Genomic DNA, 55096 nt, shown 5'->3' with positions numbered 1-55096 from the left:
GTTCAACCTGAACCCAGCAGCCAAATGGTCCGATGGCCAGCCCGTCACGCCCGATGACGTGATCTTCTCCTTCAATATCCTGAAAGAGAAAGGCCGCGTGCCCTTCAGTACCCGCCTCAATGCCGTCGAGAAGATGGAGAAGGTCGGCGATCACAGCGTCCGCTTCACCTTCAACGACAAGGCCGACCGCGAATTCCCGCTGATTCTCGCCGGCTCGACGCCTATCCTCCCCAAGCACGCGATCGACGCGGAGAATTTCGACCGCTCGACGCTGAAGCCGCTGATCGGCTCCGGTCCCTACAAGATCAAGTCGCTGAAGCCGGGCGAAAGCATAACCTTCGAGCGCGACCCGAATTACTGGGGCAAGGATCTCCCCGCCAAGGTCGGCCTCGACAATTACGATCAGATCACCGTCCAGTATTTCCTGCAGGACACGACATTGTTCGAATCGTTCAAGAAGGGCGATGTCGATATCTATCCGGATGGCAGCCCCGGCCATTGGGCGAGCGCCTACAATTTCCCGGCTGTGACTTCAGGCAATGTCGTCAAGGATGAGTTTCAGCCCAAGCTGCCATCGGGCATGTTCGGCTTCGTCTTCAACACCCGCCGGCCGCTCTTCGACAATGTGAAGCTGCGCGAGGGCCTGTCGCTGATCTTCGATTTCGAATGGGCGAACAAGAACCTCTTCTCCAGCGCCTATATCAGGACGCAGAGCTATTGGCAGAACTCCGAGCTCTCCAGCTTTGGCGTGCCCGCTGACGAGCGCGAACTGAAGCTGCTCGGCCCAATCAAGGATCGCATCGATCCCGCCATCCTCGACGGCACCTACAAGCTTCCCGTGACCGATGGCTCCGGCCGCGACCGCAATGTGCTGAAGCAGGCCGTCGCTCTTCTGAAGGAGGCCGGCTACACGATCAAGAACGGCAAGATGAGCGACGCCAATGGCCGCCCGCTCGCCTTCGAGATCATGACGCAGAACACCGACCAGGAAAAACTCGCCGTCTCCTACCAGCGCTCGCTGCAGCTGCTCGGCATCAACGCCTCGATCCGCACGGTGGATGATTCGCAGTATCAGAGCCGCACCAACACCTTCGACTACGATGTGATCGTCAAATCCTTCACCTCGTCGCTATCGCCTGGCATCGAGCAGGTCGGTCGCTGGTCGTCGGCCTCACGGGATCGCGACGGCACCGACAATTTCGCCGGCGTCGCCGATCCCGATGTCGATACGCTGATCCAGCACATCCTCAACGCGCGTTCGGCCGAGGATTTCACCGCCGCCGTCCGCTCGCACGACCGACTGCTCCTGTCGGGCCACTACGTGCTGCCGCTCTATCACGTCGACAACCAGTGGGTCGCCCGCAGCAAGCGCATCGGTCACCCCGACCAGGTGCCGCTATACGGCTATCAGCTGCCCGCATGGTGGGATCAGAGCGTCCAATAACAGGTGGTTCTCTTTTCCTGCCTGGTTGAACTGGCCACCCTCAGCGACTAGATGGCTTCAAACGCCCTTTCGGGGCCAGCAATTCAGAGAAGGAAAGCCCATGGAACGCATAGTCATCGACGTCGTCTCGGATGTCGTCTGCCCCTGGTGCTATCTCGGCAAGGCCCGGCTGGAGCTCGCAATCGCGGAAGTCCAGGACGAAGTCGGCGTTGACGTCAACTGGCGCCCCTATCGCCTCAACCCGGATTACCCGCCCGAAGGCGTCGACCAGAAGGCAGCGCTTGAAAAGAAGCTCGGCGGTGCCGAGCGTGTCGCCGAAGGGCATAAGATGCTGACCGAACTTGGCCGCGAGGTCGGAATCAATTTCAATTTCGACGCCATCAAGATCGGCCCGAACACGCTCGACGCCCACCGCCTCATTCACTGGGCCATGATCGAGGATCGCGACAAGGCCGATAAGGTGGTCGATGGCCTGTTCAAGGCGAATTTCGAACAGGGCCTGAATGTCGGCGATCACATTGTGCTGCTCGATATCGCCGAAAAATCCGGCCTCGACCGGGCCGTGACTGCGTCCTTACTCACGTCGGATGCCGACAAGGGTCTCGTTGTCGAGGAAATCGAATCGGCGCAGAAGATGGGCGTCAACGGCGTCCCCTTCTTCATCTTCGACCAGCAATACGCCGTCAGCGGCGCCCAGACCCCTGATGTCATCGCCGGCGCGTTGCGCGACATCGCCAAGGCCAAGGCCGAAGCCCGCGCCGGGATGAGCTGATCGACCGTTTTTTTCGATATTGTTGCATGCAAATCGGGACGGAAAGCTCAGGCTTTCCGTCCCGATTTGCTTTAGCCCTTCGCCAGCTCGGCGAGCTGCGTCATGATGACAGCCGCTCCCTGCAGCCGCTTCTCCGGCGTCGGCAGGTCGCGGGTCAGGAATACGCTGTGGTCGGGACGGATCTTCGCCATCGAGCCCTGTTTGGCGATGTAGCCCACCAGATTGCCGGGGTTCGGGAATTCCTTGTTGCGGAACTGGATGACCACGCCCTTCGGCCCGGCATCCACCTTCTCGACATTGGCGATACGGCAGAGCGACTTGACGTAGACGATCTTCAAGAGATGCTGCACCTCGATCGGCATCGGCCCGAAGCGGTCGATCATCTCGGCGCCGAAGGCATCGATCTCCTTGAGCTCGGTGATCTCGCCGAGGCGCCGGTAGAGCGCCATGCGCAGATGAAGGTCCGGCACGTAGCCGTCGGGGATCATCACCGACGTACCCACCGATATCTGCGGCGACCAGCCGGTATCCTGGATTTCGTCGACACCCTTCACCTCGGCCACCGCCTCTTCCAGCATCTGCTGGTAGAGCTCGAAACCGACCTCCTTGATGTGACCGGACTGCTCCTCGCCCAGCAGGTTGCCGGCGCCACGAATATCGAGGTCGTGGCTCGCAAGCTGGAACCCGGCGCCGAGCGTATCGAGCGATTGCAGCACCTTCAGGCGGCGCTCCGCCGTCGCCGTCAGCACCTTGTTCACAGGGAGCGTGAACAGCGCAAAGGCGCGCACCTTGGAGCGACCGACGCGGCCGCGCAGCTGGTAGAGCTGCGCCAGGCCGAACATGTCGGCGCGGTGTACGATCAACGTATTGGCCGTCGGCACGTCGAGGCCGGATTCGACGATCGTCGTCGATAGCAGCACGTCGTAACGCCCCTCATAGAAGGCGTTCATGATGTCCTCAAGCTCGCCCGGCGGCATCTGGCCGTGCGCGATCGCAACCTTCAGCTCCGGCAAGTCGGACTGCAGGAAGGCATGAACCTCTTCGAGATCCGCCAGACGCGGGCAGACATAGAAGCTCTGGCCGCCGCGATAATGCTCGCGCATCAGCGTCTCGCGGATCACGAGCGAATCGAACGGCGAGATGAAGGTGCGCACCGCCATGCGGTCGACCGGCGGCGTGGTGATCAGCGACAGCTCGCGCACCCCGGTCATCGCCAGCTGCAGCGTCCGCGGGATCGGCGTCGCCGAGAGCGTCAGCACGTGAACGTCGCTCTTCAGCTCCTTCAGCCGCTCCTTGTGCTTGACGCCGAAATGCTGCTCTTCGTCGATGATCAGCAGGCCGAGATTGGCGAACTGGATACCGGAGCCGAGCAGCGCATGCGTGCCGACGACGATATCGGTCTTGCCGTCGGCGATCTCCTTCTTCGTCAGCGCCAGCTCCTTCGAGCCGACGAGGCGCGAGGCCTGCTGCACGCGCACCGGCAGTCCGCGAAAGCGCTCGGAGAAGGTCTTGAAATGCTGGCGCGACAGAAGCGTCGTCGGAACCACGACCGCGACCTGAATGCCGTTCATCGCCGCGACAAAGGCCGCGCGTAGTGCAACTTCGGTCTTGCCGAAACCGACGTCGCCGCAGACCAGACGGTCCATCGGCCGCCCGGCGCCGAGATCGGAGCGCACCGCCTCGATGGCGTTGTCCTGATCTTCGGTTTCGTCATAGGGGAAGCGCGCGGCGAACTCGTCGTAGAGCCCCTCAGGCGTGGTCAGAACGGGCGCATGCCGCGTCAGCCGCTCGGCGGCGATGCGGATCAGGCCGTCGGCCATGTCGAGCAGGCGCTTCTTGAGCTTGGCCTTGCGCATCTGCCATGCGCCACCACCGAGCTTGTCGAGCTGAGCCTCCGTCCCCTCGCCGCCATAGCGCGACAGGAGATCGATGTTTTCGACGGGAAGGAACAGCTTCGCCTCGTCGGCATATTGCAGCTCCAGGCACGCATGCTGCGCGCCGGCCGCCTGAATGGTCCTGAGCCCGATGAACCGGCCGATGCCGTGTTCGGCGTGCACCACGACGGATCCCTCGTCGAGACCCGCGACCTCGGAGATGAAATCGGCGGCCCGCTTGCGGCGCTTCGAGCGCCGCACCATGCGGTCGCCGAGAATGTCCTGCTCGCCGATGACAACGAGATTGCCGACCTGGAAGCCCGTCTCCAGGCTGTAGACGCCGGCAGCCGCCTCGCCCTGCTCGAGCTTGTCGATCTCCTTGAGCGCCGCAATCGGCTTGACCCGCGCCAGCCCGTGCTCGGAAAGAACCTGCAGCAAGCGCTCCAGCGATCCTTCCGTCCAGGCGGTGATCAGCACCTTGGCGCCGCTCGCCCGCTTGTCGGCGATATGCTTGACGACGACGTCGAACACGTTGACGCGCTCGGCATTGCCGCCGCCTTCGGTGCTCGGCCGCGCCCAGCGTTCGCCTTGGCGGGCATCGAGATTGACGACGCGGCGCGCCTCGCCTTCGTGCTCGTTGAACGGCGTGATCCGCATCGCATCGAAGGCGTCGAGCGTTGCCGAAAACGTCTTGCCGTCGAGATAGAGCTGGTCGGGCACCACGGGCTTGTAGGGCGTGCCCTGCGACATGCCCTTCACCGGCTTGCCCGAGTTCAGGCGCGCATCGTAATAGTCGAAGACCAGCTTCGAACGCTCCTCGGCAGCTTCCCGCACGGTATGGTCGGTGACCAAGCGGAAGCCCTTGAGATAGTCGAAAACCGTCTCCAGCCGGTCGTAGAACAGCGGCAGCCAGTGCTCCATGCCCGGATAGCGACGCCCTTCCGAGATCGCGAGATAGAGCGCGTCGTCGCGGGTCGCGGCACCGAAGGTCGAGAGATAATTCTTGCGGAAGCGGCTGATCGTATCCGGCGTCAGCGTCACTTCGCTCATCGGGTTGAGGTCGAGCGAGCGCACTTGCCCCGTCGTGCGCTGGCTGGCCGGATCGAAGCTGCGGATGCTTTCCAGCGTATCACCGAAGAAATCGAGCCGCACCGGCTCTTCCGAGCCCGGCACGAAGACGTCGAGAATACCGCCGCGCACGGCATACTCGCCGACTTCGCGCACGGTGGCGACGCGGTCGAAGCCATTGCGCTCCAGCCGTCCGGCGATGTCGTCCATCCGCACTTGGTTGCCCGGCCGCGCCGAAAACGTCAGGCTCTCGATCACATCCTGCGGCGCCACCTTCTGCAGCATGGCATTGACGGTCACCAGCACGATCGCCGCATGCGGCTTCTTGCGGTGCGCGATCAGCCCACCAAGTGCGGCGAGCCGCCGTGCCGACGTGTCTGCGCTCGGTGACACGCGGTCGTAAGGCAGACAGTCCCAGGCAGGCAGCGTCAGAACGGGAATATCGGGCGCGACGAAACCGAGCATCTGCTCCAGATCGGCCATGCGCTGCCCATCCGAGAGCACATAGGCAACCGGCGCGCCGGCGCGTGCAAGCTCGGCCAGCAGCATCGGCTCCAGTCCGGCCGGCACATTGCCTATCGTCAGCGGCACGTTCAGCGCCGTCAGCTTCTTCGCATCAAAACCGGGGATCATCATCCATTCCTGGGCAGGCTGTCGGCGGGGTATTCGAAATCGGGCTTGTAGGCGCAAAGGCGCGTAAACATCGGTGTCTGGAAACGCTCAGGGATCGGCCAGGTTCCCATGATCCAGCGCACCAGATCATTGTCTTCTTCCGCCATGATCGTCTCGAACTCGTCGAGTTCCGCATCCGAGAGCCCCGCGATCTCGCGCTCGGCGAACTGGCCGAACACCAGATCCATCTCGCGTATGCCGCGATGCCAGCAGCGGAACAGTATCCGGCGGCGGCGGGGATCGAGATCGGCGCTCGAGAGTGTGACACCTGTCATGGCATAGCTTCCTGTTGATGCGCCTCTATAGACCCTCGAAAGCGGCTTGTCAGCCTTGCCAAGCACGCATTGTTCGTCGCATTTTGCCGGCATGCGCCCCGCCATTCTCGATCCGCTGTTCTCCTCCGTCTCCGGCCTGCCCGGCGTCGGCCCGAAGATCGCCGAACTGCTCGCCAAGCTCTTCGGCCGCGAGACACCGGAGGATTGCCGTGTCGTTGATCTCCTCTTCCATGCACCGCACTCGCTGATCGATCGGCGCAACCAACCGGGCATCGCGCGCGCGCCGCAGGGCGCCATCGTAACCATCACCGGCCGCGTCGACCGCCACCAGCCGCCGCCGAACAAGAAGAGCAACGTCCCCTACCGTGTCTTCCTGCACGACGAGACCGGCGAGCTGACACTCGTCTTCTTCCGCGGGCAATCGACATGGCTGGAGAAACAGCTCCCTATTGATGAAGAGGTCACCGTCAGCGGCAAGATCGACTGGTTCAATGGCCGCGCCTCGATGGTGCACCCTGATTACATCGTCAAGGCAAGCGAAGCGGAAAACCTGCCGCTGGTCGAGCCGATCTATCCCCTGACAGCCGGCCTTTCGCCGAAGACGCTGCGCAAGATCATCGAAGCCGCCCTGCCGAAGACGCCTGTGTTCCCCGAATGGATCGACGCGGCGCTGGCCCAAAAGCAGGGCCTGCCCTCGACCGCCGATGCCTTCCACGGCCTGCACGAGCCGCGCGATCCCGCCGATATCGATCCGCAGGCGCCGGCTCGACGCCGTCTTGCCTATGACGAATTCCTGGCCGGCCAGTTGTCCCTGGCGCTGGTGCGCCAGAGGTTGCGCAAGGTCGCCGGCCAGCCGGTGCATGCGACGGGCCATCTTAGCCGCCAGATCCTCGAAGCCCTGCCGTTTTCGCCGACCGGCAGCCAGACCGAGGCGATCGCGCAGATCCTGAAGGACATGGCCGGCGACGATCGTATGCTGCGCCTGCTGCAGGGCGATGTCGGCTCCGGCAAGACGCTGGTGGCGCTGATGGCGATGGCAGCCGTCATCGAAAGCGGCGGCCAGGCCGTCTTGATGGCGCCGACCGAAATCCTCGCCCGCCAGCATCACGTGACCATCGCCAAATACACGGCCGCCGCCGGCATCCGCATCGAGGTGCTGACCGGCCGCACCAAGGGCAAGGAACGCGACGAGATCCTTGAGCGCATCGCGTCCGGCGAGGCCCAGATCGTCATCGGAACGCACGCGCTGTTCCAGGATACGGTCAACTACAAGAACCTGATGCTGGCTGTCGTCGACGAGCAGCATCGCTTCGGCGTCCACCAGCGCCTGCGTCTGACCGCCAAGGGCATTACCCCGCACATGCTGGTCATGACCGCCACGCCGATCCCGCGCACGCTGGTGCTCGCCGCCTTCGGCGACATGGACGTGTCGAAGCTCACCGAGAAGCCCGCCGGCCGCAAGCCGATCCAGACGATCACCATCCCCACCGAGCGCATCGGAGATATCGTCGGACGCCTGAAGGCGGCGTTGCTCGACGGCAAGAAGGCCTACTGGATCTGCCCACTGGTCGAAGAATCCGAAGAGAGCGACCTGATGTCGGTCGAGGAGCGTCACGCGACGCTCGTGTCCGCCCTTGGCCCGGGGATAGGCCTGATCCACGGCCGCATGAGCGGCGCGGAAAAGGACGCGGTAATGATGGCGTTTAAGTCAGGCGAAATCCGCCTTCTCGTCGCGACCACGGTCGTCGAGGTCGGCGTCGACGTGCCGGATGCGACGATCATGGTCATCGAGCACGCCGAGCGTTTCGGTCTGGCACAGTTGCATCAGCTGCGCGGCCGCGTCGGGCGCGGCGACGAGGCATCGACCTGCATCCTGCTCTATCGCGGACCGCTGGGCGAAACCGGCCACGCGCGTCTCACGATCATGCGCGATACGGAAGACGGTTTCAGGATCGCCGAAGAGGATCTCAAGCTGCGCGGCGAAGGCGAACTGTTGGGAACACGGCAGTCGGGAACCCCGGGTTTCAGGATTGCGAGCCTTGAGGCACATGCCGATTTGCTGGAGATCGCCCGCAAGGATGCGGCCTACCTGATCGAGCGTGATCCGGACCTGACATCCGAAAGGGGCAACGCCGTGCGCACCCTGCTCTATCTCTTCCGCCGCGAAGAAGCGATCCGCTTCCTGCACGCCGGTTAATTCATCGAACATAGAAACGCCGCGCGACCGATGGGCCGCGCGGCGTCTGAAATCAGATCTGAGCGCCGCGTGCCTTGGTCGTGGCGTCGAAGGCCTTCTGGACGTAGGTGTCGCGGTCGTAGACATCGTTGAAATACTGCACGACGCCGTTCTTGTCCGGCCAGGCCGTGAAGTAGGCGATGTAGACGGGGAACTTCTGCGGCACCTGCACCGCATGGTTCTTGCCGGTCGCGATTTCCTGACCGATCTTGTCGACCGTGGTGTTCAGAACGGCAGCCGCCATCGCGCGCGGATCGGCGAGACGCACGCAGCCATGGCTGAGCGCACGCATGTCACGCTTGAAGAAGCTCTTCGAAGGCGTGTCGTGCATGTAGATCGCATGCGCGTTCGGGAACAGGATCTTCAATTCGCCAAGCGCATTATCACCGCTCGGTGGCTGACGCACGGAGACGTTCGCGGTCGAGCCGTACCAGTCGACGCTGGAAGACGGCACGGCACGGCCGCCGACGGCGACTTCATAGCCCATGCGATCGAGATAGTTCGGGTCGGAGCGCAGCTTCGGCAGCATCTCGTTGATGATGATCGACTGCGGCACGCCCCAGAACGGGTTGAATTCGACCGTCTGAATCTGATCCTGGAAGAAGAACGTCTGATGCGACGGCTGGCCGATCACCACGCGCATCGACAACTGTTCCTTGTTGTCGTTGTGGTAGTAGACCATGAAGGCCGGCTGGTTGATGAAGACGTAGCGCGAGCCTAGATCAGCCGGCAGCCAGCGGGCCTGTTCCATCGCCACAACAACCTTCTCGATCTTCGAGCTGTTACTGTCGCCGCCGGTCATGGTGCGAACGGTCGCCTGGCCGACGATGCCGTCAGGCTTCAGGCCATGTTCCTTCTGGAAGGCTTCGACCAGCGTCACGATCTCGGGTGAGTAATCGATACCACCGGTGTAGGCTGCCAGCGTCGCGGCGTTCTCGCTCTTCAGCGCGGCCGAGCCGTGCTTGTCGATCGCCTTGACGATGTTGGGGATTTCCGAAGACGTTTCGCCGGGATGCAGCACGCCGCTGAGTTCGATCTTGATCGGCTGCTCGCCATTGCCCTCGCCCTTCAGCTTGGCAAGCTCGGCCTGCAGTGCTGCGAACTGCGGACCATTGGGCGTGCGGCTCGAGAGATAGGCGCCGACATCGGGGCTCATCCGCGCCAGCTTCAGCACCGGATCGAGATTGACCGTCTTGCGGGCGAAATCGTGATAGCCGGAGAGCTTGTTCGGGTCGACGCGGCCACGGATCGTATCCTGCACATAGGCCAGAACCTTGGCCGACAGCGCCAGTTCGAACTGCGTCAGCGCGCGGTCGCGCATCGCGGGATCCGGATTGGCCGGATCGACAGCGGGAACCTCGACAGCATAGTCGGCCGGGTCGAGACCGACGGAACCGGCATTGGCGAGGAAGGCCATCGCTGCCTTGGCGCGATCGTTGACCTCGGTGCCTGTCAGCCAGACCAGTTCGTTCTTGGTGTCGCCGTAGTAGGTCTCAAGCGCCTTGGCGACTTCGACAGGGGCGCGGACCTTGGCATCGATCAGATAGCGGCGCTGCACCGACGGCGTGGCATCGCTCGGCGTACCGACGGCGGCGACCGCGCCGGTGACAACAGGATCGGTGAACTTGCCGGTATCGACAAGCCGCATCGGATCCACCTTGTAGGTGTAATAACGCGGTGCGGACACCTTCGGCAGCGGCGCGCTGGTATTGGCCTGCGGCGGCAGCACTTCGGGAGCCGGATTGATGATGGTGCTCTGGGTGCGGGCACGATCACCTCGGATCATGTCCATCAGCGTATAGGCATGCGCGGGTGCGACACCCATCGCGGCCATACCGCAGGAAAGTGCCAGTGCGGAAACCGCACCTTTCAAGAAGAATGTCATGCTTTTTCCAGTCCCAGTATCATGCTGTCTTCGGTCATGGGCATCGCCCAGCTCAAAACTCTCAACCACCCGTCGCTGTCAGGTGACATGGCAGAAACGGGACGCCACCGCCAGCCTCGAAGAACTCACTCTTCCGTAACGTAGCAAACCCGCCGCCTCCCGGCAGTTCACACAAAATTATGAAATTATTGGTTAATTTTTTACTTTATTTTCGCTTGCTCACACAGTCCCCCAAAAGACGTTGTTGGATAAAAAATAAGACGTGGCCAAAAAACCACGTATAGCGCAGTCGCTAATATGACTTATCGGCTCATATTTTTTGATCCCCGCTGTTTTCTTAAGCTGGCTTGAGACCTATAAGACGGCATCTCCGCAGCCGCTCACGCGAAAGAAAGGCATGGCCATGACTTCCACCCGTATCGAAACCGATACTTTCGGCGAGATCGAAGTACAAAGCGACAAATATTGGGGCGCGCAGGCGCAGCGCTCGCTCGGCAATTTCAAGATCGGTTGGGAGAAGCAGCCGCTGTCGATCGTGCGCGCGCTGGGGATCGTCAAGCAGGCCGCCGCCCGCGCCAACATGGCGCTCGGCAAGCTCGAACCCGCGGTCGGCAATGCCATCATCGACGCCGCCCAGGAAGTCATCGACGGCAAGCTCAACGACCACTTCCCGCTGGTGGTATGGCAGACCGGATCCGGCACGCAGTCGAACATGAACGCCAACGAGGTGATCTCCAACCGCGCGATCGAAATGCTCGGCGGCGTCATGGGCTCGAAGAAGCCCGTGCACCCGAATGACCACGTCAACATGAGCCAGTCGTCGAACGACACCTATCCGACAGCCATGCATATCGCCTGCGTCGAGCAGATCGTCCACCACCTGCTACCGGGCCTGAAGCATCTGCATGCCGCGCTCGACATGAAGGTCACCGAGTTCAGCCACATCATCAAGATCGGCCGCACGCATACGCAGGACGCGACGCCGCTGACGCTTGGCCAGGAGTTCTCCGGCTACTCCGCACAGGTCGCCTCCGCGATCGCCAATATCGAGCTGACACTGCCGGCACTCTCCAAGCTCGCCCAGGGCGGCACTGCCGTCGGCACGGGCCTCAACGCGCCGATCGGATTCGCGGAGAAGGTCGCGGAAGAGATCTCCGCTATCACCGCCCTGCCCTTCGTCACTGCGCCGAACAAGTTCGAGGCGCTCGCCTCGCATGACTCGATGGTCTTCGCCCATGGCGCCATCAATGCGGCCGCGGCTGCCCTCTTCAAGATCGCCAACGACATCCGCTTCCTGGGCTCCGGCCCGCGCGCCGGCCTCGGCGAACTGTCGCTGCCGGAAAACGAGCCCGGCTCCTCGATCATGCCCGGCAAGGTCAACCCGACGCAGTCGGAAGCGCTGACGCAGGTCTGCGCTCACGTCTTCGGCAACAACGCCGCGCTTACCTTCGCCGGCAGCCAGGGCCACTTCGAGCTCAACGTCTATAATCCGATGATGGCCTATAACTTCCTGCAGTCGGTGCAGCTGCTCGGCGACGCCGCCGTCTCCTTCGCCGACAATTGCGTCGTCGGCATCGAAGCCCGTGAAGACAACATCAAGAAGGGCGTCGAGAACTCTCTGATGCTGGTGACGGCGCTGAACGGCCGTCTCGGCTACGACATCTGCGCCAAGATCGCCAAGACCGCGCACAAGAACGGCACGACGCTCCGCGAGGAAGCCGTCGGCGGCGGTTACCTGACGAACGAGGAGTTCGACCAGTATGTCCGCCCAGAAACAATGATCGGCCCGAAGTAAGCGCCATCCCGGATCATCGATGGACCACCAAACACCGCCACGGCCTCCGTGGCGGTGTTTTTTCGTGCATTCTTGACCGTTTTTCGAAGGTTTTAGAATGATTGCAATTCGCACATTGCCCGCATAGACCGTCTGCGATTTCCATTCCGGCCCGCATGAAAGGTCATTCGATGGCTGACGATCTCTTCCCCCTCGGCAAAGACTCCACCCAGTACCGCAAGATCAGCAGCGACCACGTCTCTGTCGACAGCTTCAAGGGCCAGGATATCCTGACCGTCGAGCCCGAGGGCATTCGTCTGCTGGCCGAGACCGCCTTTGCCGACATCAACCATTTGCTGCGCCCCGGCCACCTGAAGCAGCTCGCCTCGATCCTCGACGACCCCGAGGCGACCGACAACGACCGTTTCGTCGCCTACGACCTCCTGAAGAACGCCAACATCGCCGCCGGCGGCATCCTGCCCATGTGCCAGGACACCGGCACCGCGATCATCATGGGCAAGAAGGGTCGCCGCGTCTGGACCGAGGGCGAGGACTACTCGGCGCTCGCCAAAGGCGTGATGGACGCCTACGAGAAGAAGAACCTGCGCTACTCGCAGCTGGCGCCGATCAAGATGTTCGAGGAGAAGAACACCAAGAACAACCTGCCGGCCCAGATCGACATCTACGAGGAAGGTACGGACGAATACAATTTCCTCTTTGTGGCCAAGGGCGGCGGCTCGGCCAACAAGACCTTCCTTTATCAGGGCACGCCTTCGTTGCTCACCCACGACCGGATGATCGACTTCCTTAAGGAAAAGATCCTCACGCTGGGTACAGCAGCCTGTCCTCCCTACCATCTAGCGATCGTCATCGGCGGCACCTCGGCCGAGATGAACCTGAAGACCGTCAAGCTCGCCTCCACCCGCTATCTCGACGATCTCCCGACCGAGGGCTCGGAAAGCGGCCACGCCTTCCGCGACGTCGAGATGGAAAAGGAAATCCACAAGCTGACGCAGCAGATGGGCGTCGGCGCGCAGTTCGGCGGCAAGTATTTCTGTCACGACGTCCGCGTCATCCGCCTGCCCCGCCACGGGGCCTCGCTGCCGATCGGCCTCGGCGTCTCCTGTTCCGCCGACCGCCAGGCAAAGGGCAAGATCACCCGCGAAGGCATCTTCGTCGAGCAGCTGGAAACCGATCCGTCCAAGTACATGCCCGAGATCGACGAGGCTAAGCTGTCGGAATCGATGATCAAGATCGATCTCAACCAGCCGATGGCCGATATACTTGCCGAACTCAGCAAGCATCCGGTGAAGACCCGGCTGTCGCTGACCGGCACGATCATCGTCGCCCGCGACCTCGCGCATTCAAAGATCCGCGAGCGTCTGGAAAAGGGCGAAGGCATGCCTGACTACATGAAGAACCACCCGGTCTACTACGCCGGCCCGGCGAAGACGCCTGCCGGATATGCCTCCGGCTCCTTCGGCCCGACCACGGCCGGCCGCATGGACTCATATGTCGACCAGTTCCAGTCCTTCGGCGGCTCGATGATCATGCTCGCCAAGGGCAACCGATCACGCGCGGTGCGCGAAGCCTGCAAGACCCATGGCGGCTTCTATCTCGGCTCCATCGGCGGCCCCGCCGCCCGCCTGGCGCAGGATTGCATCCGCAAGGTCGAGGTGCTGGAATATCCGGAACTCGGCATGGAAGCAGTCTGGAAGATCGAGGTCGAGGACTTCCCCGCCTTCATCGTCACTGACGACAAGGGCAACGACTTCTTCCAGGAATTCAACCTCGGCTGATTGTTTAGTGCGCAGTTGCGGTCACGCGGCCGCCAGCCACGTCGCTTTTGCTTGTCGCGATGTAATCGCTCGCGACAAGCACATCCTCGGCATTGACGCTCGCTAGTATTTCCGAAGTAAATGCACCATGAAAGAAACCTTGTTGCTGGATCAGAAAAAGAGATCCGGCAATAACAGCGGCAGCGAGCACGGCTGGAGGCGAGTTATGGGACGTTTGCATGGCCTGTTGCTTTCTCCTGACACCGCTACGGTGCCTTGAAGCATAAGTTGCCACCTTATTGTCGTTCACAAAAGAACCGAGATCAGCAACCGATTGTCAATGAATTATTGACGACACCAAGCACTGCAAATATCTCGCTCAGTTAATTTAAAGAAACATACCATCAGAACGCGCAGCCCCCACCCGACGTCGCGTGAATTCCGATATAAAAATCATATGGATAAGAACAGATCCGGAAACCAGAATAAAATTCACATGTAATCTCTGGTATATCCAACCTTAATCATTTCAAAACAATTGTAGCTTAAGAAATAAGAGAAGACTTTTGAGATGTACCAAAGGAGTGGCCGAATGACGACGGCTGTGGCGCCAAAGACGCAGGTCCCCGATGTGGCGAGCCAGATCACTTTTGCGATGCGCTCCATGGGTGTCGCGCCCATTCCGCGGAATTACGAACTCTTTTACGAGGCCTATATCGGCTCGAACCCGGCGCTGACCCGCGATCTCGCGGCTCTTGGCAATCTGGCGACCCAGGAAGAACTGGATGCGCTTGGCAGCCAGCATTTCAGCCACGGCGCCGGCCGCGTCTTCGATGACGCACACACCCGCATCGCTGCCGAACTCGAATCGGTGCTGCGCGTTCTGCGCCAGGAGCAGACATCGCTCGAAAGCTACAACAGGCTGCTCGGCGAGACCTACAACCGCATCACCTCGAAGAACACATCCAGCGCCGACCTCATTCAGAATGCCCTGCATCTCCTGACCGAGGCGACCGGCAACACCATGGCGCACGGCGAGCGCACGGTCGAAAACGTCGTCCAGCGCTCCAATGAAATGGACCAGGTCCGGAAAGAGCTCGACGAATACAAGCGCATCGCCAATACGGATTCGCTGACCCGGCTCTCCAACCGCCGCGCCTTCGACGATCGCCTCGCCGCCGTCTTCAACAACCCGTCCATGCGCCCGATCACGGCGCTTGTCCTTGCCGACATCGATAACTTCAAGAAGATCAACGACACCTACGGCCATCCCGTCGGCGACAAGATCCTCGCGACGGTCGCCTCCGTCATCCGCGCCAACGTGCGCCGTGATGTCTTTGTCGCCCGCACCGGCGGTGAGGAGTTCGCGCTGATCATCGAGGGCAACACGGCCGACGAAGTGATGGCCGTCGCCGAGCGCATTCGCCGCACGCTTGAAGCAACGCCGTTCAAGAACTCCCGCACGCGGATCAACTACGGACCGGTTACGGTATCGGTCGGCATCTGCATGGCATCAAGTGCCGAGGATGCGGGTGAGCTCTATCACAAGACCGACGTTGCGCTCTACGGCGCCAAGAACGCCGGCCGCAACTGCAGCGTCCTCTTCGAGGACGGCATGCAGAAGGACTTCACCAAGAGCTGGCTGATCTACAAGGCCTGAGCCGCGACGAACCGCGGCCCTATATCAAACGCTACCACATCGTCTTGGCCGCGCGCGCGGCCCATTCGCGATCATAGGTCTCGTGATCGAACGCCTCCGTTGCCGCCTTCAGCATCAGGCCCGGCGTGGGAAGCCCTTTCGGATCGACAAACTTGTCTGGATTCCACAGCTCCGAGCGGATCAGCGCCCGAGCGCATTGGAAATAGACTTCTTCGATCGTCACCACGATAACGGTGCGCGGATGTTTGCCGTCCATCTCGAACGATGTCAGCAGCGCCTCGTCGTTGGAAACGACACCGCGCCCGTTGATCCGCATCGTCGTATTCGACCCCGGGATCAGAAACATGAGGGCGAGCCTGGGATCCCGCACGATGTTCGACAGCGAATCGACACGGTTATTGCCGCGCCAGTCAGGCATCTGAAGCGTCTTGTTGTCGACAACGCGCACGACGCCTCCGAGGTCACCACGCGGAGAACAGTCCAGCCCCTCTGGACCGACGGTTGCCAATGCAACGAAGGGCGAAGCCTCGATCATCTGTCGATAGAGCGGCGTCAGGTAATTGGTCACCTTCGCCACGGATGCCTCCGACAAGCCGCCACCGTAAATGGTGGCCAGTTCTTCAACGGTCTCGATGATTTTCATGGCCGTTCCATCGTGTTGTTTCTTTTCAGTAATTAGCCGCCTAAAATGACGCTGGCGTGACATGCGCCATCTCGTTTGAGGCTACGCGCGACGGCGCGCTCAGCGCGGCTTTTCCGAGGTATCTCGGTTCATGCCTTTTTCACTAAGCTCGTTCTCGTAGGCCGCGAAAAGCTCTTCACCGCGCTCCCCAAGTTCGCGCAGATACGACCATGTGAAAATCCCGGTGTCGTGCATGTCGTCAAAGCCGATCCTGACAGCATAATTGCCGGTAGGGGTCATGGAGATGATCGCGACATTGCGCTTGCCGGGAACGGTGACCTTCTGGCCCGGTCCATGACCCTGCACCTCCGCTGACGGTGAAAGAACGCGCAGCATCTCGGCACTGAGCGTGAAACTCTCTCCATTATTGAAGGTGATGACCAGCTGTTGCCGATCCTTCGTAACCTTCAGCTCCGTCGGCCAGATGTCGCTCATATGCTGCTCCTCTTCGTTTCGAGGAGTAGGCAATGCGTCCGTGCGAGGCAAGTTCAATTTATTGTAAGCGAGCGGCCTCTTGCTTGACGTTGCGGTGCACAGTACGCACATTATTGGAAGATTGGAGACTGTAGTGAACAGCAAGGTTGGAACGATCGCCAACGCCACGCCTCTCGTGGCCGATGCGAAACCCATGATCGACCCTTTTCAGCGGGCCGTCACCTATCTGCGTGTCTCGGTGACCGATCGCTGCGATTTCCGCTGCACCTATTGCATGGCCGAGAACATGAACTTCCTGCCGAAGAAGGATCTTCTGACGCTGGAAGAGCTGAACAGGCTCTGTTCCGCCTTTATCGTCAAGGGCGTTCGCAAGCTGCGACTGACCGGCGGCGAGCCGCTGGTGCGCAAGAACATCATGCATCTCGTGCGTCAACTCGGCCAACAGATCGGCTCCGGCCTCGACGAGCTGACGCTGACCACCAACGGTTCCCAACTCGCGCGTTATGCCGACGAGCTCTATGATTGCGGCGTTCGCCGTATCAACGTATCGCTGGATACGCTCAATCCCGACAAGTTCCGCGAGATCACCCGTTGGGGCGACTTCAACAAGGTCATGGAAGGCATCGACGCCGCCCAGAAGGCTGGCCTTCACATCAAGCTCAACGCCGTCGCCCTCAAGGATTTCAACGACGTCGAGATGCCCGAGATGATCCGCTTCGCCCATGGTCGCGGCATGGATCTGACCGTCATCGAAACCATGCCGATGGGCGAGATCGAGGAAGATCGCACCGATCGCTATCTGCCGCTCTCCAAGCTGCGCGCCGATCTCGAGAAGCAGTTCACGATGAGCGAAATCGGCTACCGCACGGGCGGCCCTGCCCGCTACGTCACCGTCGAGGAAACCGGCGGCCGCATGGGCTTCATCACCCCGATGACCCATAATTTCTGCGAGAGCTGCAACCGCGTGCGCCTCACCTGCACCGGCACGCTCTACATGTGTCTCGGCCAGAACGACGCCGCCGATCTGCGCTCCGCCGTGCGCGCCACCGAAGACGACGGCTTGCTCTACGCCGCGATCGACGAGGCGATCTCCCGCAAGCCCAAGGGCCACGACTTCATCATCGACCGCACCCACAATCGCCCCGCCGTCAGCCGCCATATGAGTGTCACCGGCGGGTGATCTGCTGCGCGCGATAGGTTGAGCAGCGCCATTGTGCACTGCGCAATCGAATTATGACGGCTGTGTCCAGCATTCGATTCCAATCGTCCCGCTCTCGCTCTACAAGAGCGCGGGATGGAATCGGAATCGCCTTATGCCGCGGTCAAGCAATACTCAGGGTGCGATCTATATGACGATCGCGATGGCCTTCTTTTCTGCGGGCGATGCGCTGTCGAAATCGGTCATAACGGAAATGAACGCAGGCCAGATCATGTGCATGCGCGGCGTGATAACAAGCGCGCTGGTCTACCTGATCGCCCGCCACATGGGCGCGCTGCGTTCCTGGCGCATCCTGCTGCAGCCTATGGTCGCCACCCGCGTCATCTGCGAAATCCTCGCCGCCGCGACCTATATCACCGCGCTCGGCATGATGCCGCTTGCCAATGCATCCGCCATTCTCCAGTCGCTACCTCTAGTGGTCACCTTCGGCGCGGTCCTGTTCTTCGGCGAACCGGTGGGCTGGCGGCGGATGCTGGCGATCTTCGCCGGCCTGATCGGCGTCATGATCATCGTCCGTCCTGATGCCGATGGTTTTACGGCTGCAGCGCTCCTTTGCATCGCAAGCGTGCTCGTCACCGCCGGCCGCGACCTTGCAACCCGCAAGATCGATCCCGAAATCCCCTCGCTGATGATCACGGTCATCACCGCAATGGCGGTAACAGTATTCGGCGCGCTGCTCACCCCGGTTCTCGGCGGCTGGAAGCCTGTCACCGCCACGTCCTTCTCGCATATCGCAGTGGCTGCGATCACGGTGCTGGTTGGCTATCAATGCATCATCGCCGCGATGCGCACCGGCGAAATCTCCTTCGTCGCACCGCTGCGTTACACCAGCCTCATCTTCTCGGCGCTGCTCGGCTGGCTCTTCTTCTTCGAAGTCCCCGACAGCTGGACCGTGATCGGCGCCGCGATCGTCATCGCCTCCGGGCTCTACACCTTCTATCGTGAGGCCAAGCGCCGCGGCGCGCCGGTCGCACAGGAATCCGAACCGAGAGTACCGGTCTGATGGCCACCGCACCAATTCCCACGAGCAGCTTTGCGCTCGACCGATCCAACATTCCAGGCGTCGTGCTTGCGGGCGGGCGTTCCTCACGCATGGGCCGCGACAAGGCAGGCGTCGCACTGTCGGGCCGCACGCTTTTGGATCGCGTCATCGAGCAGCTGTCGCCGCAGGTCATCTCCGTTGCCGTCAATGCCGACGCAGCACCAGATCGCTGCAACCGCCCCTTCATTCCCGATATCGTCCCCGGCAAGGCCGGCCCGATGGCCGGCATCCACGCCGCCATGGCGCATGGAGCGAGCCTGCCCGCGGTAACGCACGTGGCAACTGTCTCCGTCGACAGCCCATTCTTCCCGCACGATCTCATCGACTGGCTGGCGGCCGCCATCGACACCCCCATGAAGATCGCCATCGCCACCTCCGAGGGTCGCAGCCATCCCGTCTTCGGCCTCTGGCCGGTGGCGCTTGCCGACGACCTCGAAAGCTGGATCGCAACCGATGAGAAGCGCCGTGTTCGCGACTTCCTGTTACGGCATGACGTTACGGAAGTTGCCTTCCCGCTGCGCCCCACCCGCGCAAGCCTGCTCGACCCGTTCTTCAACGTCAACACGCCCGATGACCTCGCCGAGGCCGAGCGCTGGATGAAGGTGCTGACATGACCGAACGGCCAAAGATCTTCGGCATTTCCGGCTGGAAGAATTCAGGAAAAACCGGGCTTGCGGTTCGCCTCGTCGAAGAGTTCACCCGCCGGGGCTATCGCATCTCCACGATCAAGCATGCCCACCATGATTTCGACATCGACAAGGTCGGCGCCGACAGCTACCGCCACCGCCAGGCGGGCGCACATGAGGTGACGATCGTCTCCGGCACGCGCTACGCCATCATGCACGAATTGCGCGGCGCGGCCGAACCGAGTTTCGAGGAAATCCTCGCCCGCATCGCCCCCTGCGATCTCGTCCTCATCGAGGGTTACAAGCGCGAGCCGATCCCGAAGATCGAGGCGCGCCGGCTGGAAGCGGCAAACCGCGAGCCACTGTCACCCGGCGATCCCCACATCGTCGCCATCGCCGCCGATCATCCGGTGCCGGACAATGCCCTGCCCGTCTTCGATCTCGACGACACGCTTGCCATCGCCGATTTCGTCGCGGCAACCGTCGCTCTTCCGCCGATCAGATAAGCGCTGCAGCAACAAAAAAGGCCGCCGATCGCCCGGCGGCCTTTCCATTGTCGATACTGCTGTGCGCTCTTAGTTGCGCGAGGCCACCGGCCGCACCAGCGCCGTGACGCGGCGAATGGTGACGCGGCGGTTTTCTTGCTCCGGTCCCTGCGTGTTGACCTTCAGGTAACGCTCGCCATAGCCCTGGGTCGCCAGGTTTTCCGGCGGGATGCCGTAGACGTCGGTCATCACGTTGGCGACCGATTCCGCGCGCTGGTCAGAAAGGATCAGGTTGCTCTGGTCGGAGCCGACAGCGTCGGTATGACCTTCGATCAGGAAGGTCTCGGTCGGGTCCTTCTTCAGCACCTCGTTGATCGCGTCGGCCACCTTGCGCAGGCTGCGCGCCTGGCTCATCGGGATCTCGGCGCTACCGGTCGCGAACGTCACGGTATCCAAGTCGATACGGCGAACCTTGTCGCGGATACGAGCCGAATACTTCACTTCGTTCAGCGAATAGACACGCTCGACAGGCTCGACCGGCGGCTCGCGCAGGAAGTCGTAATAGTCGCGATTGTCGTCGCTGCTGGTGTCCATGATGTAGTCCTGCAGCGGAATGCGCAGTCGCATCGGCGGCAGATCGGCACCCGGATCCTCGAAGTAATCGCGGTCAGGATTGTCGTAGAGGTCAGGCGTGTAATAGAGCACGTGCTCGCGACCGCGATTGTCGATGCGCGAACGCTGGATGATATCGCCGTAGCGGTTGCGTACCGTCACGATCTGGTAGCCGTCGCGATCGATCGTCTCGCGATAGCGGTCGCGCGGCAGCTGCTCGTAGATCGGACGTTCGCCGTCGCGCAGGAACCGGCGGTCGTCATCGCCACGGACATAGGTCTGGTTGTTGAACTGGATGATGACGCGGTTGTCGTCACCACGCTGGCCGAAATTCGCGCCATCAGGACGGGCGAATTGCGGGCGCTGGTCCAGACGCTGGCCCTGCTCGGCGGTGATCGCTTCGATCTTGATAGGCGCAGGCTTTGCGGCACCCGGGGCCGCCAGCTGAGCGTCGGCGTCCGACTTCGGCACGCGCACCTGCTGCTCCTGACCGCGCTGCTTGTCGCGGTCACGACGCGACTGCACACCGCCGGAGCGATCCGCATCCTTGTCGCTGTCGAGAACGGCCGCACCGTTCTGCACCGGCAGAACGACGGTCTCCGTGCTCTTGCTCGGATCGGCGGCGATTTCCTTGCGGCGCTCCAGCTCCTGCGGCGTCACCTTCTCAGGAGCCGGGATCGGTTGCTCGGTCTGGGCAACGGGAGGCTGACCTGCCGGCGGCTGGCCGGCCTGATCAGCAGGCTGACCGGCTGGCGCGCCCGGCTGGCCCGGAGCCACCTGTTCGCCCTGCTGCTGAGCCGGCGCTTCGCCGGGCTTGGCCTGACCGGGCGCCACCTGGGGCTGCGCTTCAGCCGGCTGCTGAGCCGGAACGGGCGTCTTGCCCGCGGGTGCTTCCTGCGGCTTGGCGGCGTTATCGGGAGCTGGCTGCTCGGTTGCGGGCGCGGTCTCGGCGGCCGGCTTTTGAGCGGGCTCGGCCTGGGGGGCTTCGGCCGCAGGCTTCTTGTGTGGCTTTGTGGGCTGTTCGCTGCCATCGGCGGCGGCTGGCTTGCCGTTCTTGCGTGGCGGCTTTGCCTGTTCGGGCTGAGCCTGCTCAGCCTGCGGCTGTTCTGCCTGCGGCGCGGCCTGCTGCGGCGCGGCTTCTTCCTGCTGCGGCTGCTGGTCACGCTTCTTGCGGCGCGGCTGTTCAGCCGGCTGCTCGGCGCTCGGTGCTGCCTGCTCCTGCTGTTCGGCGGCGGGCTGCTTCTGGCGGCGCGGCTTTTCAGCGGGCGCTTCCTGCTGAGCGGGCTCGGCTGCCTGCGGTTCCGCGGCAGGCTGTTCTGCAGCAGGCTGGCGCTTTCTCGGCTTCTCGGCGGGCGCTTCGGCCTGCGGCGCCGGTTCGGCGGCAGCCGGGGGAGCCTCGGCCGGTGCTTCCTGCTTGGGTGCAGGCGGCGCCTCGGCGGGAGGTTCGGCGGCCTTTGGCGCTTCGGCCGGAGCCTGCTGCTGTTCCTGTTCCTGCTGCTGGCGCTTCTTCAGAAGCTCCTCTTCGGAGGTCGCATCCTGCGCTACCTCGAAGCTGCCCGCGACGGCCCGATGGCCTGCTCCAACCTCTTCGACGCTCGGCGCTGCCGCAAACACGTGCGCCGGGGGCAGCACAAGCGACAGGGACAGAAGCGGAAAGGCCGCGCTGGCAAACAATCTGGATTTCATTCCCATAAGGTTTCCTCGTTTCTTGTTTATTCTTCGCGTTCGCAACGACGTCTCTTTTCGGCACGCAAACAAGCCTTGCTAAACTGAGCACGCCAGGATTCGTTCCACGGTCTTAAGAATTGCCGCATTAACCCGGTATGAATATGGCGGTCTGCAAACGTTCAGCTTCGCCATAGTTGGCCAGCACGACAAGGCAGTGAAAGCAGTTGCAATCCGCGTAAAAAAGGTTTGATTATCGCGGCAAGGCGTTGCAAAGCAGCGTCCTGCTTCATGCCACCAAAAAAACAAAGGGATGGCATGCGGTAACCAACAGAGAGGACTCACATGCATATCTCCACCCGTTTTCTCGCAGCCGCCTCGATCGCCGCGATGTCTCTTTTCGCGGGCTCGGCAATGGCCGATGGCGAGAAGTATGTCATTGGTACGGACTCGACCTACCCGCCCTTCGAATATGTTGACGCAAGCGGCCAGTTCCTCGGCTTCGACATGGACATCGCCCGTGCGCTCTGCACGCAGATGAAGGCCGACTGCACCATCGTCAGCAGCGATTGGGACGGCATCATCCCCGGCCTCAACGCCAAGAAGTTCGACATGATCATCTCGTCGATGTCGATCACGCCCGAGCGTTCGAAGCTCGTCGACTTCACCAACAAGTATTACAACACCCCGCCGGCAGTCGCCGTGCCGAAGGACTCCACCGTCACCGACGTTGCTGGCCTCAAGGGCAAGACGATCGGCGCGCAGACCTCGACCACGCACGCCAACTACGCTGAAAAGCACCTGGCCGACACCGAGCTGAAGCTCTACCCGACGGCTGACGAGTACAAGCTCGACATCTCCAACGGCCGTATCGATGCCGTCATCGACGACGTCGTCGTTCTGTCGCAGTGGGTCAAGTCGGATGCCGGCGCATGCTGCAAGATCCTCACGACCCTGCCGGTCGATAAGGAAATCAACGGCGTTGGCGCCGGTATCGCAGTTCGCCAGGGCGATCCGCTCCGTGAAAAGCTGAACACGGCGATCGCAGCGATCCGTGCCGACGGCACCTACAAGAAGATCCAGGACAAGTATTTCGATTTCGACGTCTACGGCGCCGAATAAGCTGTAGGCCTAATAAATGCGATGGCGGGAGGCTTGCCCTTCCGCCATTTTTGTTTGACAAAGAGTGCAATATCAAGGCGGCAAAAGCCGCGAGGGGAAACTTGGCATGGGCGGATTGTCCTCCGCACTGGGTTCGCTCTGGACCTGGATTGGATATGTGTTTGACCCGCTATGCGGACCCGTCGGCATTTTCACATGGCTCGGCCAATCGACGATTCTGGCCTGTGGCGACACCGGCTGGGGCGATGAGATCGCAGCCGGCCTGAAGGTCACGGTCGCCGTCGCCCTCGTGACGCTCCCGATCGGCCTGTTGATCGGCTTCATGGTGGCGCTCGGCCAGCAATCGGAAGAAAAGGCGGTACGCCTTGCCGCCGGCATCTACACCACCATCTTCCGCGGCCTGCCCGAACTGCTGACGCTGTTCATCATCTATTACGGCATGCAGATCCTGCTCCAGTCGCTGCTCGCCTGGTTCGGCTATGACGGCCGCATCGAGATCAACGCCTTCGTCTCCGGCGTCATCGCTCTGTCCGTCGTGTTCTCGTCCTATTGCTCGGAAGTGCTCCTGTCGGCCTTCCGCGCCATCCCCAAGGGCCAGTACGAAGCGGGCGACGCACTCGGCCTGCATCGCGGCCGCACGATGGTGCTGATCATCCTGCCGCAGCTGGTGCGCATCGCCCTTCCCGGCCTCGTCAATCTCTGGATGATCTTGCTCAAGGACACATCCTACGTCTCGATCATCGGCCTTGCCGACGTGCTGCGCCAGACGGGCGTGGCGGTGAAAGTCACCAAGGAGGCGTTTCTGTTCTACACACTGGCCTGCGGCATCTATCTCGGGCTTGCCATCATTTCCTCGTTCGGCCTGCGCTATATCGAACGTTGGGCGAAGCGCTCGGAGATCAGCCGATGAGCCACGCAGAGGTCCTGATCCCCCCGCAGCCGGCCCCGAAAAACCTCGATAAGCCACTCACCCTCGCCCGCGTCATGGGCTGCCTCGTGGTCGGCCTGTGGATCATTCTCGCCATCGCGCTGATCGGCATGATCATCGAGGGCTGGGATGTCGAGAAATTCACCCGCTACGGCCCGCGCTATCTGCACGGATTGATGACCACGATCGTGCTGGTTGCCGTCTCCGTCGTCTGCGGCGCTGTCCTGTCCGTGCCCTTGGCCTTCGCCCGCATGTCGAAGAACAAGGTCATCAACGGGCTTGCCTTCTGCTACGTCTACGTCTTCCGCGGCACGCCGCTGCTCGCCCAGCTCTTCCTGATCTACTACGGTCTCGGCCAGTTCCGGCCGCAGTTGGAAGCCGTGGGCCTCTGGTGGTTCTTCCGCGACGCCTGGTATTGCGGCCTGTTCTCCATGACCATCAACACCGCAGCCTATCAGGCCGAGATCCTGCGCGGCGCCATCGAGAGCGTACCGCGCGGCCAGCATGAGGCAGCCTCCTCGCTCGGCATCCACAAAATCATCGCCTTCCGCAAGATCGTACTGCCTCAGGCGCTGATCGTGGCGCTACGCCCCTATGGCAACGAGATCATTCTCCTGATCAAGGGATCGGCCGTCGTCGCCATCATCACCGTGCTCGATCTCATGGGTGAAACGCGCTACGCCTTCTCGCGCACTTTCGACTACCAGACCTATCTCTGGGCGGCGATCTTCTATCTAGCCATGGTCGAAAGCCTGAGGCATCTGTGGAACTGGATCGAGCGCCGCCTCACCCGCCACCTGAAGCGATAAGCAGGTTGGCAGCACTCTCGACGGAGAGCTGCCAAGCTATTGAAAATAAATAATGATATCCATTTTCTTGTAGCCTTTTCGCAAGCTTCGCGTAAGCATGTCATGCTCTCATTTCAATGGACGCTAATAAGCGCCGAATGGGAACAGCGAGGCATCAAATGCACAAGGACATGGAAAGACAGCTTCAGGGTTACGGCCTGACGACGGCCCAGATCCTCTACCGCATGCCGGATCATCACGCGATCCTGCAGACCTACATCTGGCAGGATTACGATCTTGCGCCCGACTTTCCCGAAATGCGCGGCTTCCTGAAGTTCTGGCAGGAGACGCTGGACGGACCGCTGCACTCGGTGCGCTACATTCACCGCAAGCTGATCTCGGCCACGGAATGGCGCGCGCTGAAAGGTGAGTTCATCATCAACTGAGCAGCCGCCACCAACGTCACCATTGCAAAACGGGGCCGCTCGCCTTAGAGGCAGGGCAACAAACGAACGATGGTGGATTGTGATGGCCAAGAAGATCGACGAAGACGCGCTCGCGGAAGCCTATAACCGCGCATTGGCGCTGGAAAAGGCCGGCGACGTCGATGCCGCCGTCAAGGCCTACGAGGAAGTCTTGGCAATCGATCCCGACGATCACGGCGGCGCTGCCGTCCGTATCGCCGCCATGGGCCGCGGCGAGACGCCGGCGAAGGCACCGGACGCCTATGTCGAGACCCTCTTCGACCAGCACGCCGAAGTCTTCGAGGACGTTCTCGTCGAGCAACTCGGCTATCACGTGCCGATGCTGGTGCGCCAGCGCCTGCAGGCGCTGAACCTTGGTCCCTTCAAGCGCCTGCTTGATCTCGGCTGCGGCACCGGTCTCACCGGCGGCACGCTGCGCGATCTCTGCGAGGAGATGACCGGCATCGATCTCTCGGAAAACATGGTCGAGATCGCCCATGAGAAGGACCTCTACGAGACCCTGTTCGTCGCCGAGGTCGAGGATTTCCTCGACGACAATGACGAAGACCCCTTCGACATCATCACCGCCACCGACGTCCTGCCCTATCTGGGCGGTCTCGAGCCGCTGTTCTTCGGCGCCGCCGAGAACCTGACACCGGGCGGTCTCTTCATCTTCTCCTCGGAAACCCTGCCCGCCGAAAAGCTCGCCGGCCGCGCCTACATGGTCGGCCCGCACCAGCGCTTCGCCCATTCCGAGGCTTACGTCCGTGAACGCCTCGACGCCACCGGCTTCGAGCTGATCGAGATCACCAACATCAACGTCCGTATGGAAGAAGGCCAGCCGACGCCGGGGCATCTGGTGATCGCGAATCTGCGCTAAAGCCCCCGCAGGCGGATAATCGCTTGCCGCTTACATGACGACATGCTGATATCGCGCCATTCGACATCCCGGAATGGCGCGAAGGATCCGTTCTCATGACACTCGTCCTGCATCAGCATCCGCTTGCCTCCTTCTGCCACAAGGTGCTGATCGCGCTTTACGAAAGCGGCACGCCATTCGAGCGCGTGCTCGTCAATCTCGGCGACGAAGCCTCGCGCACGGGCTTTCTGGCACTCTCGCCGCTCGGCAAGATGCCGGCGCTCGAGGACAAGGGCCTTGGCCGGACCGTGTTCGAGACCTCCATCATCATCGAATATCTCGACCGCTATCATCCCGGCGGCGCGCGGCTGATCCCAGGGGATTTCGACGCGGCGCTGGATGTGCGCCTGTGGGACCGCTTTTTCGATCTTTATGTCCAGGAGCCGATGCAGCAGATCGTCAGCGAGCGGATGCGCGCGGACGGCAGCGAGGCCCGGGCCGAAGATGCGCGTCAGGCGCTGAAGCGCGCCTATGCCGTAATCGAGAACAAGCTTGCGGCTGAAGGCTGGATCAACGGAAGTAGCTTCACCATGGCCGATTGCGCCGCCGCACCCGGCCTGTTCTACGCCGAAACACTGGTGCCTTACGGCAGCGAAGTACCGAAGCTTGCAGCCTATCATCAGCGCCTGATGGAGCGCCCGTCGGCAGCCAGGGTTCTCGAAGAGGCCCTACCCTATTTCAAGTATTATCCCTACAAGGAAAACCTGCCCGCCCGCTTCAAGCCGAGCGACGCCGAGCCCTGAAGCGCACCCATCACCAATCAGTGACCGCCATCCGTTCCGAGGATCGCCGATAGCAGCCGCCCCTCGAGTTCCGCCAGATCGGCATTACCGTGGCGGCGTGGATGCGGATGGGGAATGGCGAGGTCGAGCGACACCCTGCCCTCGTCGAGCACGATCACCCGGTCCGCCAGATGCACGGCCTCGCTGACATCATGCGTGACCAGCACCGCCGTGAAGCCGAGCTCGCGCCAGACCCGCGCCAAGAGTTCCTGCATGCTGATACGCGTCAGCGCATCGAGCGCGCCAAGCGGCTCGTCGAGTGCCAGGACACCCGGACGGCTCACCAGCGCGCGGGCAAGCGCCACGCGCTGCCGCTGTCCGCCCGAGAGCCGCGCCGGCCACTCGCCGGCCTTCTCCGCCAGCTGCACTTCCGAGAGCACGGCCTCGACCTCCCGCGCCGCCAGGCGCCGGTCAATTTTGTCGCCAAGCCCGACCGCGACGTTATCGGCAACATCAAGCCATGGCAGCAGCCTCGGCTCCTGGAAGACGATACGCGCATTGGCCTCGCCGCCATCAGGCGTGTCGAAAGTGAGTTCGCCCGACGTCGGCTCGTCCAGACCCATGAGAGTGCGCAGAAGCGTGCTCTTGCCGCAACCGCTCTTGCCGATCACGGCAACAAACTGCCCGGCCGGAATGTGCAGGTTGATCCCCCGCAGCACCCTGTTGGCGCCAAAGCTCTTTTCCAGCCCTTTCAGGGTGATCGCGGCGGCACCGCTGCGCGCGGGCCTATGTGTGTCATGCGTATATTCCGGCGCATCGGCAACGCCCTGAAAGCGCTCATGTGCGATGAGGGTCATGGCCTCTCTCCTACTTCTGATAGACCGGGTTCCACCTGAGCGCCCGGCGCTCGAGCGAACGGGCCACGACATCGGCGAATTTGCCGAGAAGCGCGTAGATGACGAGCGCCAGCACCACGACATCGGTCATCATGAACTCGCGGGCATTGTTGGCCATGTGGCCGATCCCTGACGACGCGGCGATCGATTCCGAGACGATCAGCGTCAGCCACATGATGCCAAGCGCATAGCGCAGCCCGACGAAGATCGAGGGGAGCGCGCCGGGAAAGACAACCTTCCGAAACAGCGTCCAGTTGCTCATCCCGTAGACGCGGCCCATTTCGATCAGATCGCGATCGACATTGCGCACGCCGTGATAGGTATTGAGATAGACGGGAAACAGCACGCCGAGCGAGGTCAGGAACAGCTTCGATTCCTCGCCGATCCCGAACCACAGGATGACAAGCGGGATCATCGCCAGATGCGGAATGGTGCGCAGCATCTGCAGCGTCGTATCGGTCAGTTGCTCGGAAAGCTTGGAGACGCCATTGGCGATCCCCAGCAGAAAGCCGATCGCCCCACCGACAACGAGCCCGGCAAAAGCCCGGCCGGCGCTGACGAGAATATCGTGCGGCAGCTGCCCTGAAAGCGTCGTCGACCAGAAGGCCACGGCGACGTCGGATGGCGACGGCATGATGCGCGACGAGATCCAGCCCAGCGAACAGCCAAGCTGCCACGCCGCGATGATGGCAAGCGGCACCAGATAGGGCAGCAACCGATCGCGCCCCGGCACCGGCAGCCGGAAACCTCGCTTCGGAGCCGTCCTGCCCGCTGTCCGCTCCGTCAGCGCGCGGCCGATCGGCGTATCGAATGTCGACATCAAGTTCTTCCTCGCCTCTGTGTCGCCACGGCCTCAAGCCCGCTGGCAGACATGCATGCGTCATTGAAGCGCTGCGCGCAAACAGCCGGCAGCGCATATGTTCGATCAGGATCCGGAGACCACCTTGAGATTGCCGCCATGGCTGCCGCCACCGAAGACCTGGCGCTTGCCGAAGTCGCTGTCGAAGCCGTGGCGCTGCTCCTTGCGGGTGATGCCGAGTTCCGGAAACAGCAGTTCGGCCACACGATAGGCCTCTTCCAGATGCGGGTAGCCGGAACCGATCACCGTATCGATGCCGACATCCTGGTATTCGCGCAGCCGCGCGGCCACCGTCTTCGGCGAGCCGACCAGAGCCGTGCCGGCGCCGGCGCGCACCAGCCCGACGCCCGCCCAGAGGTTGGGCGACACCTCGAGCTTGTCGCGGCGGCCGCCATGCAGCGCCGCCATGCGTTTTTGGCCGACGGAATCGGACTCGTTGACGAAGCGCTGCTGCGCCTCCTCGATGGTCTCGTCGTCGAGCTTGGAGATAAGCCGGTCGGCCGCGGCCCAGGCCTCCTCGTCGGTTTCGCGAACGATGAAATGCAGGCGTATGCCGAAGCTGACCTCCCGGCCCTTCTCCGCTGCCGCCGCACGCACCTTCTGAACCTTTTCCGCCACCTGCGCCGGCGGCTCGCCCCACGTCAGGTACTTGTCGACCCGGCCGACCGAGAAATCGATACCGGCATCCGAGGAGCCACCGAAATAGAGCGGCGGGCGCGGGTTCTGCACGGAGGGGAAGCCGAGGCGCGCATTGGTCGCCTTGATGTACTTGCCGTCATAGCTGGCGACACCCTTCTCCAGCAGTTCCTCGAACACCGTGAAGAACTCGTCGGCATGGGCGTAGCGCTCGTCATGCGCCAGCGTGATACCGTCGCCCGCAAGCTCGCCCGGGCTGCCACCCACGACGATGTTGAGCAGCAGCCGCCCGTTCGAAATCCGGTCAAGCGTCGTCGTCAGCCGCGCGTAATAAGCGGGCGACGCCGTGCCGGGGCGAATGGCGACGAGGAATTGCAGCTTCTCAGTCTTGGTGGCAAGTGCTGCCGCCGTCACGAAGGATTCCTCGCAGGAGACCCCGGTGGGAAGAAGCACGCCGGAATAGCCGAGACGATCGGCGGCTTGCGCGATCTGCGTGAGATAGTCGAACTCCGGCGCGCGGTTCAGATCGTTGGAGCCGAGATAGGCGCCGTCACCCGATGTCGGGATGAACCAGAGAAAATTGATGGGATCGTGCTTGTTGCTCATGGGAATGATCCTCTTGATCTCGAAAATTCGGGTCAGCTAGCGGGATGCCAGACGATATCGCTGACGGTCAGTTGCTTCGGCACGACGCCAAGCTTGAAGAAATCGTCGGCAAGCGCCTGCTGGTAGGTGAGTGCTTCATCCGGAACGAGCGAAACCTTGCCGAGATCGGCCTGGCTGCGCGTCAGCGTCACGCGGGTGATATCGGCGGGAACGCCGGTGATTTCGGCCAGTGTCTTCACGGTCCCGTCGAGGTCCGCCTGCGCCGCCGCGCCGACCTTGGCGAGTTCATCGATCACATCGGCAATGACGTCGGGATGCGCTTCGGTGAAGGTACCGTTGCCGAGGAAGTAGCCCCAATTGTCGAGCAGGCCCTCGGATGTGGTGACCACGCGCGTCTGCGGATCGGCCTCGGCCACGGCGAAGAACGGATCCCAGATCGCCCAGGCGTCGATCGCCCCGTTCTTGAAGGCAGCACCCGCATCTGGCGGCGGCAGGTCGATTTCGGTGATGTCCGAAAGCTGGAGCCCTGCCTTCGCCAAGACCTTCAGCGCGAAGTTATGGGCGCTGGAGCCGCGCTTGTAGGCGACCTTCTTGCCCTTGAGGTCCTCGATCGTCTGGATCGGCGAATCCTTGTGGACCAGCAATCCATGAAACGCCGCCGGCCCGCGATAGGCGCCGACATAAAGCAGATTGCCGCCGGCGGCCTGTGCGAAGAGCGGTGGCACATCACCGGTCACGCCGAAATCCAGCGCGTCGGCGCCAACGGCCTCGAGCAAAGGCGGCCCCGAGGTGAATTCGTTCCACTCGACGGTCACGCCCTTGGTGGCCAGCCGCTTTTCCAATGCTCCGGTGCGCCGCGCCAAGGCCAACACGCCGAATTTCTGCCAGCCGATCCTGAGCGTCGTGTCAGCGGCTTTTGCCGTCCGCACCTGCGGCAAGATCGTGGTCGCGGCAGCAGCTCCCAAAAGGCCGAATGTCTGTCTGCGGGTGAACATGCTGGGCTCTCTCCTCATGGCCGCGCTTTGCGCTGTCAGGCCGTTTTCATGAGGCAATGATTTCATAGACTACCAATTAGATCGACATTATAAATTTTCTAGTCGAAACCAATGTGGGGAATAATTTTCCATATTCGCGGCACGAACCAACAGCCCGTGCCGCGACGTTACGACGCCCGATTTCGCCTCGGTGATCAGCTTGCCTTCGGGCGCCAGACGATATCGCCGGTCTTCAGCTGCTTTGGTACGATGCCGAGATTGTAGAACTCGTCGGCCAGCGCCTGCTGGTATGCGGCCGCATCGTCGCTGATCGTCGACACGCCGCCGAGATCGGCGCCCGCACGCGTCAGCGTCACGCGGGTGATATCGACGGGAACGCCGGTAATCTCGGAAAGCTCCTTGATCGTATCGTCGAGCTTGCCCTGCGCGGACCGGCCGACCTTGGCGAGTTCATCGATGACGTCGCTTACGACCTGACCATTCGCATCGGTGAAACCGGCATTGGCGAGGAAGTAGCTGTAGGACGGCACGATCCCCTCGGCGGTGGACAGGATACGTGTCTGCGGGTCGGCCTCGACAATGGCGAGATAGGGATCCCAGATCGACCAGGCGTCGATACTGCCGTTCTTGAAGGCGGCCGCCGCATCCGGCGGCGATAGATCAATCGGCTCGACATCGTCGATCTTGAGGCCGGCCTTGCGGAGAATCTTGACGGTCACGTTATGTGCGCTCGATCCGCGCTTGAAGGCGACCTTCTTGCCCTTCAGGTCTTCGACCGTCTTGATGTCGGAATCCTTGCGAACGACGATCGCAGAGCCCGCTGCGCTGCCGCGGTAGGTGCCGACATAATAGAGCTGACCGCCGGCGGCTTGCGCGAATAGCGGCGGCACATCGCCCGTTGCCCCGAAATCAAGCGCGCCGGCTCCCAGCGCTTCAAGCAACGGCGGCCCCGAGGTGAATTCGGACCAGCTCACCGTAATGCCCTTGTCGGCAAGCCGCTTCTCCAGCGCGCCCCTGCGCTTGGCGAGCGCCAGCACGCCATTCTTCTGCCAGCCGATGCGAAACTCGGTGGCGGCGGCGCGCGCCGGCCGGATGGCGGGCAGTATGGCGGTTGCTGCAGCGGCCCCGAGAAGCCCCAGTGTCTGTCGACGAGAAATCATAGCCGTCCCCTTTCGATCAGCGTGTTTCGGGTCCGATCTCCGAAGCCGCCGTGTTTGCGATGAGGGAAATTCTGCTGAAATCTATAAATTATATCGACAATTATGTTTGTGATTTTCGGCCCGCTCGAAATTATCCTGACCCGATTTCGGGCCTTGAGCGGAATTTTGTTCCAAGCCGGACGCCGCGCATCACTTCGGCGGCTTTTCGCCTCGCCCTATTTGGGCTACTCCTCAAGCACGCATTCATGAAAGGATAGGTACATGGCAAAAGTCGCATTCATCGGTCTCGGCGTCATGGGTTTTCCCATGGCAGGTCATCTGAAGGTGAAAGGCGGCCATGATGTCACTGTCTATAACCGCACCGCTGCCAAGGCGGCCGCCTGGGCCGAGAAATTCGGCGGCAAGTCGGCCCCGACGCCGGCCGAAGCCGCCCGCGATGCCGATTTCGTCTTCACCTGCGTCGGCAATGACGACGATCTCCGCTCGGTGACATCAGGCAAGGACGGTGTTCTGCAGACCATGAAAGCGGGCGCGATCCTGATCGACAACACCACCGCCAGTGCCGATGTCGCCCGCGAACTCTACGCCGCCGCAAAGGAAAAGGGCGTGGGCTTCATCGACGCTCCCGTATCGGGCGGCCAGGCAGGCGCCGAAAACGGCGTGTTGACGGTCATGTGCGGCGCCGAGGACGCCGTCTATGAGAAGGCCAAGCCCGTGATCGATGCATTCGCCCGCATGGTCGGGCTGATGGGCGCGCCGGGTGCCGGCCAGCTCACCAAGATGATCAATCAGATCTGCATCGCCGGCATCGTCCAGGGTCTCGCCGAGGGCATTCATTTCGGCAAGCGCGCCGGCCTCGACATCGAGAAGGTCGTCGACGTCATCTCCAAGGGTGCCGCCGGCTCCTGGCAGATGGAAAACCGCCACAAGACCATGAACGAGGGCAAGTACGACTTCGGCTTCGCCATCGACTGGATGCGCAAGGATCTCGGCATCGTTCTCGACGAAGCACGCCACAACGGCGCCAAGCTGCCCCTCACCGCCCTCGTCGATCAGTTCTACGGCGACGTCCAGGCGATGGGCGGCAATCGCTGGGACACGTCCTCGCTGCTCGCCCGCCTCGAAAAATGATCGGCCCCTCCTCCAGCGCAGTGGAGCTGATCGCGTATCTGCGCACGTTGCGCTCGGAGGAAGCGATATCAGGAATGCGCCGTTTCGGCATCGTGACCGACACGGCGCTCGGTATCTCCAACCCGGCCATGCAGATGATCGCCCGCACGGTGAAAAAAGACCACGCGCGGGCGCTGGCACTGTGGCAAAGCGATATCAGGGAGGCGCGCCTGCTCGCGCTTTACACGGCCGACCCGAAGCAGCTGACGGAGACACAGGCCCGAAAATGGGCTGACGACTTCCGCTCCTGGGAGATTGTCGATACCGCCGCCGACCTCTTCGTCAAGGCAAGGCTGCTGCCGCTGATCCCCGCCATGGCGGCGGATGATCGCGAATTCGTCCGCCGCACCGCCTTTACGATGATCGCCAGCGCCGCCGTTCACATGAAGACGGAGCCGGACGAAACGCTCATCGGCTTCCTGCCGCTCATCGAACGCCACGCCACCGATCCGCGCAATTTCGTGCGCAAGGCCGTCAACTGGGCGCTCCGCAACATCGGCAAGCGCAACCAGCATTGCCACGCCCTTGCGTTGAAGCAGGCGGAACGGCTGGCCGCCGACGCGGACAAGACCGCCCGATGGATCGGCAAGGATGCGGCAGGGGAATTGACGAGCGAGAAAATTCTCGCCCGCGTTCAAAAGAAGGGCTCAGTCCTCAAGGGCTGAACTCAGTCTTCGTTGGACTTCGAGTTGTCGAGGATCATGTAGTCGAGCGGCAGCTGCGTCGAATACTTGATCTGCTCCATCGCAAAAGCCGAGGAGACGTCGCGGATTTCGATCTTGGCGATCATCCGCTTGTAGAAGGCGTCATAGGCCGCGATATCGGGCACGACGACGCGCAGCAGGTAATCCACGTCGCCGCTCATGCGGTAGAACTCGACGACCTCAGGGAATTCCGCCACCACTTCCGAAAACCGCCGCAGCCATTCGATCGAATGCGTGGCGGTGCGGATGGAGACGAAAACCGTGACCTTGGTGTTGACCTTCTCGGGATCGAGAATGGCCACACGGCGCTTGATGACGCCGTCTTCTTCCATTTTCTGGATACGACGCCAGCAAGGGGTCGTGGAAAGGCCGACCTTCTTTGCGAGATCGGCAACCGCCAACGTGGAATCTTCCTGCAAAAGGCGCAGAATCTTGCGGTCTAGACGGTCCATTTACCCCACCCCTACGAATTATTTTCTATGTATAGCGTGATTCCGGCCAGTTGAAAGAAATTTGTTTCAGTTCACAAGCATTGTGATGCGCGCCCGTAAGGCTGGCAGCAATTCCTCTTCGAACCACGGATTGCGCCTGATCCAGCCCGTGTTGCGCCAGCTCGGATGCGGCAGCGGCAGGATCGCCGGCGATCGATTGGCAAACAGGATCTCCCGCCACATCCCCACTGTCTCGGTCACGCTACCACGCCGCTCGCTCCCCAGATGCCAGGCCTGCGCATATTGCCCGATCACCAGCACCAGTTCGATCTGTGGCATGGCCGCGATCACGGGCGAGCGCCAGCGCGGCGCGCATTCGCGCCGGGGCGGCAGATCGCTGCCCTTGGCGTCATAACCCGGAAAGCAGAAACCCATCGGCACGATGGCGAAACGGTCGCGATCGTAGAATGTATCGCGATCGACCTGCAGCCATTCGCGCAGCCGGTCGCCCGACGCATCGTTGAAGGGAATGCCGCTCTCATGCACCTTCAGCCCCGGCGCTTGCCCCGCGATCAGTATCCTCGCCTTGGTCGAAATGACAGCTACCGGCCGTGGCTCATGCGACAGCCGATGCTCTGGCCCGCGCAGCGGCGCGTCGCGACAGATCCGGCAGCCGGCGATCGCCTCGCGCATCTCCTCCAGCCCATCAGCCGCGCCTACCATCCGAAAAATCCTCTGACGCCGCCTGAGCGCTCGACATCCTGCCTGTGATCGCGGAAGTCACGTGGCCTCTCGAAAGAGCCGGCCCAAAGACCAGCCTTCTCCGCCCGCGCCTCGGCCTCCTCGTCACCATAAGCGCCGTAGGAAACCGCCATGCCCCGCCGCACCATCACCGCATTGATATCCGTACCGCCCGCATGACACACGACGAGCAACCGCTGAAAGCGATCCCTCTCGGTTCCCACGCAGCGCGCATCATCACCGGCAACAAGGCTCTGCAGCAGGCGCTTGGCTTCCTGCCCGCACGCCCATCGCGCCCCACCACGATCGCAGGTCTGGGCAAGCTCGGGCGCATCGATCCCCTTCAGCCGCATCCTCTCGTCACCGATCGCAAGGCTATCGCCATCGGCTGCGTGGAAGCGGCCGGAGTGGGAAATCTCGGGGACGTCGTTCAGCTTGGCCGCGATCAGCCAGATGAATGCGAGCAGCGCAAAGGCCGCCACACCGTCACGAACGGTTCCGAAACCCCGCGTCACGGTTTCGCCTCCTTCAAAAACAAACCCTTGGGAAAATTGGCAAACAACTTCTTAATATTTGAGCCCTAATGTTCACGTACCCGCAGATCAAGCGTCACGTGTATAATGAGTAACGGCGTAAGCACATCGACAGATAAGAATATCGTCGACAAATCACGGAGTCACCGCAACAAGCCCGTCGCAAAGGCTGTGCGGGTGACGCGTGAGCGCCTGCAATCGAGCCATGCGCCAAGCGGCGCCTTCGATCGCGATGTGCTGAACCTCTATATCAATGCCGTGCTTCAGGGCGCTTCGATCATCCCGCTTTTCGTGATCATCATCGCGATCCTCGGCATCTATTTCACCGGCGACACCCAGATCGTGCTCTGGGCCATATTGACGCTGACGGCCCATGCCGCCAACGTGTTTCTCGCGCGCCGCGCCCGCAAGCGCGAGATGACGGCGATCCGCACCCGCAAATGGCGCCGCTTGCTCCTGCTCGGCCAGTTCCTGATCGGTTGCTGCTGGGCCTATTTCGCGATCCAGGACTGCGCCGCCTGCGAGCCGGCCAACCTCGTGCTCTACAAGGGCGCGACGCTTCTGATCGCGCTGTCGCTGACGGCAATGTGGAACTACATGCTGACGCTGTGCGTGCTGGTGACCTTCTCCCCCGTCGTCTTCGCGCTCGTCGCCAAATCCGGCATTTCGCGCGAGATCCTCGAGATCAGCCTGACCGCGACACTGACCACCACCGTCATCTTCTTCCATTACATCAGCGACCGCCTCTTCCGGCAGAACCTGCGCATCCTCTCCTATCAGGCGGAGAAGGACGACCTGATCGCCGAGCTTGAAGTTGCCAAGTCCATGTCGGACGAAGCACGGCGACGGGCCGAAGAGGCAAACCTCGCCAAGTCCCGCTTCCTCGCATCCATGTCTCACGAGCTGCGAACGCCGCTCAACGCCATCCTCGGCTTCTCCGAGGTGATGTCAGCCGAAGTCATGGGACCGCTGAACAACGCGACTTACAAGGAATATACCAGCGACATCCACCGCTCGGGCCAGCATCTTTTGAACCTGATCAACGAAATCCTCGACCTCTCCCGCATCGAGGCCGGCAAATACGAGCTCAGCGAAGAAGCGATCTCGCTGCTGGATATCTCCGAAGACTGCATCGGCATGGTGCAGTTGCGCGCACGCGGCAAGAACATCACCATCTCCCAGCAGTTCGAGTTAGAGCTGCCGGCCGTTTGGGCCGACGAGAAATCGATGCGCCAGGTGATCCTCAATCTCCTGTCCAACGCCGTGAAATTCACGCCACAGGGCGGCGAGATCATGGTCAAGGTCGGCTGGACTGCCGGCGGCGGCCAGTACATCTCGATCAAGGACAATGGACCAGGAATTCCCGAAGACGAAATACCGGTCGTCCTTTCCGCCTTCGGCCAAGGCTCGATCGCCATCAAGAGCGCCGAACAGGGCACCGGCCTCGGCCTGCCGATCGTTCAGGCGATCCTCGCCAAGCACGACGGCCAGTTCATCCTGAAATCCAAGCTGCGCGAAGGCACCGAAGTCATCGCCATCCTGCCGGCTCGACGCGTGCTGCAATCGGTTCCGGCCGTCGAGGACGCACAGGCCGTTTCTCGCAAGCGCCGCAGTTTTGCTTGAGACGAATTATCGAACGATCGCCTTGAAGTCCTTGTCGTCGGCAAAGTCCTGCAGGTCGTTGTCGTAAGCATTCGGATTAGTCAGATCAAGCAATTGCCATTTATAGTTCGAATTTAGGCGGACAGCTTTCCTGGTGGCGTTGATCACAGCCCGGCGCGTTGACAGCCTGTCTTTCTCAGACGCGCCAGTCTCCTTGAGCTTGTGGTGTTTTTGACCATTTGCTGCCGCCATCAGATACCAATATCGCGCGGTCTTGACGGCGGGCGTGTCGACCAGCTTGGAGCCGAGTTCGATCGCGCGTGCATAGCCTTCTGGCTTATATAAAAGCTCTTGTATCACGCTGAGACTGTCGTCAATCGACATGTCAGGCGCCCTGGACGCATAGCTGATCCACAAATCTTCCGGCTCTTCGGCAAGAGTGGCGGCGTCTGCGAGACTGGCAGCCGCTGCATTGAAATCACTGACGCCGACCTCCAAGGTTTCACCTTCGGGGTCCGAGAGCAACACCTCGACGCGCTGAAACAGTGGCGACAAATATATGCGCGTATAGATGTAAAAGAAGATAAAGCCGCTGACCAACCCGCATACGAGCAAGAAGGGACCAACCGCAGGGAGCACGCCAGCCGTCGCGTACCCATCATCGGAGAAAACCATCGCCCTTCGGCGTAGAAAATCGCTGAACTGCGAAAACGCCTTATCCACCGAACCGATCTGCGTAAGTCCGACACCGACAAGCATAGTTGTCAGCCATTCCGATATCCGCTCCAGATTGGTGTTTGAACTCAGCAGGCGCTCGCGCCGAACAGCCGTATTTAGGGCCCCGATGCTAGGGCGAGTGGCGACAGCATCGCTGAGCGGAAGGGCCGGCGGAGGTGTGTCCTTCGCGAGCACACGCGGGACGGAAAACAGAAACCCCAGTAGTCCGCCGATCGATATCCCGACAAGCACGATCAAACCGCCAACACCGACCGCCCCTAAGCGTCCGCCGAGTTGCGCGAATGCCATGAAGACGAACGTGAATATGATGGCCGCTGCTCCGACCATCAACAGCAGCATGGCATATCTGTTTCGCTCATCAGAGCGAACGTCGGAAAAGACACGCTCGAAAAAGCCATCAGTCATGGAAATTGCCCCTCACACCAATTTGATGCGAAGAACAATGACTCCTACTAAAAACACTCAAAAGATGCACTTACGGCGTAAACACAACCGATTACATCATAGACTGGTAACCGGCCCTCAGCCGAACATCAAATGCTTGCCGATCGTAAACAGCATGAAGATGCCGCAGGCGGTCAGCATGCAGAGCACGGCGAACGAGCCGAGATCCTTGGCGTGCTTGCCGACGCTTGAGATTTCGGGAGAAATGCGATCGATGACTTCCTCGATCGCGGTGTTGAGCGCCTCGATGGCGAAGACGATCAGGAACAGGACGACTGCGATCATCAGTTCGACAAGCGTCGCGCCCACCGCCAGAAGCAGGATTAGCGCGACGGCGGCGAAGAGTAGCTCCTGCCGGAACGCGGCCTCCTTGATCAGTCGCTTGAAGCCGCCGAGCGAGTAACTGGCGGCGGCAAAAAAGTGGCTGATGCCGGTGAGTTTGGTCACGGCAGGTTTCATCAGGCGTCCTCGTCGTCAGGTAGATGGCGGCAATGCCTGCCGCTTCATATCAGAAAAATGCGAATAGCGTGTACACGCTCGCGTCGCAAGCCATCTGTCATAAACCTGTCACGAACCTGAACGCCGCCCCTGGACCCAGGCGATGAGCTCAGTGTTCGTGCTTGTTTGTCACACCTGCCTGCGCGAAGGTCGCCATGCCGGAGTGGCATGCCGCGGCCGCCTTGACGATGCCGGCGGCAAGCGCTGCCCCCGTGCCTTCACCGAGCCGCATGCCGAGCGCCAGAAGCGGCGTCTTGCCAAGCATCTCGATCGCCTTCAGGTGGCCCGGTTCGCCGGAGACGTGACCGATCAGGCAGTGATCGAGCGCTGAAGGGTTGGCCGCCTGCAGGATGGCGGCGGCGGCCGTCGCCACGTAACCGTCGATCAGCACCGGAATGCGCTCGACACGTGCGGCAAGGATCGCGCCCGCCATCGCGGCGATCTCGCGGCCGCCGAGGCGGCGCATGATCTCCAGCGGATCGTCGAGATGATCGCTGTGCAGCGCCACCGCCTTTTCGACGGCTGCAACCTTGCGCTCGAACATCTCCCCTTCCGAACCCGTGCCGGGGCCGACCCAGTCACGGGCATTGCCACCGTAAAGCGCGTAGTTGATCGATGCGGCGATCGTCGTGTTGCCGATGCCCATCTCACCGATGCAAAGCAGATCGGTGCCGCCGGCAATCGCCTCCATGCCGAAGGCCATGGTGGCGGCGCAATCACGCTCCGAGAGCGCGGGCTCCTCGGTGATATCGCCGGTCGGGTAATCGAGCGCCAGGTCGAACACCTTGAGCCCGAGATCATAGGCGACGCAGATCTGGTTGATCGCAGCGCCACCGGCAGCAAAGTTTTCGACCATCTGTTGCGTCACCGTCGGCGGAAAGGGCGTGATGCCCTGCTTCACGACACCATGGTTGCCGGCGAAGATCGCCACCAGCGGCCGGTTGACGGCGGGCGTGCGGCCCGTCCAGGCGGCCAGCCAGAAAGCGATCTCCTCAAGACGGCCGAGCGAGCCCGGCGGCTTGGTCAACTGTGCATCGCGCTCGCGGGCAGCGACAAGCGCCCGTGGATCCGGCCCCGGCAGATCGCGCAGAAGTGTCCGGAAATCGTCGAACGGCAGGCCTGAAACGCTCATGGATGCGGCTTCCTTGTCTCGTCTGTAAACTTGTCTTATGGCTGCAAATCAGCTTCTTTCGCGGCCACTCTTAAATCCAGCCGCGAAGCGGAACAACTCTAAAAAGCGCCAGACATCATCCCCGGGAGCGGACGCGCCATGAACATCGCAACCTATGTGGCGGATATCGCGCGCGCCGTCGCATTCCTGAGCCGCATTCCCATGCCGAAAGCGGCCTTTGCGGGATATGACGGAAAACTCGGCCGCGTCGCGCGCGCCTTTCCCGTTGCCGGCCTCATCATCGGCCTGCTGCCCGCGATCGTTCTGTTCGTCATGCTCGGGCTGCGCGCCGACCGGCTGATGTCGGCGCTGGTGGCGCTGGCGGTACAGGCGATCGTCTCGGGCGCGCTGCACGAGGACGGCCTTGCCGATTGCGCAGACGGCATCGGTGGCGGCCGCGACCGCGCCCAGCGGCTGTCGATCATGAAGGACAGCCGCATCGGCAGCTATGGCGCCATCGCGTTAATCCTCTCCTTTGCCATTCGCGCCGCTGCCATCGCCGCGATTGCGCGCGGCGTCGTGCCATTCGCGGCAGCCCTCGCCCTGCCCGCCATCGGCTGCATCAGCCGCGGCGCTCTGGTCTGGCACTGGCACCGCCTGCCGCCGGCCAAGGCCGATGGCGTTGCGGCCGCTGTTGGGCAGCCCAGTGAAGGCGTCATGCAGATGGCGGTCGTCTCGGCCTGCGCGCTGGCGGCACTGCTGATCTGGCCGAGCCTCGGCCTTCTTCCGCTCATCTGCGCCCTGCTCGCCTGCGGCCTCAGCGCTATGATCTTCACCCGAGTGGCCCGTGTGACCCTGTCCGGCCATACCGGCGATACGCTGGGCGCCACCGCTCAAATTTCCGAGATGGCGGCGCTGTGCGCTCTTGCCATGGCTTTGTGAAACAACGATATCATTTGTCATGATAAGCCCGTGCATCAACATCTGCTCCATTGATTCATCCAGCGGCTTTTGCGCGGGTTGCGGTCGAACGATCGAGGAGATTGTCGGCTGGGCGGCGTTTTCGGATGAAGAGAGGCACGCGCTCATGCGCCTGCTGCCCGCCAGGATGAAAGCGATCCCATCAGCGGCGTCGCGCGAGACGATGGCAAGCACGGAGCTCACCGCATGAACAGGCTGACGATTGGACTTGGCGGTCTCGGCATCGGCCTTCTCATATTGCTCTTCAATCACGACAGCCCCAAGATCCTCGGCGTCAGGACCGACGATTTCGGCCGCATGCTCTATCTTCTCCCCATCGCGCTCATGCTGGCCGCGGGCATATGGGGAAGGCGCATCAGCGTCGGCGAGACGATGCGCCATATGATGATCTGGCTGGTGCTGATCCTCGGCCTCGCCACTGCCTATCTCTATCGCTACGACGCGCTCAGCGTCGGCAACCGGCTACTGGCCGGCCTCATTCCCGGCCGCGCCGTGGTCGTCACCACCAGCGAGGGCGGCAAGGAAGTCATCCTGCACAAGCTGCTGAACGGCCATTTCGAAGCCGATGTCGAGATCAACGGCCAGACAATCACGATGCTTGTCGACACCGGCGCCAGCATGATTGCTCTCTCGCGCGAGGACGCCGAGCGTGTCGGCATCATCCCGGATAACCTCACCTATTCGATGAGCGTGATGACCGCCAACGGGCGCGCCCAGGCGGCCCCCGTCACGCTGTCCGAGGTGGCGATCGGCCCCATCGTGCGCAACAACGTCGCCGGCAGCGTCGCCGAGGATGGCCGGCTCGACCAAAGCCTGCTCGGCATGAGCTTCCTGGAGACCTTGGGTTCGCTGCAGATGCAGACCGACGAACTGAGGATGCGCGACTAGCTGCAACTGCCTAGCGCAGGACAGGAAAACGAACCAGGACGCGCGTTCCAGGCTGGTTGTCTTCCAGCATCACCTCGGCCGAATGCAGATCGGCAACTGCCTTGACCAGGCTCAAGCCCAAACCGCTGCCCGCCGACGTCCGGCTCTTGTCGAGCCTATAGAGCCGGCGAAACACCTTCGTGTGCTCCGCGGTCGGAATCCCGACGCCGTTGTCCGCCACTCGGGCCAGAAGCAGATTGTCGCGGCGTGCCAGCGAAAGTTCGATGAGCGTTCCTGTCCCACTGTGGTTGATGGCGTTCTCAATCAGGTTCACGAACATCTGGATCAGCAGTTCGCGATCCCCCATCAGCTGCATGCCGGCACCATCGACCGCGACAAAACGCAACGTCTGGCCGGCATCGACAGCCACGTCGCGGTATATCTCCGTGACCGACGACATGACATCGGCCAGATCGACGGATTGGAAACGTGCCCGCCGGGCACCGGCCTCGATCTGGGAAATCCTCAGCAGCGCCTCGAAAGTGGCGTTGATCTGATCGCTCTCCATGCAGGCGTCGGCGATCTGTTGCCCGACCGGCTCGCCGCGTTCCGTTCGCTCCGCCGCATCTTCAAGCGTCATCTTCAACCTGTTGAGCGGCGTCTTGAGCTCGTGCGCGATGTCGGCGCTCACCTGCCGCATGCCCTCCACCAGCCCCGACAGCCGATCGAGCGCATGATTGATCTTCTCTGACACCAGATCGATATCATCGCCATTCCCACGCAAGGGAATACGCGTTGCAAGCTCTCCATTCGAGACATCGATCATGGTGCGCGCCACCGCGTCGAGGCGCCGCTGGGCTCTGGTCGCCAGGAAAGCGCCGCCACCAACCGCGATCAGCACGATGACGCCGGCGGCCCAGCCGAGGCTTACCAGCAGGATTTCGCCAAGCCTCTCCTTCTCCGCGAAGCTGCGGCCCACCACCAGCCGGTTGCCGCCGACAAGACCGCTGCGCACGCGATAGGAATGTCCGTCAGGCAACCCCAACGACGACGCACCGACGCTCGACAGACCTTCGCTCGTAACGGGGAGCGCCAGATTGCCGGCCAGCCGCTTGCCGTTCGGGTCGCTCAGCAAGAACACGCCCTGATCCGGAGAGCGCAGGCTCGAATAGGTGTTGACCGCCGCGATCAGGTCCTCGACATCATTCTGCGCATAGGTCGAGGCGATCGCGCTGTAGATCTCGTTGACGGTATCGTCGAGCTGACGTTCGAGACCGCTGTTCAGCATGTGATAGGTGATCGCGCCGGCGACCAGGAAGGCGGCGACGAAAAGCACGCCGAAGGTCATCGCCAGGCGAAAGGGCGTGCTGCGCAAGAGATTAACGCGGCGCATGCAGACTGTAGCCCGTGTTGCGCACCGTATGCAGCAGCTGCACCGGAAACGGCCGGTCGATCTTTGCCCTCAGGCGGCTGATATGCGTTTCGACCACGCTCGTTTTCGGATCGAAGTGGAAGTCCCACACGCGTTCCAGCAGCATGGTCCGCGTCACGACACGCCCCTCACCACGCATCAACACTTCCAGCAGCGTAAACTCACGCGGCTGCAGGTCGATGATCTGCCCTGCCCGCGTCACCTGCCGACGCAGGAGATCGAGCTCCAGATCCGCCACACGCAGCATCGTCTTCTGTTCCTGCAGACGCGGCCGCCGCGCCAGCGCGTTCGCGCGTGCCAGGAGTTCTGAGAAGGCAAAGGGCTTGACCAGATAGTCGTCCCCGCCCGCCTCCAGTCCATCCACGCGATCGTCGACCCCACCAACAGCGGTCAGAAATAGCGTCGGTGTGCTGATACGCGCGGCCCGCAAAGCCTTTACGAGAGACAGGCCGTCAAGCCCGGGCAGCATGCGGTCGACGATGACGACATCATAGGCTTCGCGCGTAGCCTGAAACAGCCCGTCGTGCCCGTCATGAACGACATCGCAAGAATGGCCAGCCTGGATAAACCCTCTTGCCACGTAATCGGCTGCCCGCCGGTCGTCTTCGACCACCAATACCCACATGCCTGAAGTCCGTTGCTTCCGCCTACAATTCGGCATCGCCAAGCTACCCGTTTCCGGCGGGAATGCCATCGCGCTTTGCAAACCTTACGAAAACGTATGGTGCCGGCGAGGCCAGCGTATGTCCGTGCCCCTAGTGTCCGTTTTGCGGATCGGCGAGCAAAGCCTCGCACCGCTCAACACGACCACTCACCAGAAGGAAACACATCATGAAGACCATCGCCGCAGCAGGCATCCTGAACGCCCTCGTCGCCCTGGGCTTCGTTCTCGTCTCGATCCCGGCGCATGCCGCACCGGCACCTTGCGAGGACATGCTGAAGGACATGCGCGCCACGAAGGCGGCTGCGAAGCTCGCGGATGCCGACGCAAAGAAGGTGAACGACCTGGAGACAAAGGCCGTCGAACGTTGCAACGCCGACGACGACGCGCGCTCCGACAAGTTTCTGGCCGAAGCCATGAAGATCATGGGCAAGTAAGAAGCGAGGCATCTGATGACAAACGCCATTCGAGCGGGCCACGAGCCCGCCAACCGCGTCCCGAACGTGACGGTCGATTTCTGGCTGATCAAGCTGATGGCCGTCACCATGGGCGAGACGGCCGCCGATTATCTCGCCGTCAACTTGGGGCTCGGCCTGACAGCAACCTCCGTGATCATGGCGGCCATCCTCGCGGTCGCCATCGCCATCCAGTTTTCGATGAAGCGATACGTCCCATCGGCTTACTGGGCCGCCGTCGTGCTGATCAGCATTGTCGGAACCTTGGTCACCGACAATCTGGTCGACAACTTTGGCGTCCCGCTTGATGTCACCACCATCGGCTTTTCGATCGCGCTGTTTCTGACCTTCCTCGGCTGGTACGCGCTCGAACGCACGCTCTCCATCCACACCATCTTCACGACACGGCGCGAAGCCCTCTACTGGCTGGCGATCCTGTTCACCTTCGCGCTCGGCACAGCCGCCGGCGACCTCGTCGCCGAACGGATGGAGCTCGGCTACCTCAGCACAGCCTTGCTGTTCGCAGGCGTGATCGCGGTGATCGCACTCGCCTATTATCGCGGTGGCATGAACGCCATTCTCGCCTTCTGGCTCGCCTATATCGTTACGCGTCCGCTTGGCGCATCCCTGGGCGACCTGCTGTCACAGCCGGTAGAGTATGGCGGTCTCGGCTTTGGGACGATCTATACCAGCCTCCTCTTCCTCGGCGCGATCGTGGTCATCGTGACCTACATGACGCTGAGTGCCCGACCGGAACGCGACGAAGATTCCCCGTCGCGCGAGGCCATCGATCGGCGATGAAGCCGCATCAGTTGCGCAGCTTGTAGCCGGTCCTGAACATCCAGCCGAGCGTGCCCAGGCAGATTGCCAGGAACAGCGAGATCATACCGAGGCTGATCAGCGGATTGACGTCGGCGATGCCGTAGAAGCTCCAGCGGAAACCGCTGACCAGATAAAGCACCGGATTGAAATGGCTGACCGCCTGCCAGAAGGGCGGCAGCATGTTGATCGAATAGAAGCTGCCGCCGAGGAAGGTCAGCGGCGGCACGACCAGCATCGGGATCAGGTTCAACTGCTCGAAATTGTTTGCCCACAGACCGATCATGAAGCCGAACAGGCTGAAGGTCACGGCGGTCAAGACGAAGAACAGCGCCATCATGAACGGGTGCTCGATCCTGACCTCGACGAAGAAATTCGCCGTCAGCAGAATGATCACCCCGATCATCAGCCCCTTGGTCGAGGCCGCCCCGACATAGCCGAGCAGGATCTCGGCCATCGCCACCGGCGCCGACAGCACTTCGTAGATGGTACCGGTGAATTTCGGGAAGTAGATGCCGAAGGAGCCGTTGCCGATGCACTGCCCGAGCAACGTCAGCATGATCAGGCCCGGCGTGATGAAGGCGCCATAGGAGATTCCCTCGACTTCCTGGATGCGCGATCCGACGGCCGCACCGAAGACGATGAAGTAGAGCGACGTCGAGATGACGGGCGAAACCACGCTCTGCAGCAATGTGCGGCGGGTACGGGCCATTTCGAAGAAATAGATGGATTTGACGGCTTCGAAGTTCATTTTGCGCCTCCCACGAGCGCCACGAAGATGTCTTCGAGCGAACTCTGCTGCGTCGACAGGTCTTTGAAATGGATGTTGTGTTCGGCAAGTCGCGTCAGCAGCGCGGCGATGCTTTCCTGGTCGTTTTCGGCATCGAACTCATAGGTCAGGCGATTGCCGCCCGCCGTGAGCGCAAGGCCGTTGCCGGCGAAGCTCGCGGGCAGCTCTTCGAGCGGCTCGGTGAGCTCCAGGATCAACTGCTTGCGGCCCAGCTTGGCCATCAGCGCCGTCTTGTCCTCGACCAAAAGCAATTCTCCGCCATTGATCACGCCGACGCGGTCGGCGATCTCCTCGGCCTCCTCGATATAGTGCGTCGTCAGGATGATGGTGACGCCCGCCTCGCGCAGCTTCTCGACGACGTGCCACATGTCCTTGCGCAGCGCCACATCGACGCCGGCCGTCGGCTCGTCGAGGAAGAGGATTTCAGGCTCGTGGCTCAGGGCCTTGGCGATCAGGACGCGCCGCTTCATGCCGCCGGAGAGCTGGCGCAGCGTATTGTCCTTCTTGTCCCACAGCGACAGGTCGCGCAGCACCTTTTCGATATGCGCGGGATTGGCCTTTTTTCCATGTAGGCCGCGCGAGAAGCTGACCGTGTTCCACACCGTCTCGAACTGGTCGGTGGTCAGCTCTTGCGGCACCAGCCCGATCATCGACCGGGTCGCCCGGAAGTCCTTGACCACGTCGTGGCCGCCGACAAGCACGGTTCCCCCGCTCGGATTGGCAATGCCGCAGACGATCGAGATCATCGTCGTCTTGCCCGCACCATTCGGGCCGAGAAGCGCGAGGATTTCGCCCTTCTCCACATCGAGATCGATGCCCTTCAGTGCTTGAAAGCCGTTACTGTAGATTTTCGTGAGATTGCGGATGGAAATGATGGGGGCCATGAAGGGCTCTTGCAGACGAAAGGAAGGATTTCGCCGCTATATAGCCGCTCCGCGACAGTTTTACATCCCATTGACTGCGAACAGAGTATTCATTTGCTCGAAAATGATGCAATTGAAAACGCCGTTCCCCGATCGTCGGGACGTCAAGGCCCCCACAATCTTCCTACCAGGCGCCGTTCACGCTGCAGCCAGCCGGCGGCAAAGTCTTGCCTTCGAAGCGTGCCTTCAGCATCTCGCAGCCTTTGACGCGAATGAAATCGGGCATCTTCATATTGAGGCTGATGCCCACTTCATCGAACGGATCGCTCGCATAGGCCACATAGGCATACCAGCGACCACCGAACACAGCGACGGCCGCGATCACCACGATCGCGATGAAAAACAGAATATTCGGGCGCTTTTTCTCGGCCACAACGATCTCCTCTTACTGATAGGGAGCCCGTTTAAAGCGATTCCCGCGGCCGCGTCGATGCCGGGCCGGGAATGCTGTCAGTCGCAATAGACCTTGCCGCTCTTGCGCTCGCGCAGATCGAAATGGAAGTGGTTCCAGTGCTCCGGATTACTGCCGGGGCCGAGTACCGTGTTGAAATACTTGCAGCTATCGGTCCGCACGGCCTTCAGCAGCTTGCCCTCGCGGAAGGAGAACAGACCCTTCTTGCGCACATCGATCTCGTGGCCGCTCTTCAACACGAACTTGCCGACGTCGATCGCGTTGCCGTGAGCATGCTCGGACATCGGATTGTAGCGCTGGCGGCTGTTGTTCATCCGGCGGCAGCTATAGCCGCCAAGCGGCTGGATCGTCTTGATGCCGGACCAGTAGCGAAACCGTGCCGACGGAGCGAGCTCGTTCTTCACCCACTTGGCGAAGGCAAGCGTCACCTGGCAGTTCAGCGTCACCGCCGGCCGGACGCCGATATTGCCGGACAGACCCTGCAGCGAGATCGGGTAAGGCACCTGGCATGCCGGCCCGTTGGAGATCGGTGGCTTGTCGGTGAAGACCACGCCCATGCGCTTCAACTCGCGCCGGCAGGAGAGCTCAGAACTCGGCATCACGCCGGGCACAGCCGGTGCCGGCTGGCTCATCTGCGGCTCGCTGTCCATCGGGTTGTTCGGCCGCAGCATCGCCACTTCCTGCGGCTCGCTCTCTTCGGGCACGCGCGCCGGCGCCACGACGGCGCTGCCGTCGCCCCACACCTGCTGTTGCTGGCGCATTGCCGGTTGCCCCATCGCAGCCTGGCTCGCCGGCCGTGGCGCGCGCATCCGGTTCATCTGCGTCGGATTGTCTGTGCCGATGCCGTCGACGACAGGCTGATCCGACTGTCCCTCGGCGATCTGCTGCTGCTCTTCCTGCGCGAGCCCCGTGACCGGCTCCGCCCCAAGCTCGGCATCCATGTTGACGCCCTCGGGCGGCACGGCAAGCGTCTGCGTCCCGCCCCAAGTGGCCGGCTGGCCGCTGAACTGGCCGGCAGCACCGCGCGCACCGGCGGACGCCTGATCGTTGGTCATAGTAGGCGCTGCGCTCGCCTGCCCGCGACCGGCAAGATTGGGCGTATTCATATAATCGACGGAACCCTGGACGGGCTGGCTGCCGGCGGGATAGGCCTGATCGATGGCGCTGGAGGGCATGTTGACCGGCGCCTGGCGCCGTGGCGGCGAAATGGAGCCGACCTTCGTGCCGCTATCCACGCTGCCGGGCGGAACGAGCGCATCCGTCGAGCACGTCGTCAGCGCTGTCGACAACAGCACGGGCAGCACATAACGCCGCATGATGGAAACAAACGCCATACTCTCATCGCTTCCGAAGATCGGCAGTGACCAAAAAACTTCGGTCCAAATTTAATAAAAAGCGGTGAACGAAACCTTACCCCCAGCCCGGACAAGCCCCGCCCGGCCGATCACGATTGCGGAAGCGTTTGAAACAAAAGCCCTATTCCGGGTCGAAAAATCCGGGATCAGCGCGCGATAACCACCGATCGGCGACATGCGCAGACGTGTTCATCAAACTGGAAAGAGCGGGGCGAACAGCGCACCCTTGGGAAACGCAACGGACGACCAAAGTGTCAGCCGACGTAACGAAGTTCCTTGTCGTCGGACGGGTTGATCGCGGCGCGACGAACCGGACGGCCACCACCATAGATCTCGTTCATGATCTTGGCGACCTCGACGGCATGGCCTTCGGTCAGTCCGTTAAGAACCTGACCGCCAAAGCATGCGGGCTCCTCCGCCTGATGGTCCCAGACCATCCACATATCGAGCGGATCGCAAATGACATCGTAACGGGGTCTGGAGCTATTCATCGGGTAACGCCTTTATTACCCCACTCTCTTAGGTTGCGGTAAATTAATCGTTTACTTGCGCCACCCACAAAAACAAATGGGTAATTTATTGCAGTCGGGCCCGATCAGGCAAAGTTAGCCTTGATGGTGTTGGCAAAGCCGCTCTAAGCGGCTTCGCCGGATCGCAGAGAATTACCGCGCCGGCACACTTCCGGTGACGATGCGATCGGTCTTCGTCAGTTCCATCTGCGGCCAGTTGGACGCGGTTTCGGATGCAGGACGGCTGCCGATCGCAAGGATCGTGATCAGGCCGGCAACGACGGCGGAAAGAAGCAACCCGCTATAGGTCATCAGTTTGAACCTCAAAGATGTGGTTTCCCAGCCACGCCCGGGCAAACTGCTACGGGAGCCTAAACGAACCCATAATGAACGTGGTTAATCACGATCATATTCCCGCTTATGAACAGCCGAAACCGGACAAACTGCCATCGCGGGAGCGCAATCTCAATCGTTCCCGCCCCGAGCTGCCGCTCGCGCGAAACGCATCTTGAGCGCCGCCACCTCGCCCGGGTCGACGGTCAATGCGGCAACGGCGATCCAGGCGTCGATATAATGCTCGGGCGCATAGACATGGCCGTAGCCCATCGGCGACGTCGTCGCGATCATCAGGTCGAACAGCAGCTGGAACATCGTCAGCACGGGAAACCATCGAAGGCTCGGCGACACATCCGGCCCGCGCGGCGCCTGCATCCACGCCGGCTCGCGATAGAAGGAGTGCGGATCGAAGAACGTCACCGCGTCGCTTGCATATTGCAGATAGACGATCCGCATCGGCCCCCATTGCGCAGCACCCGGAAGGTCCAGATGGTTCTCCTGGTTGGTGAAACGGATCATCGATCCGTCGCGGAAGGTCGGCAGCCAGGCCGGCGATTGCGGATTGCGCCCCGCCGTCACCGCATTCCACATACGGCTCTCGAAAGGCGGACCGCTCCACAGAGCACCCTGGAACGGATCGGCGATCACGTCGAAGATATCGGCCGAAAGCTGCGAGTTCAGCGCGCCTAAGCTCAATCCATGCAGATAGAGCTTCGGCCGCTTGTCGTGCGGCAATGTCGTCCAGTAACCGTAGACCTCGCGAAACAGCGCCTTGGCCGACTGCGCGCCATATTCCGATTCAACCAGCAGCGACAGCCAGCTCGAGAGATAGGAATATTGCAGCGCCACGCTCGCGACATCGCCTTGTTTCAGATATTCCAGCGTATCCATCGCCGCCGGATCGACCCAGCCGGTGCCCGTCGGAGCGATGATGACGAGCATCGACCGCTCGAACGCCCCGTCCCGCTTCAGCTCCTCGAGAGCAAGCTTGGCGCGCGCCTCGATCGTATCGGCATTGTTGAGGCCGACATAGACGCGAATGGGCTCGCGCGCCTCGCCCTTCCAGAAGCCGCCGATATCGGAAGCGCTCGGCCCCGACGCCACGAAGTGCCGCCCCTGCCGTCCGAGACCATCCCAGGCTACCAGCGACGCCTTGCTTCCCGTCTTGGCCGGATCGGCGGGCATCGGCACGTTATCCTCGATTAGCGCATCCAGCCGCTGCATCGAGGAATCGATCGCATGCAGCGCCCCGCGCATCAGCACCCCTTCGGCCACCGACCAGAAGACTGCAACCGCAATCGCAAAGCCGATGACATTGGAAACGCGTCGTGGCACGAAGCGATCGAGCCGCCGCGATGTCCACCGGAAGGTCAGCAGGAACAGGCGACCGAGCAGCACGGCGACGAGAAAGACGACGAAGGCGAGCGCCCCAAGCTTGAACGGCTCGGCGCTTTCGAGCGGCTCCATATGCCAGAGCTCGCGGATCGAGTTCTGCCAGCCGGCCGCCTGCCAGAGGAAAACGACGGCCACGATCAACCCGCAGATCAGCACGGCTATCCTCTGCGACAGCAGCGGCCCGCGATAAGGCAGTTCGAGATACTTCCACAGGCTGACGGCGGCGACCCCGATGAGATAGCCGACCGCCGCGCAAATACCCGACAGCGCCCCCTGCACGATATAGGATCGCGGCATCAGCGTCGGCGTCAGCGACGCGGCGAAGAAGGCGAAGGCGAGCGTCAGCCCGATCACCGACAGAGAGCGAAAAAGACCACCGAGCAGACGCCTCATGCAACTCCCCAACCTTTAGCCGCATTGACTGACGGCGATCTCAGACGAAGATAAGCCCTGCGCCGCGTGCCTTCTACTCACCCAGGCCAAGAAAGACGAAGGGCTTGGCATCCTTGAATTCCGACGTCGCATTGCCGGAATAGGTATGGTCCTGGCTCTCGCCGAGGTCGAGCCGTTTCACCTTGCCGGTCTCCTTGGCAAAGTCGATCGCCTTCAGGTCGACCCAGAAAGTATTCGGCGTCAGCGCCGACTCGAAGAAGTAGAGCTTGCGCTTGTGATCGAACACGGTGCGCCAACGCGTCGACGAAATGTTCGGCTCCTCCGGCGTGTTGAGACCATAGGGCACCGAGACATTGCGGATGACGCTGAAGACGCTTGCGAGCGCCCGGTTGGGGCTCTCATCCTTGGGGATCGCGTTGACATAGAAGGAGGCGCGCGCGAAGCGGTCGGCCGCCCGGTTGGTGCCGGGCAGCATGACGGTGCCGCCGATCTGCTTCCAATAGGAGTTCAAGGCGAGCTGCTGGTCGAAGATCGGCGAATTGGTCATCACTTGGTACTTGCGATCGTGATGGATGACCTGCTTGCCACCGATATATTCGACGATGGCGCTATCCCCGGTCGCGTCGGACATCGACAGATGCAGCGTCGTCAGCCGGTTCTCGCCGGGCACATTGTCGGTGACAACGGTGAAAGGCTCCTTGCGGAGCGCCTCCACGGCCTCATCGACCGTGGCGAAATTATCGAGCACATACTGCGCCCATGCTGCGATGGTGAGGCCGGGCTTGCTGGACTTGTCGAAGGGCGGATATTCGGATTCGACCAGCCACAAGAGGTTCGCGTTCAACCCCGCCTCGTTCACCCCATCGGTGGTGGATACGTCATAGCCGGTCGCGACGACGCTCCCGTATTTCGAGGTCCAATGAATGGAGTTCGGCCCGGCCTTGCCGCTGCGCTCAGTGCCGCGCGGCAGGATATAGAGATTGGTTGTGATATCGCTCTTCCAGTCCATCGACCGCGCGGTGATGACATTCGCATCGGGGCCGAGATAGACCAGGCGGGTGCAGGCATCGGCGACATCGGCGAAAAGCAGCGCGGACGCGATGACGGCGGTCGCGACCGTGCGAGCGTATGAACGGGATGGACGGCGGTTCGAAGACACGGGGCTTCTCCAATATCGGTGATCGCGGAAGCTAGAAGCGCATGGAAAACCCGATCGCAGGGCCGTGCTGGCTGACGTCCCATTTGAACTTGTTCGCGCCGGTGAAATCGTCGTTTTCGTAATCCTGGTAGAGAAGCCTGTACCCTGCCCTGAGCACGGTCGGATGACCGAGCATCATGGTGCGATAGCCGAGATAGGCCTGCGCATTGACGCTCACCTTCGACCCCACGCCGAAACCGCCGACATCGGCCTCGGCAAACAGGTTCCAGCGTTCGGTGAGATCGGCATTCATCCGCAGGCCGACGAAGGGATCGGTCCAGTCGGAACTCTTCGACGCACGAAGGCCGAAAGCCTCGACATCGGCCTCGAGCTTCGTCCAGCGCACACCGGCCGTCGGCTCGATCGACAGCGTTCGCGGCTTGCCGAACACCGTGTCGCCGCCGAGCACCGCCTCATAGGCCTTGAAGAAGGCGCCAGCCGACAGGGTGGTCGTGGTGATGTCGAGCCCGATCTCGTGTGAGAACACCTGCTCGTCCTGGCTGGTCTTCACATGCTGGCCGTCGAAATAGACGCCCCACTGGCCATTGGTGATCTCGATATTGCCCATGAGAGCGAAATCGAGATGGTCGAAGATATCGGAGAAAGGAACGTCGACATCCGTATCGAAGCCGGCCAGCGACCCGCTGCCATTCAGCGATGCGGCCCACACGTAGGGACTGACGATGACCGCCCACTCGCGCTCCGGCGCGATCCTGCTGTTGTCGAAATCGGCGGCGACGGCCTGCCTTGAAATGAATGGAAGAGCGGAAAACAGCGCAAGGCCCACGGTCGCCACACCCATCGCCAAAAGCCGCATCGAAAGCCCCCATTTTCAATGTCCTACCGCGACATTACTACCGGAGGGCGAAAACTCAAGCGAGATCAGCAGGATTGCTCGCTGACGGCGATCAAATGGCGATTGCTGAGCAGGAAGAGATGTATGGTCGCAAGGGCGCGACACTTTTGCCGGAACGCTCCGATTTCGGTTTTTCAGCCGATACGCTAGGGTCCGCAGGAATCGACCCTGAAACCAGCGTTGAGCAAGAAACTCGCCTTCAAAAGGAGCGCCAATGACCGAAGACCCCAAGCCGAAAGGCACGCTGACCCTGAGGACCATGGCGATGCCCGCCGATGCCAACCCGGCCGGTGACATCTTCGGCGGATGGGTCATGGCGCAGATGGACCTTGCATCGGGCATCTCGGCCGCCGAGCGTGCCAAGGCACGCGTCGTCACCGCCGCCGTCAAGGAAATGGCCTTCGCCCTGCCCGTCAAGATCGGCGACACGCTGTCCATCTACACCGAGATCGAGCGCGTCGGCCGCACCTCGATCACCCTCTGTATCGAGGCCTGGGCGACCCGGGCCCGCTACAACAAGATGGAAAAAGTCACCGCCGGCACCTTCATCATGGTGGCGCTCGACGAGAATGGCCAGCCCAAGCCCGTTCCGGCCGAATAGACCAAACAAGAGAAAGGCAACTTTTCAGTTGCCTTTCTCAGCGAACCGAGCGATAAAAAGGCAACCAGGAGGTTGCCAATATGTCCGATCGCATCGAAAAGACCATTGAACTCAATGCTCCCCTCGCCCGCGTCTGGCAGGCCATCAGCGATTACCGTGAATTCGGCGAATGGTTCCGCGTCAAGATCGACGCGCCCTTCGTCGCCGGAGAGGAAGCCACGGGCAAGATCCTCTATCCCGGCTACGAGCATCTCCGCTGGACCGTCACCGAGGAACCAACGCTGTTTTCCTTCACCTGGCTTCCCTATGCGGTCGATCCGGATAGAGACTATTCCGCCGAGATCCCGACGCTGGTCGAATTCCGGCTGGAGCCGATATCGAAGGGCACCCGGCTGACCATCACCGAATCCGGCTTCGACAAGGTGCCTGAGTACCGCCGCGCCGAGGCCTTCCGCATGAACGACGGCGGATGGGCCGAGCAGATCAAGAACATCAAGGCCCATGTCGAACGCTGAGCAAATGCCGAACCTTGGCGCCACCACGGCCAGCCGAGACGCCGCCGCACTTTTCGCGGCTCTCGGCGACCCCACACGCCTGTCCCTGCTGACAGCGCTGAGCGACGGCCGCCCGTCCTCTATCGCCGGCCTCTCCGGCGGCACTGAGCTGACGCGCCAGGCGGTCACCAAACATCTGACTGTATTGGAAAAAGCCGGCCTCGTCGAAAGCATCAAGGTCGGCCGCGAAAGCCACTACAGCTTCCGCCGTGACCGCATCGACATCATGCGCGCCTATCTCGACGGCGTCTCCCGACAATGGGACGACGCGCTGGAGCGCCTGCGCGC

The 55096-nt window shown here is 61.9% G+C and carries 57 protein-coding genes (2 of these 57 running past the window's edge); 28 read left to right on the top strand and 29 right to left on the bottom strand.

The genetic code is table 11. From position 1 onward, the window contains the following. Together ACCD05_RS05510 and ACCD05_RS05505 are read left to right on the top strand one after the other, a co-directional pair. A protein-coding gene (locus ACCD05_RS05510; RefSeq protein WP_413391536.1) for an extracellular solute-binding protein crosses the window boundary here: on the top strand, positions 1-1444 show its 3' portion. It extends 362 nt beyond the left edge of the window; 1444 of the gene's 1806 nt are visible here — the last part of the coding sequence; its start codon lies off the left edge, out of view; its stop codon occupies positions 1442-1444. 100 nt (positions 1445-1544) lie between these two features. Further along, positions 1545-2216, top strand: coding sequence for a DsbA family oxidoreductase (locus ACCD05_RS05505; protein WP_413391534.1), 672 nt, complete (start codon positions 1545-1547; stop codon positions 2214-2216). 71 nt (positions 2217-2287) lie between these two features. Here ACCD05_RS05505 and mfd read toward each other — a convergent pair whose 3' ends face one another. Together mfd and ACCD05_RS05495 are read right to left on the bottom strand one after the other, a co-directional pair. Beyond that, a complete protein-coding gene (gene mfd / locus ACCD05_RS05500; protein ID WP_413391532.1) occupies positions 2288-5791 on the bottom strand; it encodes a transcription-repair coupling factor in 3504 nt (1167 codons plus the stop codon). Continuing rightward, entirely contained in the window at positions 5791-6105 is a 315-nt protein-coding gene (locus ACCD05_RS05495) for a succinate dehydrogenase assembly factor 2 (RefSeq protein WP_026283364.1), read from the bottom strand. Before ACCD05_RS05495 ends, mfd begins: the two co-directional genes overlap by 1 nt. A gap of 91 nt (positions 6106-6196) precedes the next feature. Between ACCD05_RS05495 and recG the strand changes: the two genes are divergently transcribed. After that, a complete protein-coding gene (gene recG / locus ACCD05_RS05490) occupies positions 6197-8302 on the top strand; it encodes an ATP-dependent DNA helicase RecG (RefSeq protein WP_413391647.1) in 2106 nt (701 codons plus the stop codon). A gap of 52 nt (positions 8303-8354) precedes the next feature. Here recG and ACCD05_RS05485 read toward each other — a convergent pair whose 3' ends face one another. Next, positions 8355-10226, bottom strand: coding sequence for a L,D-transpeptidase family protein (locus ACCD05_RS05485; protein WP_111563516.1), 1872 nt, complete (start codon positions 10224-10226; stop codon positions 8355-8357). A gap of 403 nt (positions 10227-10629) precedes the next feature. On the opposite strand from ACCD05_RS05485, the gene fumC reads away from it, so the two are divergent. Then, positions 10630-12021: a class II fumarate hydratase gene (gene fumC / locus ACCD05_RS05480; protein ID WP_413391529.1), complete on the top strand. Its 1392-nt coding sequence runs from the start codon at positions 10630-10632 to the stop codon at positions 12019-12021. Between the two features lie 170 nt (positions 12022-12191). Next, positions 12192-13799: a fumarate hydratase gene (locus tag ACCD05_RS05475; RefSeq protein ID WP_413391527.1), complete on the top strand. Its 1608-nt coding sequence runs from the start codon at positions 12192-12194 to the stop codon at positions 13797-13799. Positions 13800-13803: 4 nt separating this feature from the next. On the opposite strand, the gene ACCD05_RS05470 is transcribed toward ACCD05_RS05475, so the two are convergent. Further along, a complete protein-coding gene (locus tag ACCD05_RS05470; RefSeq protein ID WP_413391525.1) occupies positions 13804-14019 on the bottom strand; it encodes a hypothetical protein in 216 nt (71 codons plus the stop codon). 351 nt (positions 14020-14370) lie between these two features. On the opposite strand from ACCD05_RS05470, the gene ACCD05_RS05465 reads away from it, so the two are divergent. Next, entirely contained in the window at positions 14371-15438 is a 1068-nt protein-coding gene (locus tag ACCD05_RS05465) for a GGDEF domain-containing protein (RefSeq protein ID WP_413391523.1), read from the top strand. A gap of 31 nt (positions 15439-15469) precedes the next feature. On the opposite strand, the gene ACCD05_RS05460 is transcribed toward ACCD05_RS05465, so the two are convergent. Both ACCD05_RS05460 and ACCD05_RS05455 read right to left on the bottom strand, forming a co-directional pair. Further along, the gene (locus tag ACCD05_RS05460; RefSeq protein ID WP_113236240.1) at positions 15470-16081 is read right to left on the bottom strand and encodes a pyridoxamine 5'-phosphate oxidase family protein; all 612 of its coding nucleotides are present in this window, start codon (positions 16079-16081) and stop codon (positions 15470-15472) included. A gap of 99 nt (positions 16082-16180) precedes the next feature. Continuing rightward, complete coding sequence (locus ACCD05_RS05455) at positions 16181-16555, bottom strand: gamma-butyrobetaine hydroxylase-like domain-containing protein (RefSeq protein WP_113236239.1); 375 nt, start codon at positions 16553-16555, stop codon at positions 16181-16183. Positions 16556-16748: 193 nt separating this feature from the next. On the opposite strand from ACCD05_RS05455, the gene moaA reads away from it, so the two are divergent. The 4 genes from moaA to mobB all read left to right on the top strand — a co-directional run bounded on the left by moaA (position 16749) and on the right by mobB (position 19948). Next, complete coding sequence (moaA, locus tag ACCD05_RS05450) at positions 16749-17735, top strand: GTP 3',8-cyclase MoaA (protein ID WP_413391645.1); 987 nt, start codon at positions 16749-16751, stop codon at positions 17733-17735. A 133-nt stretch (positions 17736-17868) separates the two neighbouring features. Continuing rightward, positions 17869-18777, top strand: a complete 909-nt coding sequence (locus tag ACCD05_RS05445; protein WP_413391521.1) for a DMT family transporter — start codon at positions 17869-17871, stop codon at positions 18775-18777. Continuing rightward, the gene (gene mobA / locus ACCD05_RS05440) at positions 18777-19430 is read left to right on the top strand and encodes a molybdenum cofactor guanylyltransferase MobA (protein WP_413391519.1); all 654 of its coding nucleotides are present in this window, start codon (positions 18777-18779) and stop codon (positions 19428-19430) included. Before ACCD05_RS05445 ends, mobA begins: the two co-directional genes overlap by 1 nt. Continuing rightward, entirely contained in the window at positions 19427-19948 is a 522-nt protein-coding gene (gene mobB, locus ACCD05_RS05435) for a molybdopterin-guanine dinucleotide biosynthesis protein B (RefSeq protein WP_413391517.1), read from the top strand. Before mobA ends, mobB begins: the two co-directional genes overlap by 4 nt. A gap of 69 nt (positions 19949-20017) precedes the next feature. Here the strand turns inward: mobB and ACCD05_RS05430 are convergent, their stop codons facing one another. Continuing rightward, positions 20018-22231, bottom strand: a complete 2214-nt coding sequence (locus ACCD05_RS05430; RefSeq protein WP_413391515.1) for an OmpA family protein — start codon at positions 22229-22231, stop codon at positions 20018-20020. A 318-nt stretch (positions 22232-22549) separates the two neighbouring features. Here ACCD05_RS05430 and ACCD05_RS05425 point away from each other — a divergent pair, with 318 nt between their 5' ends. The 6 genes from ACCD05_RS05425 (at position 22550) to ACCD05_RS05400 (ending at position 27168) form a co-directional block, all read left to right on the top strand. Continuing rightward, positions 22550-23326: an ABC transporter substrate-binding protein gene (locus ACCD05_RS05425; protein WP_047512277.1), complete on the top strand. Its 777-nt coding sequence runs from the start codon at positions 22550-22552 to the stop codon at positions 23324-23326. Between the two features lie 106 nt (positions 23327-23432). Beyond that, the gene (locus ACCD05_RS05420) at positions 23433-24236 is read left to right on the top strand and encodes an ABC transporter permease (protein ID WP_018900579.1); all 804 of its coding nucleotides are present in this window, start codon (positions 23433-23435) and stop codon (positions 24234-24236) included. Continuing rightward, a complete protein-coding gene (locus ACCD05_RS05415; RefSeq protein ID WP_112941663.1) occupies positions 24233-25063 on the top strand; it encodes an ABC transporter permease in 831 nt (276 codons plus the stop codon). Before ACCD05_RS05420 ends, ACCD05_RS05415 begins: the two co-directional genes overlap by 4 nt. Positions 25064-25221: 158 nt before the next feature. After that, on the top strand, positions 25222-25488 hold the full coding sequence (locus tag ACCD05_RS05410) for an usg protein (RefSeq protein ID WP_018900581.1): 267 nt from the start codon (positions 25222-25224) through the stop codon (positions 25486-25488). Positions 25489-25570: 82 nt separating this feature from the next. Then, positions 25571-26386 (top strand): methyltransferase, encoded by an 816-nt coding sequence (locus ACCD05_RS05405; RefSeq protein ID WP_413391512.1) that lies wholly within the window; start codon positions 25571-25573, stop codon positions 26384-26386. 95 nt (positions 26387-26481) lie between these two features. Next, positions 26482-27168 (top strand): glutathione S-transferase family protein, encoded by a 687-nt coding sequence (locus tag ACCD05_RS05400; RefSeq protein ID WP_413391510.1) that lies wholly within the window; start codon positions 26482-26484, stop codon positions 27166-27168. Between the two features lie 17 nt (positions 27169-27185). Here ACCD05_RS05400 and ACCD05_RS05395 read toward each other — a convergent pair whose 3' ends face one another. From ACCD05_RS05395 to ACCD05_RS05375, 5 genes are all read right to left on the bottom strand, one after another. After that, complete coding sequence (locus ACCD05_RS05395; RefSeq protein WP_413391508.1) at positions 27186-28004, bottom strand: ATP-binding cassette domain-containing protein; 819 nt, start codon at positions 28002-28004, stop codon at positions 27186-27188. Positions 28005-28014: 10 nt separating this feature from the next. Then, on the bottom strand, positions 28015-28863 hold the full coding sequence (locus ACCD05_RS05390) for an ABC transporter permease subunit (protein WP_413391506.1): 849 nt from the start codon (positions 28861-28863) through the stop codon (positions 28015-28017). A gap of 105 nt (positions 28864-28968) precedes the next feature. Continuing rightward, positions 28969-30144 carry an FMNH2-dependent alkanesulfonate monooxygenase gene (gene ssuD, locus ACCD05_RS05385; protein ID WP_413391504.1) on the bottom strand — a complete coding sequence of 392 codons (1176 nt, stop codon included), beginning with the start codon at positions 30142-30144 and terminating at the stop codon, positions 28969-28971. 32 nt (positions 30145-30176) lie between these two features. After that, positions 30177-31139 (bottom strand): aliphatic sulfonate ABC transporter substrate-binding protein, encoded by a 963-nt coding sequence (locus tag ACCD05_RS05380; protein ID WP_413391502.1) that lies wholly within the window; start codon positions 31137-31139, stop codon positions 30177-30179. A 194-nt stretch (positions 31140-31333) separates the two neighbouring features. Beyond that, on the bottom strand, positions 31334-32299 hold the full coding sequence (locus ACCD05_RS05375; protein WP_413391500.1) for an aliphatic sulfonate ABC transporter substrate-binding protein: 966 nt from the start codon (positions 32297-32299) through the stop codon (positions 31334-31336). Between the two features lie 261 nt (positions 32300-32560). Between ACCD05_RS05375 and ACCD05_RS05370 the strand changes: the two genes are divergently transcribed. Next, entirely contained in the window at positions 32561-33430 is an 870-nt protein-coding gene (locus ACCD05_RS05370; RefSeq protein ID WP_209233632.1) for an NAD(P)-dependent oxidoreductase, read from the top strand. Next, positions 33427-34134, top strand: a complete 708-nt coding sequence (locus ACCD05_RS05365) for a DNA alkylation repair protein (RefSeq protein WP_413391498.1) — start codon at positions 33427-33429, stop codon at positions 34132-34134. Before ACCD05_RS05370 ends, ACCD05_RS05365 begins: the two co-directional genes overlap by 4 nt. Before the next feature lie 2 nt (positions 34135-34136). Here ACCD05_RS05365 and ACCD05_RS05360 read toward each other — a convergent pair whose 3' ends face one another. The 3 genes from ACCD05_RS05360 to ACCD05_RS05350 form a co-directional block, all read right to left on the bottom strand. Next, a complete protein-coding gene (locus tag ACCD05_RS05360; RefSeq protein WP_111563495.1) occupies positions 34137-34625 on the bottom strand; it encodes an Lrp/AsnC family transcriptional regulator in 489 nt (162 codons plus the stop codon). A 66-nt stretch (positions 34626-34691) separates the two neighbouring features. Then, positions 34692-35327 carry a uracil-DNA glycosylase family protein gene (locus ACCD05_RS05355; protein ID WP_413391495.1) on the bottom strand — a complete coding sequence of 212 codons (636 nt, stop codon included), beginning with the start codon at positions 35325-35327 and terminating at the stop codon, positions 34692-34694. After that, the gene (locus ACCD05_RS05350; RefSeq protein ID WP_413391493.1) at positions 35321-35860 is read right to left on the bottom strand and encodes a thermonuclease family protein; all 540 of its coding nucleotides are present in this window, start codon (positions 35858-35860) and stop codon (positions 35321-35323) included. Before ACCD05_RS05350 ends, ACCD05_RS05355 begins: the two co-directional genes overlap by 7 nt. 105 nt (positions 35861-35965) lie before the next feature. Between ACCD05_RS05350 and ACCD05_RS05345 the strand changes: the two genes are divergently transcribed. Then, on the top strand, positions 35966-37501 hold the full coding sequence (locus ACCD05_RS05345; RefSeq protein WP_111563492.1) for a sensor histidine kinase: 1536 nt from the start codon (positions 35966-35968) through the stop codon (positions 37499-37501). A gap of 6 nt (positions 37502-37507) precedes the next feature. Here ACCD05_RS05345 and ACCD05_RS05340 read toward each other — a convergent pair whose 3' ends face one another. From ACCD05_RS05340 to cobT, 3 genes are all read right to left on the bottom strand, one after another. After that, complete coding sequence (locus tag ACCD05_RS05340) at positions 37508-38623, bottom strand: hypothetical protein (RefSeq protein WP_413391491.1); 1116 nt, start codon at positions 38621-38623, stop codon at positions 37508-37510. 117 nt (positions 38624-38740) lie between these two features. Next, complete coding sequence (locus tag ACCD05_RS05335) at positions 38741-39121, bottom strand: diacylglycerol kinase (RefSeq protein ID WP_018900596.1); 381 nt, start codon at positions 39119-39121, stop codon at positions 38741-38743. A gap of 148 nt (positions 39122-39269) precedes the next feature. After that, positions 39270-40292 carry a nicotinate-nucleotide--dimethylbenzimidazole phosphoribosyltransferase gene (cobT, locus tag ACCD05_RS05330; protein WP_047512304.1) on the bottom strand — a complete coding sequence of 341 codons (1023 nt, stop codon included), beginning with the start codon at positions 40290-40292 and terminating at the stop codon, positions 39270-39272. A gap of 138 nt (positions 40293-40430) precedes the next feature. Here cobT and ACCD05_RS05325 point away from each other — a divergent pair, with 138 nt between their 5' ends. From ACCD05_RS05325 to ACCD05_RS05315, 3 genes are read left to right on the top strand one after another with little or no spacing between them, the layout of a single operon-like run. Continuing rightward, positions 40431-41213, top strand: a complete 783-nt coding sequence (locus ACCD05_RS05325) for an adenosylcobinamide-GDP ribazoletransferase (RefSeq protein WP_413391488.1) — start codon at positions 40431-40433, stop codon at positions 41211-41213. 19 nt (positions 41214-41232) lie between these two features. Then, a complete protein-coding gene (locus tag ACCD05_RS05320; RefSeq protein ID WP_112980500.1) occupies positions 41233-41442 on the top strand; it encodes a DUF1289 domain-containing protein in 210 nt (69 codons plus the stop codon). Beyond that, complete coding sequence (locus tag ACCD05_RS05315; protein WP_112941682.1) at positions 41439-42140, top strand: TIGR02281 family clan AA aspartic protease; 702 nt, start codon at positions 41439-41441, stop codon at positions 42138-42140. Before ACCD05_RS05320 ends, ACCD05_RS05315 begins: the two co-directional genes overlap by 4 nt. Positions 42141-42150: 10 nt before the next feature. On the opposite strand, the gene ACCD05_RS05310 is transcribed toward ACCD05_RS05315, so the two are convergent. Continuing rightward, positions 42151-43512, bottom strand: coding sequence for an ATP-binding protein (locus ACCD05_RS05310; protein ID WP_413391486.1), 1362 nt, complete (start codon positions 43510-43512; stop codon positions 42151-42153). Beyond that, a complete protein-coding gene (locus ACCD05_RS05305; protein WP_413391484.1) occupies positions 43499-44176 on the bottom strand; it encodes a winged helix-turn-helix domain-containing protein in 678 nt (225 codons plus the stop codon). The genes ACCD05_RS05310 and ACCD05_RS05305 overlap by 14 nt, the downstream gene beginning before the upstream one ends. Before the next feature lie 206 nt (positions 44177-44382). Here ACCD05_RS05305 and ACCD05_RS05300 point away from each other — a divergent pair, with 206 nt between their 5' ends. Further along, positions 44383-44649, top strand: a complete 267-nt coding sequence (locus tag ACCD05_RS05300) for a hypothetical protein (RefSeq protein WP_113011198.1) — start codon at positions 44383-44385, stop codon at positions 44647-44649. Between the two features lie 15 nt (positions 44650-44664). Next, positions 44665-45468: a hypothetical protein gene (locus ACCD05_RS05295; protein ID WP_413391482.1), complete on the top strand. Its 804-nt coding sequence runs from the start codon at positions 44665-44667 to the stop codon at positions 45466-45468. A 7-nt stretch (positions 45469-45475) separates the two neighbouring features. Here ACCD05_RS05295 and ACCD05_RS05290 read toward each other — a convergent pair whose 3' ends face one another. The 9 genes from ACCD05_RS05290 to ACCD05_RS05250 form a co-directional block, all read right to left on the bottom strand. After that, positions 45476-46237, bottom strand: a complete 762-nt coding sequence (locus tag ACCD05_RS05290) for an ABC transporter permease (protein ID WP_413391480.1) — start codon at positions 46235-46237, stop codon at positions 45476-45478. After that, positions 46234-47160, bottom strand: coding sequence for an ABC transporter ATP-binding protein (locus ACCD05_RS05285; RefSeq protein WP_209233643.1), 927 nt, complete (start codon positions 47158-47160; stop codon positions 46234-46236). The genes ACCD05_RS05290 and ACCD05_RS05285 overlap by 4 nt, the downstream gene beginning before the upstream one ends. A gap of 163 nt (positions 47161-47323) precedes the next feature. Next, positions 47324-47572: a hypothetical protein gene (locus ACCD05_RS05280; protein ID WP_018900603.1), complete on the bottom strand. Its 249-nt coding sequence runs from the start codon at positions 47570-47572 to the stop codon at positions 47324-47326. 77 nt (positions 47573-47649) lie between these two features. After that, a complete protein-coding gene (locus ACCD05_RS05275; protein WP_413391477.1) occupies positions 47650-48945 on the bottom strand; it encodes an extensin family protein in 1296 nt (431 codons plus the stop codon). A 275-nt stretch (positions 48946-49220) separates the two neighbouring features. Then, positions 49221-49457 (bottom strand): hypothetical protein, encoded by a 237-nt coding sequence (locus ACCD05_RS05270; protein WP_413391475.1) that lies wholly within the window; start codon positions 49455-49457, stop codon positions 49221-49223. Between the two features lie 171 nt (positions 49458-49628). Next, positions 49629-49802, bottom strand: coding sequence for a hypothetical protein (locus ACCD05_RS05265; RefSeq protein ID WP_155947803.1), 174 nt, complete (start codon positions 49800-49802; stop codon positions 49629-49631). Positions 49803-49940: 138 nt separating this feature from the next. Then, on the bottom strand, positions 49941-51599 hold the full coding sequence (locus ACCD05_RS05260; protein WP_413391473.1) for an alpha/beta hydrolase: 1659 nt from the start codon (positions 51597-51599) through the stop codon (positions 49941-49943). A gap of 73 nt (positions 51600-51672) precedes the next feature. Continuing rightward, complete coding sequence (locus ACCD05_RS05255; protein WP_413391643.1) at positions 51673-52701, bottom strand: linear amide C-N hydrolase; 1029 nt, start codon at positions 52699-52701, stop codon at positions 51673-51675. Between the two features lie 88 nt (positions 52702-52789). Beyond that, positions 52790-53614 (bottom strand): hypothetical protein, encoded by an 825-nt coding sequence (locus ACCD05_RS05250; RefSeq protein ID WP_209233648.1) that lies wholly within the window; start codon positions 53612-53614, stop codon positions 52790-52792. A 95-nt stretch (positions 53615-53709) separates the two neighbouring features. Between ACCD05_RS05250 and ACCD05_RS05245 the strand changes: the two genes are divergently transcribed. The 4 genes from ACCD05_RS05245 to ACCD05_RS05230 form a co-directional block, all read left to right on the top strand. Continuing rightward, positions 53710-53871: a hypothetical protein gene (locus ACCD05_RS05245; protein WP_413391471.1), complete on the top strand. Its 162-nt coding sequence runs from the start codon at positions 53710-53712 to the stop codon at positions 53869-53871. Further along, entirely contained in the window at positions 53868-54254 is a 387-nt protein-coding gene (locus ACCD05_RS05240) for an acyl-CoA thioesterase (RefSeq protein ID WP_112980509.1), read from the top strand. The genes ACCD05_RS05245 and ACCD05_RS05240 overlap by 4 nt, the downstream gene beginning before the upstream one ends. An 80-nt stretch (positions 54255-54334) precedes the next feature. Next, complete coding sequence (locus ACCD05_RS05235; protein WP_413391469.1) at positions 54335-54769, top strand: SRPBCC family protein; 435 nt, start codon at positions 54335-54337, stop codon at positions 54767-54769. Positions 54770-54773: 4 nt separating this feature from the next. Next, positions 54774-55096: the 5' portion of an ArsR/SmtB family transcription factor gene (locus ACCD05_RS05230; RefSeq protein ID WP_413391641.1), read on the top strand. The gene runs 16 nt beyond the window's last position; the window shows 323 of its 339 coding nt (coding positions 1-323); it begins with the start codon at positions 54774-54776; the stop codon falls past the right edge of the window.

It is taken from the genome of Rhizobium sp. Rhizsp42, assembly GCF_047304155.1.
In the GTDB taxonomy this organism is placed as follows: Bacteria; Pseudomonadota; Alphaproteobacteria; order Rhizobiales; family Rhizobiaceae; genus Rhizobium.
This window is presented reverse-complemented; position numbering and strand designations above follow the sequence as displayed.

Excerpts from the sequence above, each read along its gene's own strand:
- ACCD05_RS05505 (WP_413391534.1), top strand. The coding sequence starts at position 1,545 with ATGGAACGCATAGTCATCGACGTCGTCTCGGATGTCGTCTGCCCCTGG.
- mfd (WP_413391532.1), bottom strand. The coding sequence starts at position 5,791 with ATGATCCCCGGTTTTGATGCGAAGAAGCTGACGGCGCTGAACGTGCCG.
- ACCD05_RS05495 (WP_026283364.1), bottom strand. The coding sequence starts at position 6,105 with ATGACAGGTGTCACACTCTCGAGCGCCGATCTCGATCCCCGCCGCCGC.
- recG (WP_413391647.1), top strand. The coding sequence starts at position 6,197 with ATGCGCCCCGCCATTCTCGATCCGCTGTTCTCCTCCGTCTCCGGCCTG.
- ACCD05_RS05485 (WP_111563516.1), bottom strand. The coding sequence starts at position 10,226 with ATGACATTCTTCTTGAAAGGTGCGGTTTCCGCACTGGCACTTTCCTGC.
- fumC (WP_413391529.1), top strand. The coding sequence starts at position 10,630 with ATGACTTCCACCCGTATCGAAACCGATACTTTCGGCGAGATCGAAGTA.
- ACCD05_RS05475 (WP_413391527.1), top strand. The coding sequence starts at position 12,192 with ATGGCTGACGATCTCTTCCCCCTCGGCAAAGACTCCACCCAGTACCGC.
- ACCD05_RS05470 (WP_413391525.1), bottom strand. The coding sequence starts at position 14,019 with ATGCAAACGTCCCATAACTCGCCTCCAGCCGTGCTCGCTGCCGCTGTT.
- ACCD05_RS05465 (WP_413391523.1), top strand. The coding sequence starts at position 14,371 with ATGACGACGGCTGTGGCGCCAAAGACGCAGGTCCCCGATGTGGCGAGC.
- ACCD05_RS05460 (WP_113236240.1), bottom strand. The coding sequence starts at position 16,081 with ATGAAAATCATCGAGACCGTTGAAGAACTGGCCACCATTTACGGTGGC.
- ACCD05_RS05455 (WP_113236239.1), bottom strand. The coding sequence starts at position 16,555 with ATGAGCGACATCTGGCCGACGGAGCTGAAGGTTACGAAGGATCGGCAA.
- moaA (WP_413391645.1), top strand. The coding sequence starts at position 16,749 with ATGATCGACCCTTTTCAGCGGGCCGTCACCTATCTGCGTGTCTCGGTG.
- ACCD05_RS05445 (WP_413391521.1), top strand. The coding sequence starts at position 17,869 with ATGCCGCGGTCAAGCAATACTCAGGGTGCGATCTATATGACGATCGCG.
- mobA (WP_413391519.1), top strand. The coding sequence starts at position 18,777 with ATGGCCACCGCACCAATTCCCACGAGCAGCTTTGCGCTCGACCGATCC.
- mobB (WP_413391517.1), top strand. The coding sequence starts at position 19,427 with ATGACCGAACGGCCAAAGATCTTCGGCATTTCCGGCTGGAAGAATTCA.
- ACCD05_RS05430 (WP_413391515.1), bottom strand. The coding sequence starts at position 22,231 with ATGGGAATGAAATCCAGATTGTTTGCCAGCGCGGCCTTTCCGCTTCTG.
- ACCD05_RS05425 (WP_047512277.1), top strand. The coding sequence starts at position 22,550 with ATGCATATCTCCACCCGTTTTCTCGCAGCCGCCTCGATCGCCGCGATG.
- ACCD05_RS05420 (WP_018900579.1), top strand. The coding sequence starts at position 23,433 with ATGGGCGGATTGTCCTCCGCACTGGGTTCGCTCTGGACCTGGATTGGA.
- ACCD05_RS05415 (WP_112941663.1), top strand. The coding sequence starts at position 24,233 with ATGAGCCACGCAGAGGTCCTGATCCCCCCGCAGCCGGCCCCGAAAAAC.
- ACCD05_RS05410 (WP_018900581.1), top strand. The coding sequence starts at position 25,222 with ATGCACAAGGACATGGAAAGACAGCTTCAGGGTTACGGCCTGACGACG.
- ACCD05_RS05405 (WP_413391512.1), top strand. The coding sequence starts at position 25,571 with ATGGCCAAGAAGATCGACGAAGACGCGCTCGCGGAAGCCTATAACCGC.
- ACCD05_RS05400 (WP_413391510.1), top strand. The coding sequence starts at position 26,482 with ATGACACTCGTCCTGCATCAGCATCCGCTTGCCTCCTTCTGCCACAAG.
- ACCD05_RS05395 (WP_413391508.1), bottom strand. The coding sequence starts at position 28,004 with ATGACCCTCATCGCACATGAGCGCTTTCAGGGCGTTGCCGATGCGCCG.
- ACCD05_RS05390 (WP_413391506.1), bottom strand. The coding sequence starts at position 28,863 with ATGTCGACATTCGATACGCCGATCGGCCGCGCGCTGACGGAGCGGACA.
- ssuD (WP_413391504.1), bottom strand. The coding sequence starts at position 30,144 with ATGAGCAACAAGCACGATCCCATCAATTTTCTCTGGTTCATCCCGACA.
- ACCD05_RS05380 (WP_413391502.1), bottom strand. The coding sequence starts at position 31,139 with ATGTTCACCCGCAGACAGACATTCGGCCTTTTGGGAGCTGCTGCCGCG.
- ACCD05_RS05375 (WP_413391500.1), bottom strand. The coding sequence starts at position 32,299 with ATGATTTCTCGTCGACAGACACTGGGGCTTCTCGGGGCCGCTGCAGCA.
- ACCD05_RS05370 (WP_209233632.1), top strand. The coding sequence starts at position 32,561 with ATGGCAAAAGTCGCATTCATCGGTCTCGGCGTCATGGGTTTTCCCATG.
- ACCD05_RS05365 (WP_413391498.1), top strand. The coding sequence starts at position 33,427 with ATGATCGGCCCCTCCTCCAGCGCAGTGGAGCTGATCGCGTATCTGCGC.
- ACCD05_RS05360 (WP_111563495.1), bottom strand. The coding sequence starts at position 34,625 with ATGGACCGTCTAGACCGCAAGATTCTGCGCCTTTTGCAGGAAGATTCC.
- ACCD05_RS05355 (WP_413391495.1), bottom strand. The coding sequence starts at position 35,327 with ATGGTAGGCGCGGCTGATGGGCTGGAGGAGATGCGCGAGGCGATCGCC.
- ACCD05_RS05345 (WP_111563492.1), top strand. The coding sequence starts at position 35,966 with ATGAGTAACGGCGTAAGCACATCGACAGATAAGAATATCGTCGACAAA.
- ACCD05_RS05340 (WP_413391491.1), bottom strand. The coding sequence starts at position 38,623 with ATGACTGATGGCTTTTTCGAGCGTGTCTTTTCCGACGTTCGCTCTGAT.
- ACCD05_RS05335 (WP_018900596.1), bottom strand. The coding sequence starts at position 39,121 with ATGAAACCTGCCGTGACCAAACTCACCGGCATCAGCCACTTTTTTGCC.
- cobT (WP_047512304.1), bottom strand. The coding sequence starts at position 40,292 with ATGAGCGTTTCAGGCCTGCCGTTCGACGATTTCCGGACACTTCTGCGC.
- ACCD05_RS05325 (WP_413391488.1), top strand. The coding sequence starts at position 40,431 with ATGAACATCGCAACCTATGTGGCGGATATCGCGCGCGCCGTCGCATTC.
- ACCD05_RS05320 (WP_112980500.1), top strand. The coding sequence starts at position 41,233 with ATGATAAGCCCGTGCATCAACATCTGCTCCATTGATTCATCCAGCGGC.
- ACCD05_RS05315 (WP_112941682.1), top strand. The coding sequence starts at position 41,439 with ATGAACAGGCTGACGATTGGACTTGGCGGTCTCGGCATCGGCCTTCTC.
- ACCD05_RS05310 (WP_413391486.1), bottom strand. The coding sequence starts at position 43,512 with ATGCGCCGCGTTAATCTCTTGCGCAGCACGCCCTTTCGCCTGGCGATG.
- ACCD05_RS05305 (WP_413391484.1), bottom strand. The coding sequence starts at position 44,176 with ATGTGGGTATTGGTGGTCGAAGACGACCGGCGGGCAGCCGATTACGTG.
- ACCD05_RS05300 (WP_113011198.1), top strand. The coding sequence starts at position 44,383 with ATGAAGACCATCGCCGCAGCAGGCATCCTGAACGCCCTCGTCGCCCTG.
- ACCD05_RS05295 (WP_413391482.1), top strand. The coding sequence starts at position 44,665 with ATGACAAACGCCATTCGAGCGGGCCACGAGCCCGCCAACCGCGTCCCG.
- ACCD05_RS05290 (WP_413391480.1), bottom strand. The coding sequence starts at position 46,237 with ATGAACTTCGAAGCCGTCAAATCCATCTATTTCTTCGAAATGGCCCGT.
- ACCD05_RS05285 (WP_209233643.1), bottom strand. The coding sequence starts at position 47,160 with ATGGCCCCCATCATTTCCATCCGCAATCTCACGAAAATCTACAGTAAC.
- ACCD05_RS05275 (WP_413391477.1), bottom strand. The coding sequence starts at position 48,945 with ATGGCGTTTGTTTCCATCATGCGGCGTTATGTGCTGCCCGTGCTGTTG.
- ACCD05_RS05270 (WP_413391475.1), bottom strand. The coding sequence starts at position 49,457 with ATGAATAGCTCCAGACCCCGTTACGATGTCATTTGCGATCCGCTCGAT.
- ACCD05_RS05260 (WP_413391473.1), bottom strand. The coding sequence starts at position 51,599 with ATGAGGCGTCTGCTCGGTGGTCTTTTTCGCTCTCTGTCGGTGATCGGG.
- ACCD05_RS05250 (WP_209233648.1), bottom strand. The coding sequence starts at position 53,614 with ATGCGGCTTTTGGCGATGGGTGTGGCGACCGTGGGCCTTGCGCTGTTT.
- ACCD05_RS05245 (WP_413391471.1), top strand. The coding sequence starts at position 53,710 with ATGGCGATTGCTGAGCAGGAAGAGATGTATGGTCGCAAGGGCGCGACA.
- ACCD05_RS05240 (WP_112980509.1), top strand. The coding sequence starts at position 53,868 with ATGACCGAAGACCCCAAGCCGAAAGGCACGCTGACCCTGAGGACCATG.
- ACCD05_RS05235 (WP_413391469.1), top strand. The coding sequence starts at position 54,335 with ATGTCCGATCGCATCGAAAAGACCATTGAACTCAATGCTCCCCTCGCC.